We start from the raw sequence: 43239 nt of genomic DNA on the forward strand, positions 1-43239 counted from the left end.
GTAGCGGGGGTGTTCGTTGTGGTCGGGGCGGTGTCGGGGGCCATCGCGCCCGTGCTCGGCGCCATCGCAGCCGTACCGGGTGTCGACCTGCCTGTACCGGGTGCCGTCCCGGCCGTATCGGACCCCGTCGCGGCGGGCGTCGGTTTCGGCGGCGTGGTGGTGAAGGTCTGGCCCAACCCCGGGTCCTGGCGCAGCACCGCCTGGTGCAGGGCCCTGAGCGCGGGGCTCGGGTCGACGCCGAGGTGCTCGGCGAGGTGGGAACGCAGAGCCTCGTACGAGGCGAGGGCCTCGCTCTGGCGGCCGGCCAGGTAGAGCGCCCGCATCTGGAGGGCGCGCAGGCGCTCCCGCAGGGGGTGGCGGGCCACGAGGTCGGCCAGTTCGCCGGCGAGGAGTACGTGGTCGCCGGTCTCCAGGCGGGACTCGGCCTGCTCCTCCAGCACGGACAGTCGCTGCTCGGCTAGGCGCCGCGCGGTGCCTCGTACGAACTCCTCGTCCGCGAAGTCGGCGTACGCGGGCCCTCGCCACAGGTCGAGGGCCTCGGTGAGCAGCGCGGCCCTCACGCGCGGGTCCCGGACGAGGCGGGCCTCAGCCACGAGGGCGTGGAACCGGTCGGCGTCCACCTCGTCGGCCGTGGGGTCGAGCCGCAGGCGGTAGCCCGGGGCCTGCCTCACAACGCGGTCCCGGCCAAGGACCCGGCGTAACTGCGAGACCTTGGCCTGGAGGGCGCCGGTCGGTTTGCCGGGCGGTTCATCGCCCCACAGGTCGTGGACGAGGCGGTCGGCGGAGGCCGGCTTGCCGTCGTGCGCGAGCAGATCCGCGAGCAGTGCCCGGACCTTGAACTCGGGGACCCTGACCGCCTCTCCCTCGTCATCCCACACCACAAGTGGCCCGAGCACCCCAAACCGCATGCGAGCAACGGTACATGTCCGAGTGTGCCCGGCCTGGACGCAGGGCGCTCACCTGCCCTGACGGCCGACCGTCAGCGGACCATCAGGGACTCCGAAGCCCCTCCGAAGCGTCCGCGCGCACAGTCGTTTCCGCCGGGTGACGTGGCGTGCCCGGCGGCAGGGCCATCAGGAGGGAGCGGTAGGCATGACCAGGTACGCGGGCAGGAGGGCCGTGGTCGTCGGCCAGGGCACCGGGATCGGTCTGGCCATCGCCAAGCGCCTCGTGGAGGGCGGCGCGGAGGTACTGCTGACCGCTGGCACCGCGCGGGATCGGGCGGACGCGAGCGCCGAGTTGGGCTCCGCCGCGCGGGTGGTCGCGCCGGACGCCGTCGAGTCCGCGGTCGGACCGTGTGGCGGCGTCGACCTCCTGTTCGCCGACGCCGTACCCACCGTGCGTCCGCTGCTGCCGCACCTGAAGGACGGAGGCGCGGTCGTGCTCACCGCTGCCGCCCCCACCCCGGCCTCCGTGCACGTGCTCGCCGCCGAGCTGGTCTCGCGCGGCATCCGCGTCAACGCGGTGGACCCGAGCTGTATCGAGGCGCCGGCCGGCGGCGCCTCTCCCCTGCCGCCGCTGGGCCGCCTCGGCTCCGCAGAGGAGGTGGCCCGGGCCGCGCTGTTCCTCGCCACGGACGCGACGTTCACGACGGGCGCCCGGCTGCCCGTCGACGGCGGCCTCGGCCACCCGTAGCCGGACGTCCCCGCACGCCCCGTACGTGCCAAGCACCCACACAGTCCCGGACGTACCTCGTCCCCAAGATCCGGAGATCATGAAATGAGTACCTCACCAGACACCACAACCGCTCACGGCAAGGAGACCCGTGCCGCGCCCGATGCCAAGGCCGGCGGCGAGGAGCGGCAGAAGCTTCCGCTCTTCGCCCTGCTGGCCCTCGCCACGGCCGTCTTCATCACCAGCCTCACCGAGACCCTCCCGGCCGGCCTGCTCCCGGCGATGAGCGACGACCTCCACGTGAGCGAGTCCGCGACCGGCCAGACGGTGACGATCTACGCGATCGGCACCGCCCTGACCGCGATCCCGCTGACCGCGGCCACCGCGGCCTGGCGGCGCAAGGTGCTGCTGCTGACCGCCATGGCGGGCTTCGCCGTGGCCAATACCGTCACCGCCGTGTCGTCGGTCTACGGTGTGACGATGGTGGCGCGCTTCGTCGCGGGTGTCGCCGCCGGTGTCGCCTGGGCCCTGCTCGCCGGATACGCCCGGCGCATGGCACCCGTCCCACTGCAGGGCAAGGCGATCGCCATCGCCATGGCGGGCATTCCCGTGGCGCTCTCCCTCGGCGTGCCGGCCGGCACCTTCCTCGGCGAGACACTCGGCTGGCGCACGGCGTTCCTGTCCATGACGGCGCTCACGGTGGTGCTGCTGCTGTGGATCTTCGCAGCCGTGCCGGACTACCCCGGGCAGAAGGCCGGTGAGCGCCCGAAGATGCTGAGCGCGCTGCGCGTCCCGGGCGTGGCCCCGGTCCTGATCGTCACGCTGGTCTTCGTGCTGGCCCACACCATCCTGTACGCCTACGTCGCCACGTTCCTGAAAGACCTGGGCATGGGCGGCGACACCGACGTGGTGCTGCTCGTCTTCGGTGCCGCCTCGCTGGTCAGCATCTGGATCGTGGGCTCCCAGATCCACCGTCGGCTGCGCGGGCTGACCATCGCCAGCACGCTGCTGGTCGCCGTGTCTGCGGCGCTGCTGGCCGTGCTCGCCGACAACACCGCCCTGGTCTACGTCGCCGCCCTTCTGTGGGGCCTGGGCTGGGGCGGCGTACCCACCCTGCTGCAGACCGCTGCGGGTGATGCCGGAGGCGACTCCGCCGACGCGGCCCAGGCGATGCTCGTCACGCTGTGGAACGTCGCCATGGCGGGCGGCGGTGTCATCGGCGGCATCCTGCTCGACCAGATCGGCAGCGAGTCCTTCCCCTGGACCATGGTGTTGCTCCTCCTGCCGGTGCTCGCGGTCGTCGTCCTCGCCCGCAGCCACGGCTTCCCCGCGAAGCGGCCCGGCGCCGCGTAGGGCGTCGGACGGCCCTCGAATCTCCCGCCTCCACGGGGAAGTTCGGGGGCCGTCCGCGTGCCGGTCCCTTCCGCTTCCGAAGGACAGATCCGAAGAACCGGACCTCAAGGGCCGGATCCTGACGGCCAGAAAGGAATCCCCATGCGCATCGGTGAGCTGTCAGAGCGCACCAACACCTCCCGCAGACTGCTGCGGTACTACGAGGAGCAGGGCCTGCTCTTCTCCGAGCGCTCCTCGAACGGATACCGCTCCTACGACGAGCGGTACGTCGACCGCGTACTGCAGATCCGCGGTCTGCTGGACGCCGGTCTGCCGACCCGGATCATCCGGCAGATCCTGCCGTGCCTGCACCATCCCCGCGTCATCCACTTCCCCGACGCGTCACCGGAGATCATCGCCACCCTGGAACGTCAGCGCGACCGCATGACGGAACGCATCCGCTCCCTCGTCCGCGACCGCGACGCCGTGGCGGAGTACATCGACGTCGTCCGCGACCACCGGAACCGACCGACCCCGGAGTCCGCCCTCGCCGAACGCCCCTGCGCCGACCTCCGAGCGGCCCCGCCGACCGCCGCCTGACCTGCCTACTTGACCCTCACACCAGTGTCACCGTTGGAGCGTGGACCCGTGGCTGAACAGCTGCTCCACCATGTCGAGTCCGGCGTCTGCACTCTGCCCTTCTCCTGTACGGCTACACCATCGACCATCGGTTCCTGCTGCCCCTGAAACCCGGCTTCGCCGAGCGGGACGGCTGGCGCCGACCACAACGTCCGCCTCGACCAGCTGGCCGTAGTGCACGGTCTGTTGGGCGCCGGCTCGCCGCCCTGGCGGCCGACCGCTGACGCACCCCTCGCGGGTCCCTGTACGGCCGCCGAAGGTACATCCCCCGGCCTTCGGCGGCCACCGGCCTTTTGGTCACGAACTCTTGACCCTGACGGCGAGCGCCTGGCGCATCCCTCACACGCCCCCGCCGCCCAGCCTTCCAAGAGCCCGGTGACCGGCGGCCGAGCCCTCCTCAAACCTTCCAACCACACGCCGCCGCAAGCCCGTTCCCCCGCGTCCGTACCACCCGTCGCACCCACCCCCGAGCCCTCTTTCGCGCAGGTCAGAACGCGAAGTCGCAAAGTCGCCGAGCAGCCCGTGAAATTTTCCTTCGAGAAGGTATTTTTATGGCGCGAAGATGCTCGGTACATCTACCGGCGTGCGAGCGATCCAGTACTAGGGGGCGTGACGTCAGATGTCGTCAGGAGATACAGCGCACATACGCGAGCCCGACCCGGACGAGGCGGCACGCATGCAGACGTTCCTTGAGGAGATCTTCAGTCCGCTCCAGCGGGCGGAACAACGCCGTTGGGCCCGGGCGTATCTGAGGGGCCTGCTTCACGTCACCGGCCGGAAGACCCCGCGGCGCATGGCGCGAACCGAGTCGCTGCCCCCGGCCGCAGCGCAGAGCCTGCACCAGTTCATCAACGCGAGCCCCTGGGACTGGGAGCCGGTCCGCCGCAGGCTCGCCCTACGGGTCGCCGCAAGCACCACGCCGTACGCCTGGACCGTCGCCGAACTCATCATCCCCAAGCGTGGCGAGTACTCGGTGGGCGTACACCGCCGCCTGGATGTCACGACTGGACTCACCGTCAACTGCCAGCGGGCGCTGGGGCTCTTCCTGGCCGCAGGCGCCCACTGCTTCCCTGTGGACTGGAGTCTCGTCCTGGACGAGGCCTGGGGCCGGGACCGTCCGCGCAGACTCCGGGCGCGCATACCGGAGGTTGAGACCGCGCGCCCCGTCGCCGGTCACGTCCTCGGCCTCGCCGCCGACGTCGTCGCGCAGCCCCGGCTGCCCGAGGTGCCCTGGGTGCTCGACCTGACGCGGTGCGACGACGCGAGCGGCGTGCTGGCCGGGCTGGCCCGGCAGCGGCTCGACATCGTCTGCGAGGTCGAGCCGGGCCAGGTCATGTTCACCGGGGACCGCTTCCCGACGGTGATCACCATCGGTGAACTGATGGAGAGCCGGTACACCCGGCAGCCGCAGGTGATCACGCGTCAGGCAGCCGACGGCACAACCAGGGCAACGCTGATCCACACCTACGCCGGGACGGTACGCCTGCCCCGGCGCAGCGTCGGCCGGGACGAGGGTGCGGTCACCTACCGCGTCCTGAAGCTCCCCGCCCCGGACGGACGCCGGCCCGCCCGGTACGGTTCGCGACCTGCCAGCCGACGATCATCCGCGAGTACACGTCCAGGACAAACGCCACGTATGCCCATCCCGACCACGTCCTCACATAAGTCATGTCGGCGACCCAGAGCTCGTCCGGACGGGAGGCTGTGAAGTCCCGATCGACCAGGTCCGGCGGCCTCGGCGCCGACGGTTCGCAGATCGTGGTGCGGCGCCGCTGTCCGCGAATGACACCCTCCAGGTTCAGCTCGGCCATCAGGCGCTCGACGGTGCAGCGGGCGACGTCCACCCCCATGCGCTTGAGGGCACGGGTCATCCGGCGGGCTCCATAGGTGCCCGCCCGACTCGGCGTGGACCGACTCGATCACAGGCATGAGCTGTTCATCGCGGAGCCGGCGGGCCGACTTCGGCCGCTTCTTGCGGGCAAAGTACGTCGACGGCGACAGCTCCAGCACCCGGCAGACGGGATCGACCCCGAGACCCTTGTCACGCAGATGGTCGATCACCTGCTCGGCCTCGTCCGGGGACGGTCGATCTCCTGGGCAAAAAACACCGACGCGGCCTTGAGGATGTCGTTCGCCCGCCTCAACTCCGCCACCTCTTTGCGGAGTTGCCTGAGCTCGTCCTGCTCGGCGGTGGTCAGCCGGTCGTCGCGCTCGCCACAGTCGGCCTCCGCCTGGCGGACCCAGCCGCGCAGGGCCTCTTCATGGATGCCCAGGTCCTTCGCAACGTGCGCGATCGGGCGGCCGGTGGAACGGACCTCGCGGACCGCGCGCTCGCGGAGCTCGTCCGGGTATTTACGGGGTGCGGGCATGGTGCTGGTGGATTTCCTTCGCCAGGACCGTAACCCTGGCATCAGGGACTCCACAAATCTCAGTACAGCTCAGGAGCGCATGTACTTCTACGCGTGGGGCAACGGCAAGATACGCATTGTGCTCCAGGCCGAAGGCCAACCACCCACCAAGGCCGGCCGGTTCGTGGCCGGCCTCCAGCAGTGGTTGGCCTACGCCAACCTCCGCTCCTGTGGCCGCGGCCTTGAGATCGGCCTGCCCGAGAACGTCTGGCAGTGCGAATTCCTCATCCCCGATGAACGAGGCACGCTCCGCACCGCCCGCGTCCGCTGGACCCACTCAGGCACAGCCGCCACGCGCGTCGGTGCGGGCGCCCGGAGCGTTGAGTACCTGGACGGCACCGCGCGCAGGGTCGACGACCGGGACACGGAGAGCATCACGGAGCGGCCGATACTGATCCGGTACAGGTGATTGAGAAGGCGTCCACCGACCGACCAACTTGTCCGGTCGAGCCAACGCCCTGTACCTCGCCCAACCGCCTTCTGGGTTATGGATCGCGGTCGGGTGCCGGCCGAGACGAGCACAGCGACGGTGGCGGGTTGCCTTCGAGAGCTTGACGGGAGTCGAGGATCGCGTACTCGACCTGGTTCAGGAAGGCGCCCCCGGTGGTTAGAACTCGACCCGAAAGCGGGACAACGCGTCCAACGCCTCGCCCGCGGGCGCATCAGCAGACAGACTCATACACAGCGGCCGTTCTCTTGCACTTCGTGACTCGACATCTCGAAGCGTGGAGAACGGCCGCCTCCGCTGTCCCGGAAAGAACCGCAGATCAGCAGGTCGGGTGACCTGCGACGTTAAACGCCAAGCTCAGCCGCGCCAGCGTCACACGCAGGGCGTCGCGGTCCGGATCTGTCACGGCCGTGCTTCGGTTGAGGCCAGGCGGTCTGCTTCGTTGATCTTCCCGAAGGGAACGTGCACGCTGGGCGTGTAACGGGACGTGCCGGTCAGATGGCCGACCTGGTCGTCGAAGAAGATGTGGGGCTTGAGGACCCGCATGATCGTGCTCTTGTCTATGCCGCCGAGGAAGAAGGCGTCGTTGACGGTCACTCCCCAGTCCTTCAGGCTTCGCACTGCCCGTTCGTGGGCGGGTGCGTTGCGGGCGGTGACGAGAGAGACATGGACGCGGATCTGGTATCCGGGGTCGGTTGTTCGCTGTTCTTCTTCGCACTGCTGGAGTCGGTTGATGCTGGCGAGGAAGTCCCGCAGGGGCCCCGGGTCGTGCGGTGTGGCGGCGTTCATCGTCTCGTGGGATCGGAATCTCTCGATGCCGTCGGTCTGATAGATCTGTTCCGAGGCGTCGTCAGCGAGTACGCCGTCGAAGTCGAAGGCGATCCGCAGGTCCTGGTCGTCGGTTTCGTCAGCTGTGACGGCGCCCAGGACGCGACCGGCGGGCAGCCCGAGGGCGACGGCTTCGCGGACGTCGGTTTCGTTCGCGGACAGGAACAGAGACATGTTCAGAGCGGGCATGAAGCGGTAGGGCGAGCGGCCCTGCATGAAGATGGCCCGGCTTATCGGCAAGCCGTGGGACTGGATGGACCGCATGACCCGAAGCCCCGTGTCGGGGTCGTTGCGTGACAGGACGATCACCTCGACCAGAGGGTCCTCGGGTGAAAGATCGTTCAGGGAAAGCAGCCTGCGGATGAAGGGGAAGGCGACGCCTTTGCCCAGCGTGTCGTCGAGGTGCTGTTCCTGATAGGCGCGGTAGACCTCCTCCCCCTGCTCACGAAAGACGGCATCCGCCTCCGCCAGGTCGAACAGCGCGCTGGAGGCGATGCCGATGACCAGGCGTTCCTCAAGTTCGTAGGCCACGGCTCCCCCTTGCGTCAATTCGCACACCTGTCTAAATCATCGCACCGAGACGCCGTGCGCCCTTGGGCCGGCCCGGCGCCAGGAGGCGCCCCGGTCGGCGGCGGCGAGGAACCAGCGGTGCGGCACTCCCAGTCCGGCCGACGGCGTGTACTGAACGCCGTCTTCGCCTCAAACCCGGAGAAGAGGCCCCTGGCCTGCATCGACGAAGGCGTCCCGAGGCCCAGGCCGGTACGAGAAGTCACCCTACGGGGGCGGGCCCGCCCGGTTCGGACCAGGCCCGACGAAGCGATCTCACACCACAGGACCGGGCCGACTGCGAGCCTTCAAACCACGCGCCCCTCGACCGCCACTACCGAGGGTCCCTTGCCGCTGAACAGTCGACGCTCCTGCTGAGCAGACCCCGGAGACGTCATACACAACCGAAGGTCAGCCGACTCGCAGAGGCGTACGCCCGATCCGGCATCAATCCTACCTTCCAGTAACTTCTACCGGAGCCCGCTCTCCAAAACCGAGCAACTCCTTGGTCGGCACGCGGGGACTGCTCACCTCCAAGACAGCCGCAACAGAAATGGCGGCGGGTCGACGGAACTGATGGGGCCACCGTCCTCGGAGGCGGGTCGCTCGCGCGGGTCGGTGTCGGTTTCGGGCAGGAGTGGCGTCCTGTGTATGCCGTTCATTGTTGGTCGTGCCGTAGCTCACGTAGGAACTTCGCGACCTGGAAGGCGAGTTCGATGGACTGGACGGCATTGAGGCGTGGGTCGCAGGCGGTTTCGTAGCGGGTGGCGAGGTGGGTGTCGAGTACTTCGTCGAGGTCGCCGCCGAGGCATTCGGTGACGTCGTCGCCGGCGAGTTCGAGGTGGATTCCGCCCGGGTGCAGGCCCTCCTGCCGGTGCGCCGCGAAGAACTCGGCGACCTCGGCCGTGATGTCGCGGAGCCGGCGCGTCTTGTAGCCGCTGTCGGAGACGAAGGTGTTGCCGTGCATGGGGTCGCAGGCCCAGACCGGGGTGTGCCCGGCGTCGCGCACGGCCCGCAGCAGCGGCGGCAGCAGGTCGGTGCCCTTCCCGGCGCCGAGCCTGCTGATCAGGACGAGCCGCCCCGCAGCCCGGTCCGGGTCGAGGCGTTCGCACAGTTCGCGCAACTGGCGGGGTGTCGTGGTCGGACCGACCTTGATCCCGACGGGGTTGCCGATGCCGGACAGCAATTCCACGTGTGCGCCGTCGAGTTGGCGGGTGCGGTCACCGATCCACACCATGTGGGCACTGGTGTCGAACCAGGTGCGCCGCTTCTCGTCGTAGCGGGTCAGCGCCTGCTCGTAGTGGGGCAGCAGCGCCTCGTGCGAGGTGTAGAGCTGGATCTGGTGCAGCGCGGCCTGGGAGCGGGTGTCGACGCCGCAGGCGGACATGAACCGCAGGGCCCAGGTGATGTCGTCGGCGGTCTTCTCGTAGCGTTGCCCGGCGGCGCTGCTGCGGACGAACTCCTGGTTCCAGTCGTGGACCTGGCCGAGGTCGGCGTAGCCGCCCAGGGTCAGGGCCCTCAGGACGTTCAGGGCGGCCGAGGAGTGCTGGTAGGCGCGCAGCAGGCGGGTGGCGTCCGCGCGGCGCGCCTCGGCGGTGAACTCGGGGCCGTTGACGATGTCGCCGCGGTAGACGGGCAGTTCGGTGCCGTCGATCGTCTCGGTGGGACGGCTGCGGGGCTTGCCGAACTGGCCGCCGATCCGTCCGACCTTCACCACGGGCAGGCCGGATCCGTAGGTGAGGAGGATGGCCACCTGGAGGATCACGCGCAGTTTGCTGCGGACGCCTGCCTCGGTGCAGGAGCTGAACCGTTCGGCGCAGTCTCCCGCCTGCAGCAGGAAGCCCTGGCCGGCGGCGACCTGGGCGAGGGAGTGCCGCAGGTCGAGGATCTCGTGCGGGAGCACCAGCGGGGGCTGCAGGGCGAGGGTGTTCTCCACGCGCCGCAGTTCCTCGGGGTCGGGCCAGTGGGGCTGCTGCGCGGCGGGACGGCCGCGCCACGATCCGGGGCTCCAGGTGTGCTCGCCCGTACCGGCCTGGGGGTCCGGGTGGTGGGGGGCGGTTGGTGCCGTGGTGTGTGTGTCGCTCGCTGTCATCCGATCAGTTCCTTGATCGTGGCGCCGGGATCCCCGGCCCGCATGAGCAGTTCTCCGACGAGGACCGCGTCCACGCCGGCCCGTCGCAGTTCGTGTGCGTCCTGTGCGCCGCGGACGCCGCTCTCGCCGACCATGACCCGCCGGCTGCCCACCCGCCGGCGCAGCCGGGCGGAGAGGGTCCGGTCGATCGAGAAGTCCCGCAGGTCACGGTGGTTGACGCCGATGACGTCGGCGCCCGCTGCCAGGGCGGTGTCCACTTCGTTCTCGTCGTGCACCTCGACCAGTGCCTCCATGCCGTACCTGCGGGTGTATGCGAGGAGTGCGGCCAGTCGCTGGGGGGTGAGCACGGCCACGATGAGGAGCAGGGCATCGGCGCCGAGCGTCCGGGCCTGCAGGATCTGGTACTCGTCGACGATGAAGTCCTTGCACAGGACGGGAAGGTCGGAGGCGTCGCGGGCGGCCGTGAGGTGGTCGGGACTGCCGCCGAAGCCGTCCTCGTGGGTGAGGACCGACAGGGCGCAGGCGCCGCCGCTCTGGTAGGCGCGGGCCAGGTCGGCCGGCCGGTAGTCGTCGGTGAGCGGGCCCTTGGAGGGGCTGCGGGGCTTCATCTCGGCGATGACGCCGAGGCCCGGCCGGCGCAGTGCGGCGGCGAAGTCCCGGGCCGGCGGCGCGGCCGCGGCGCGCGCGACCAGTTCCGTCTCGGGGCGGACGGCGCGGCTCCGTTCGGTCTGCCGTTCGGCGTCCGCGACGAGGGTCGCGAGGATGTCGCTCACGCGGGCACCTCCAGTTCGGTGCGCTGCCAGGAGGCGCGGGTCCAGCGGTGGAGGAGGTCGGCGGCGGCGCCGCTGTCGACCGCCGAGCCGGCCAGGCGCAGTCCGTCGGCCCAGGTGCCGGCCAGGGCGGCCACGCGCAGGGCCGCGGCCGCGTTGAGCAGGACGGCGTCGCGCGCGGGGCCCGCCTCCCCGGCGAGGACGCGGCGGGCGACGGCCGCGTTGGCGGCGCGGTCGCCGCCGGTGAGGTCGCCGGGGCGGGAGCGCGGCAGCCCGTGGTCGGCGGGGTCGAAGTGGTGGGTGGTGCGCCGGCCGTCGCGCAGTTCGACCAGGTGGGCGGGTGCGCCGGTGCTCAGCTCGTCCATGCCGTCCTCGCTGTGGAACACCAGGGCGCGGGTGACACCGAGGCGTTCGAGGACCTCGGTCATCGGCTCCACCAGATCCCGGCTCGGCACGCCGAGGGTGCGCAGGCGGGCGCCCGTCGGGTTGCACAGCGGACCGAGGAGGTTGAAGACGGTGCGGGTGCCGAGTTCCCGGCGTGGGCCGGAGGTGTGTTTGAAGGCGGGGTGGAAGAGGGGCGCGTACAGGAAGGTGATGCCGGTGCTGCGCAGACAGGCGGCGGCTTCGTCGGCGTCGAGGTCGATGCGGATCCCGAGTTCCTCCAGGACGTCGGCGCTGCCGCAGGCGGACGACGCACTGCGGTTGCCGTGCTTGGCGACGCGGGCCCCGCAGGCCGCGGCGACGATCGCGGCGAGGGTGGAGATGTTGAAGGTGTTCAGGCCGTCGCCGCCGGTTCCGCAGGTGTCGAGGAGTTCTCCCTCGCAGGGCACGGGGGTGGCGAACTCCTGGGCCGCGCGGGCCATTCCCACGAGGTCGTCGACGGAGGCGCCGCGCACCGTGACGGCCAGCGCGAACCCGGCGATCTGGGCCGGTGTCGCCTCGCCGCGCATGATCACGCGCATCGCCTCGGCCGCCTCGGCCTCGGTCAGGGGCCGTCGGGCGACGGTTCTCAGTAGCTCAATCATCACCGCACTCCAGGAAGTTCGCGATCAGCTGCTTGCCCTCGGGGCTGAGCACCGATTCCGGGTGGAACTGCACGCCGTACGTGGGGTGCTCGCGGTGGCGCAGGCCCATGATCGTGCCGTCGGCCGTGCGGGCCGTGACGACGAGTTCGTCCGGCAGGCCGGCGTCGCTCACCACGAGCGAGTGGTACCGGGCTGCCGTGAAGGGGTCGGGGAGTCCGGCGAGCACACCGCTGCCGTCGTGGTGGACCAGGGAGGTCTTGCCGTGCACCTGCTTCCCGCGCACCACGGAGCCGTCGAAGGCCGCGGCGATGCTCTGGTGGCCCAGGCAGACTCCGAGGATCGGCAGCCGTCCGCCGAGTGCGCGGACCGCCTCGACGCAGATCCCGGCGTCGGCCGGTGTTCCGGGCCCCGGTGAGAGCAGCAGCAGGTCGAACGCGGCGAGTTCGGCGACGGAGACGGCGTCGTTGCGGAAGACCGTGGGCCGGCCGCCCATCTCGGTGACGTAGTGCACGAGGTTGTAGGTGAAGGAGTCGTAGTTGTCGATCACCGCGACGCGCGGTCGGCCGGCGTTGCGGGGGCGGGTATTGGTGGAGGTGTTCATCCCTGGGCCTCCGCCCGGTGGACGGCCGTGATCATCGCGCGCGACTTGTGGAGGGTCTCGCGGTATTCGGACGTGGCGTCGGAGTCGGCGACGATGCCCGCGCCCGCCTGCACATGCACCCGGCCGTCGGCCACGACCATGGTGCGCAGGGCGATCGCGAAGTCGGTCAGTCCGTCGAGGCCCGCGAAGCCGAGGGCACCGCCGTAGACACCGCGCTGCTGGGGCTCCAGCTCCGCGATGATCTCCATGGCGCGGATCTTGGGTGCCCCGGAGAGGGTTCCGGCGGGGAAGGCGGACCGCAGGGCGTCCAGTGCGCCGCGGCCCGGGGCGAGCAGGCCCGTGACGGTGGACGACAGGTGCATCACGTGGGAGAAGCGTTCGACCCGCATGAGCTGCTCCACCTGTACGGTGCCCGGTTCGGTGACCCGGCCGAGGTCGTTGCGGCCGAGGTCGACCAGCATCATGTGCTCGGCGCGTTCCTTCTCGTCGGCGAGCAGTTCGTGCTCCAGGTCCAGGTCCGTGCGGGGGTCGGGGTGCCGGGGCCGGGTGCCGGCCAGTGGCCGGGTCCGCACCCGGCGGCCCTCCGCCTTGACGAGCAGTTCGGGCGATGCCCCGATGATGTGGCGGCCCGCGCCCAGACTCAGGTGGTACATGTACGGCGACGGGTTGGTCGCCCGCAGATGCCGGTACAGGTCGAGCGGTTCGGCGCGCAGGGGCCTGCTGAGCCGGCGGGACAGCACGATCTGGAAGGCGTCGCCGGCCGCGATGTGTTCACGGGCGCGGGCGACACGGTTTTTGAACTCCGCCTCGGTGAGGTTGGCGGTCCAGCCGTCCGTCGCCTCCGCGTCCGGCGGGGCGGTGTCCGCGAGCGGCCGGCCCGTGAAGGCGTCGGGTCTGCCCGCGCCCCGCAGCCTGTGGTTGAGGTGGACGATCCGGGCGACGGCGTCGTCGTAGGACTCGTGGGCCGGGCGGTACAGGGTCATCAGCAGGACGCGCCGGGTCGCGTGGTCGAAGACCACCAGGTCGTCGGCGGCCAGGAAGGCGGATTCGGGCAGGCCGGGCGGCGCGCCCGCGGAGACGGGCAGGTCTTCGAAGTGGCGTGCCGCCTCGTAGCCGAGATAGCCGACGATCCCGCCGTGGAACGGCGGCAGGCCGTGCAGCGGGGCCTCCGAGACCGCGAGCAGGGGTTCCAGTGCGGCCAGCGGGTCGCCGTCGGGCAGGTCGAGCGGGACCGGCCGGTGTCCCACGTACGAGTAGCGTGCGACGCCGCCGGAGACGGGCACGCTCTCCAGCAGGAAGCCTGCCTCGTCGGGCCCGCACAGCTGGGAGAAGGCGGTGACGGGGCTGATCACATCGGCCAGGAATTCCTGGTGGAGCGGGATGACGTCGTACTCGCGTGCCAGCGCCGCGGCGGCGGCACGGTGGGGCACGGTGGCGCGGGCGGCCTCGGTCGCGTCCGCCGTGCGTTCTTCGATGGGATGGGTGGTCATGTCGCCTTCCCTGTCGTGAATTGCCCGCCTGCCGACGAACGGCAGAAAGACCACATGTGCGGCCGTCGATCCACCGCTCCGCACTGTATGAATGCGCCCTATGGCTTCGCTATCGGAGGCATATCCGTTGTGTGACTTCGTTTCGCGTCGGCAGCCGAGGGGCGCGGTGGGCGGGGCCGGTGCGCCGAAGTCGATGGGCGAGGCCGCCTGTGGGGACCGGTGTCCCGCGGCCGCGCGGCGAAGGGGGGTGGTAACTGCTCGCCGGGGAGTCCCTACGAGGTCGAGTTGGCTCGATCGTGTGATGGTCAGGTCGCTGGCTTGCGGTGTCCTGGGCTGATCGGGTTGACGTGCTCGGGCGATCTGGGACGGCGGGAACGGAGCCAGCGTGCGGAGCCCCCTCTCCTCCGGAGAGAAGGTTTGGGGCCTCTCCGTCGCCCTCTGTCCGTACCCACTTGGCCAGGTCGTGAGGGAACTGGCCTCCCTGGATCGGACCACGCACGCGATGCGTGTCGCCGCCCAGGGGTCGAGTACGCCGGGGACCAGTGCGCTCAAGACCGTTCGGGGTGTGCGGCTGGACATGTGCACTCATGCTCAGTCCAAAGGAACGGTGTACTTCTCGGCCGAGCCGAGCGGGCCTGCGGGGCCCGCCGTTGCCGGGCGGGTCAGCGGCGGTCGGGCCCGGCGGCGGAGGCGATGCGCCCGACGCCGACGACCGCGCGCCGCGGGATGGTGATGCGCCACTTGCCGGTGGCTTCCTCGTAGCGCAGTTCGCTCGTCCGCAGGGACCCTTCGCCCTCCGGGTAGCAGAAGATGGACTGGGCGGTGCGGGTCACCCAGCGGTAGGCCTCGTTCTCGGTCCGGCCGTCGAAGACCTTGACCAGTCCGTACATGTTGAGCAGGTACCGGCCGATCTCGAGCTCGGCCTCTTCGGGGGTGACGCCGACGGCGGTGTAGGGGTCGTCGATCTCCACGACCTCGTGGTGGTCGTAGCCGGCCTTCTCCAGGTAGCCGTCGATCTCGTCGCGGGTGAAGTGCAGGAACTTGTGGCCGGTCGCCGAGTACGCGTCGGTCACCTCCTCGAACCAGACGTCCACGGGCGAGCCGACGAGGAAGTCGTGCAGGATGAACGTGCCGCCGGGGCGGAGCATGCGGTGGGCCTCGGTGGCCACCGTCTGACGGTCCGAGGGCGGCACGTGGTGCGAGCCGTAGGCCAGCAGCACGGCGTCGACGGTCCGGTCGCGCAGCAGGGGCTGTTCCGCGCGCTGCAACAGCGCCGGCATGCCCGCCGCCCACGCCGACGCGACCATGTGCGGGGAGGCGTCGCAGGTCAGGATGTTGAAGTCGCCGATGCCCAGTTCCTCGCACACTTTGCGTACCAGTCCGTCGCCGCCCAACAGGTCGACCATGACGGGCCGTTCGCCGTCCGGGGTGCGGCGCACGGTGCCGGCGAAGCCGAGGAGTTCACGGATACCTGTCTCGCGGGCCAGCGAGTTGAGCGTCTGGGCCTGTACGTACTCCACGCCGCGGCTGCCTTCCGTGCCGGCGCCGAAGTCGTCGTGCTGCTCCAGGGTGGTGCACAGGGCGGCCTCCCAGGCGGCGAGGCGCTGCGGGTCGGCGAGGGCGTGCAGTTCGGGATGGCTGCGCCGGAGTTCCGTGAGCTGACCTTGCACGTCGTCCCCTGTCACGGTGTATCCGCTCGTCTGTGCGTGCATGAGTGAGGATCTCCTCTGCCTGGGGGGAGGGTGGCCGGCCGGGCGCCGGTCGGTCACCGCTTGGGCCGGGTGCGGACACCGTGCTGACCGCGGAACGTGCGAGCACGAGGCTAGGAGCGCTCACTTTCTCCTCGATATCCATCCGTTTTCGCTTCGCCGGAGGGCGGGGTGGACCCTGCCGAAAGTAAGGCCGAAGAGATGTCGTTCGTGCGTGGTGACGGCCGAGGGCGGGCTTCTACTGTCGGTGGGCGGAGAGAACATCCGACGAAAGTGTCAGAGCGCGGAGCCGAGTCCGGAGGACGTCAGGGATGAAGAAGCAGTTGGACGAGCCCGGCGGCGCCGCCGGCGCCGGGGCCCGGTTCGCCGGCGGGGCCCGGGTCGCCGGCGACGCCCCGCCGTCCGGAACGCTCGTCGACGGGCACGCCGGGCTGACGTCGGCTCAGGTCGCCGAACGCGTCGCCGCCGGCCACGTCAACGATGTGCCGGTCCGGTCGAGCCGCGGTATCGGCGAGATCGTCCGGAGCAACCTGTTCACCCGCATCAACGCGATCATCGGCGTGCTGTTCGTCATCATCATGATCGTCGGCCCGGTGCAGGACGGGCTGTTCGGCGGTGTCATCCTCGCCAACACGCTGATCGGCATCATCCAGGAGGTGCGGGCCAAGCGGACCCTCGACCAGCTCGCGATCGTCGGCGAGAGCCGTCCGCGGGTCTGGCGCGACGGGCGGCGCGTCACGCTCAGCGCCTCCGAGATCGTCATCGACGACGTCATCGACCTGGGCCAGGGCGACAAGATCGTGGTGGACGGGACGGTCACCGCGGCGGAGAACCTGGAAGTCGACGAGTCGCTGCTCACGGGCGAGGCGGATCCGGTCGTCAAGCGTCCCGGTGACGCGGTGATGTCCGGCAGCTTCGTGGTGGCAGGGTCCGGCGCCTTCACCGCCACCCGGGTGGGGCGGGAGGCCTACGCCTCGCAACTCGCCGAAGAGGCCCGGCGCTTCAGCCTGGTCAACTCCGAGCTGCGCAACGGCATCGACCGGATCCTGAAGTTCGTCACCTGGGCGATCATCCCGGCGGGCATCTCGCTGATCATCACGCAGTTCATGGTGAACGACGACGATCTGCCCGAGGCGATCCGCCGCATGGTGGGCGGTCTCGTACCCATGGTCCCCGAGGGTCTCGTCCTGCTGACCTCTCTGGCCTTCGCCGTCGGCGTGGTCCGGCTGGGCAAGCAGCAGTGCCTGGTCCAGGAGCTGCCCGCCATCGAGGGCCTGGCCCGGGTGGACACCGTGTGCCTGGACAAGACGGGAACACTCACCGAGGCGTCGATGGACGTCGACGAGGTCCTTCCGCTGCTGGGGGACGTGCCCGTGGCGCAGGTGCTCGGTGCCCTCGGCGCCGCCGACGAGCGCCCCAACTCCAGCCTTCAGGCGATCATCGAGGCCCACCCCGCCCCCGAGGGCTGGCAGCGGACCGCGACCGCGCCGTTCTCCTCGGCCCGGCGGTGGAGCGGCGCCACGTTCACCCAGCCCTCCGGTGCGGAGTCGACCTGGCTGCTCGGCGCGCCCGACACCATGCTGCCGGCCGGGCACTCCGTGCTCACGGCCGCGGACTCCTACGGCGCGCGCGGCCTGCGCGTCCTGCTCCTGGCACGCTGCTCACGGCCGCTGGGCGAGCTCCTGGACGACACGGCGGGGGTGGCTGACGCGGTCACACCCGCGGCGCTCGTCGTCATCAGGCAGCGCATCCGCCAGGAGGCCCCCGCCACCCTGCGGTACTTCGCCGACCAGGGCGTCTCGGCCAAGGTGATCTCGGGCGACAACGCGGTGTCCGTCGGCGCCGTCGCGTCGGGCCTGTCCCTGCCCGGCGCGGACAACCCCGTGGACGCCCGGTTCCTCCCGGAGCACCCGGAGGCCCTGGCCGACGCCGTCGAGCAGAACGCCGTCTTCGGCCGGGTCGGCCCCCAGCAGAAGCGGGACATGGTGGGTGCCCTGCAGTCCCGGGGCCACACCGTGGCGATGACCGGCGACGGCGTCAACGACGTCCTCGCGCTCAAGGACGCCGACATCGGCGTGGGAATGGGCTCGGGCAGCCCGGCCACCCGGGCGGTGGCCCAGATCGTGCTGCTCAACAACAACTTCGCCTCGCTGCCCTCGGTGGTCGCGGAGGGCCGCCGGGTCATCGGCAACATCGAGCGCGTGGCCAACCTGTTCCTCACCAAGACCGTGTACTCGGTGCTGATGGCCGTCGTCATCGTGCTCGCCCAGGTGCCGTACCCCTTCCTGCCGCGCCACATCACGCTGATCGGCTCCCTCACCATCGGCATCCCCGCGTTCTTCCTCGCGCTGGCCCCCAACTCGGAGCGCGCCAGGTCGAACTTCGTGGGCCGCGTCCTGCGGTTCGCCATTCCCGCCGGCGCGCTCGCGGCGACGGCCACCTCGGTCGCCTACCTGTTCGCCCGGTCCGTGTACGACGACAACCTGGACGCCGAGACGTCGGCGGCGACCCTCGCGCTGTTCCTCACGGCCCTGTGGGCGCTGGCCATCATCGCCCGCCCCTACACCTGGTGGCGGATCCTGCTGGTCCTGACGATGGCGGTGTCGTTCGCCGTCGTGCTGGTGGTGCCGTATCTCCAGGAGTTCTTCCAGCTGAAGCTGGTCGGCGTGGCGGCGCCGTGGACGGCGGTGGCCTGTGCCGCGGTCGCCGGACTGGTGCTGGAGTTCGTATGGGCCCGTATGCGTCGGCGGCTGGCCGACGACTGAACCGGCGGGGGCGGTGACATCCCCCGGACCGCCCTCGCGAGGGGAGGGACGCCCGGCCTGTGCCGGGCGTCCCTTTCGTCCGTCCGCCTGCCGGGCGCGGTGCGGTCCAGCCGTTCCACCGACGGGACCGCTGCAGGCTCCGCCCGCGCGGTGCCGGGGTGTCACGTCGGTGTCGAAGGTGTCGGTGAACGCCGTGGAGGGCATCCGGCCCTCGGTGCCGATCGCGGGCACCGCGTTCGCCGAGAAGCGGTTCTCCCCCACGGATGACACAGGTGCGCCCGAGTGCGATCGGGCCCGGACGTCGACGCGGCCCGGCACGCGTCCCCCGGCTGCCGTGCGTCCCCCGCCGGTTCGCTCACGCGGGGATCGACGACCGGAACACCTACCGTTTCGGATCGACGAATCCGAGTTCCGGATCAGAATGGCGGCAGATTTTGCATGCCTGTGTAACTTCCCTGACCGGCGGATTGCCGTCGTGCGGCTGCATGACGGAACATCACACAGACCTGAACACCCGGGCCTTGTAATACTTTTCCGCGGCGAAGAATCTTAGTGCCAGCTTCCGCTGTTCTGTCTTGGGCCGCGAGTGCTCCCGTATTCGCACGTCGTCCCGGAGCGCCTCGAAAAGTGCACTTCAGGGTCTTCACCACACAGACAATACTGAAACTTGACACGGGGGTTCAAGAAATCATGAGTGTTCAGCTGATAGCTCCGGCATCGCAGGGAGTCGGCAGGCAGAAGACGAAGGAAGACACCGGACCCGGCCTCGAATTCCGAATACTGGGGCCGCTCGAAGTGCAGATGAACGGCAAAGGACTCACGGTGGGGGGGCCTCGGCAGCGGGCGGTTCTCTCCGCACTGCTGCTCTCCGTGAATCAGGTCGTGTCTTTCGATTCGCTGATAGAAAAGGTCTGGAACGGCCGCCCGCCGAGCACGGCCCGTACCCAGGTGGCGATCTGCATCGCCACACTGCGCAAGATATTCCGCAGCGCGGGCTGGGGCCAGGACACGATCATCACGGCCACTCCCGGATACATGCTCAGCCTCGCCGGCCACTCGCTCGACTCCCTGCGCTTCGAGCAACTCATCGCCCGGGCCGCCGAGTGGACGGCCAAGGACCGTCCGGCGGAGGCGGAGGGAGCCCTGCGGGAGGCGCTGGCACTGTGGCGCGGCCCGGCTCTCGGCGGTGTGTACGCGCCGTTCGCCGAGACCGAGGCGGCCCGCCTCGACGAGCAGAGGATGCTGGCCGTCGAGCAGCAGATGGAGCTGCGCCTCCAGCTCGGCGAGCACCAGGCCGTGCTCGGCGAACTCCAGGCGCTGGTCGGCGCCTGCCCGCTGCGCGACCGGCTGCGCTACTACCTGATGCTCGCCCAGTACCGTTCGGGCCGGCGTGCGGAGGCCCTCACGACATTCCGCGACGGGATGCGGCACTCCATCGAGGAGATCGGTCTCGAACTCGGCGCCGAGCTGCAGTCTCTCCACGACTCGATCCTGCGGGACGAATTCCCCCAGATCGCCGTTCCCGGCATTTCAGCGCCACGAAGAGAAAGACCCCAGCCGGTCCCGTGCCAGCTCCCGGAGAGCGACGCGTACTTCAGCGGACGCAGTCGTGAGCAGTGGCTCATGGATGACGCGCTGCTCAACGGTTCTGCGCAGAACGCATCCCCCGTCGCGTACATCACGGGAAGCCCGGGGATCGGAAAGACGAGCCTCGCCGTCAACTGGGCGCACCGGTCGGCGCACCGCTTCCCCGACGGACAGCTGTTCGCCGACCTCCGGCAGGGCCGGACCCTGGACCTGCTCCACCAGTTCCTTCGCCAGCTGGGAGCCGGGGAACCGCTGCCCACGGAGGTCCCGGAGGCCGCCGAACGCTACCGGGCGATGCTGGAGGGCAAGCGCGTCCTGGTCGTCCTCGACCACGCGTCGTCGTATTCCGGGCTGCGTCATCTGCTGCCCGGCAGCGGTGAGTACTGCGTGCTCATCACCGGACAGACCAACCTGGACGAACTCCTGCAGAGGTACTGCGCCCTGCGGCTGCGCGTCGGCCCGCTGTCCGACGAGGAGTCCCGGGATGTGCTGGCCGGCGTGCTGGGGGACGCCAGGGCCGAGGAGTCCCCCCGGGCCACCCGGCGGCTCAGCGCGCTGTGCGGGCACACTCCCCTGGCGCTGCGTGCCGCGGCGGCCAGGCTGCTCACCAAACCGCACTGGCAGGTGTCCGACCTGGTGCGCCGCCTGGAGCGCTCGGCCGACCGGCTGTCGGAACTCAGCATCGGCGAGGATTCACTGCGCGCCCGACTCGACTGCAGCATGGCCGAGTTGGACGCCGGCACCGCCCACGCCTACCGCCGGTTGAGCCGACTCGACGACGCCGACTTCGAGACCGCGGAGGCGGCGAAGGTGCTGGGCACGGATCTGCTGGACGCCGAGGACCTCATCGAGACCCTGGTGGACGCGCAGCTGCTGGAAGTGGTGGGCCGCGGCTCCTGGGGCGAGATGCGCTACCGGTGGCAGGAGCTGGTGCGACTGCACGCCTCGCACTCCCTGCGTGCCGCCCCGGGCTTCGCCGTGACCGCGTCGGCCGAGCCGGTCCAGCCGGCACCGGGCAGCGGCCCGGACAGCACGCCCGACCACGGCCCGTACGGACCACAGAGGGTGCGAACGGGCCGTAGCGTCGCGTGAGTGACGGTCAGGGGCATGCCGCCGAAAGCCGCCCCGGGCAGCACTGCGCCCCGTCGGATCACATCCGGCGGGGCGGCAGTGGCGCGGCGCGATCCGGCGGCGCGGGCGCGCCTGGTGCCGGGGCCGGCGCCGGGTCAGCTGTCGACGCTCATCGCCTCGACCAGGCTCCTGGGCCGCATGTCGGTCCAGTTCTTCTCCACGTACTCCAGGCAGGCCTCCCTGTCGGACTCGCCGAAGGCGACCGTCCACCCGGCCGGCACGTCCACGAAGGACGGCCACAGCGAATGCTGGCCCTCATCATTGACCAGCACGAGATAGCGGCCGTCTGCGTCTTCGAACGGATTGGTCACTTCGGATTCCTTCCGTGAACGTCGGCGGAGATTCTGCGCGGGCTGCGGCCCTTGCTTCCGACCTTGGCCAAGGTACTCAGCCCGCGTTTCCTTCCGATATCGATTCGTTTTGCAACCGGTGGCGTCCGGCCCTGTGCCGGTGCGGGACCATCGGCCCGTCAGGGCCGCGGGGTGTCCAGTTCCCGGATGCGGGCGCGCCCTGCCACGCCGAAGCGCAGGGTCTCCCGCAGCCGGACCGGGCGGGCCCCGTCCCCGGATCGGGCGACGTCGCGCAACTCCCGTGCCATGGCCTGTGCTTCGGCCGCCCAGTCGTCCAGTTGGTCGGCGACCGGGCCGGCGTTGGCGGTGAGGATCTCCGCCCACCGCTCGGGGTTGCCGTCCGCGGTCCTGGTGACGTCGCGCAGGTCCTGGCCGGCCAGCCGTACGGCCGACTCGTCGCCGCCGAGCAGGCGTGCCGCGACGAGGCTGGAGACGAGGTGCGGCGCGTGCGAGACGAGGGCGACCGCGCGGTCGTGGGTCTCGGGGTCCAGCAGCACCGAGACCGCCCCGCACAGCGCGACCAGTTCCAGTGCGCTGTTCAGGGCGAGATTGCCGGTGGACTCGGTCGGGGTGAGAGCCCAGGGCCTGCCGTCGAAGAGGTCGGCCCGTGCCTCCGCCCGGCCCGCTCCGCCGCCGACCACGGGTGCCCCGCTGACCAGGGAGGTCAGATCGCAGCCGTGTGCCCGGGCGTCCTGGTGCAGCCTCACCTTGACACCGGAGACATCCGTGTAGCAGCGGGCGGTGCCGCGTTCCTGGTGCTCGGCGAGCACCGGAGCGACGACGGCGGGCGGCACCGCGATCACCGCGATGTCGGCCTGCTGCGGGGGGTGCGCGGCGAACCCCGCGCCGCACTCCTCGCCGGCCAGCGCCGCCTCGGGGTCCGCGTCGATCAGGTAGGTGGTCACGCCGTGTCGCCGCAGTGCGAGCCCCACGGAGCGACCGATCAGTCCGGCGCCCACTATGACGGCGCTGCGCATGCGTCTCCCTCCCTCACCGTCGGCCCGACACGGCAGGCGCCGACCGGCTCCGCCAGGCGCCGGTCGGCGCGGAGCCGCGTCAGCCGAACAGCTTGACGGCCTGGTAGTAGGTCCAGGCCGTGCTGTTGCAGGCCGTGTGCTTCTCACCGGTGTAGGTGGCGCAGACGCGCTTCATGTCCTCGTGGAAGGCGCTGTCGATGCGGCTCTTGTTGGCGTCGAACTGGCCTGCCGCCCTGTAGTTGCGGTAGCCGAAGTCGTGCCGCGCGCAGGCCGTCTGGAAGGGGAAGCCGAAGGGGTTGTCGGGCGAGGCGGTGCAGTGGTCGGTCGACCAGTCGAACTCGTAGGCGGACCAGGCCCTCTGGTTCTGCCGGGCCGCGATCCACGCGTTCTGGCTCGACGCGCTGGTCTGGGTGAAGGAGGAGAGCACCTGCGGCTTGTCGGCGGGAGCCGCGTACGCGGGAGCGGCCGCCGCACCGAGCGCGAGCGCGCATCCGGCGGCGACCGTGAGGGTCGTGGTCGTACGACGACGCATGGAACAGCCTCCAGGGTGGGGTGAGGATCCGGCGCTCCCACCTTGGCGACGGCCGCTATGGGGCCCTTATCGCGCTGTTATCCGGAACCTGCTTCGGTACCGGGACCTGCCCCCGGGTACGGCGAAGGGGCCGCATGCCCCACAGGGCATGCGGCCCCTTCGCTTGTTCTGCCGGGGGATTGGTCCGGCCGGGGGCTGCCCCGGCGCAGCGGTGCTAGGCGTCGCGTCGGCGCAGGACGGCGGATCCGGCCAGGTACGCGGCGAGCGCCCACATCAGCAGCACCAGCAGCGCGGTTCCGCCGCCGTAGGGGTCGCTGTCCTGGGTGAGCAGTACGGTGCCGGCGACGCTCGGCATGTAGTCGGAGGCGGTCTCCAGCCACTTGGCGCCGACGACGCCCATCAGCTGGGGCAGTGCGAGCAGCACCATGATGAGGGTCGTGATGGTGCCGGCGGCGCTGCGCAGGACGGTACCGAGACCGATGGCCATGACCGCGAGGAGGGCGAGGTACACGCCGGCACCGAGCGCGGTACCCAGCAACTGGCCGCTGGTGTAGTCGCCGTGGTCGCCCATCAGGGGCGCGGCGACCAGAGTCCCCAGCACGCTGAAGACGAAGCCCGCGGCGACCACGACGGCCATGACGACCAGCGTCTTGGACCGGAGCATCCGGCCGCGGGCGGGGACGCTCTGCAGCGTGGTGCGGATGGAACCGCTGGAGTATTCGCTGGTGAGCGCGAGGGTGGCGAGCACCACCACGGTCAACTGGGAGATCAGGAAGGCCTGGGAGGCGTGGTAGGGGGCCGGCATGGTGACGTCGACGCCCTTCTGCGCGCTGGCGTCGGCCGACGCGCCGACCATCGCGGCGAAGCCCACGGTGAGCAGCAGGCCGACGGCGAGGTTCCACCAGGTGGCCCGGACGCTCCAGAACTTCGTCCACTCGAACGCCACGGCGCCCTTGAATCCACCACCCTTGACAGGGCCTGCGAGCTTGGGGGCGGTTGTCGTTGTCGTCATGTCGGGTTACGCCTTCTGGTGAGAAGCGGAGGTGATCTGGGAGAGCGTGGGTGAGCCGTACTCCACGCTGGCGGCGGTGAGCTCCATGTACGCCTGTTCGAGGCTGGCCTTGCGCATGCTCAGCTCGTGGACGGGGACACGGTGGTGGAAGGCCAGGTCGCCGATCTCCTCCAGGGTGCCGCCGACGACGAGGAGTTCCTCGGGCTCGGAGGTCGCGTCCTGTTCCACCCTCATCCCGAGCTGCAGCAGTTCACGTCGGAGCACGTCGGGCTGCGGAGTCCGGACCCGGACCGCGGTGAGCGAGCTGCCCGCGATGACCTCCTCGATGGGGGCGTCGGCGATGATCTTTCCTCGGCCGATGACCAGCAGATGGTCGGCGGTCTCCTGCATTTCGCTCATCAGGTGGCTGGAGACGAAGACCGTCCTTCCCTCCGCGGCCAGGGACCGCATCAGCTCCCGTACCCAGCGCACTCCGTCCGGGTCGAGGCCGTTGACCGGCTCGTCGAAGAGCAGCACCTCGGGATCGCCGAGGAGCGCCCCGGCGATGCCGAGCCGCTGGCCCATGCCGAGGGAGAAGGAGCCGATGCGCTTCTTCGCCACCTCCGTGAGGCCGACGGTCTGAAGGACCTCGCCCACCCTGGAGGCCGGGATCCCGTTGCTGCGGGCCAGGCCGAGCAGGTGGTGGTAGGCCGACCGGCCGGGGTGGCCGGCGCGGGCGTCGAGCAGTGCGCCCACCTCGCGCAGGGGGTGCCGGAGTTCCTCGTACCGCTTGCCTCCCACCAGTGCCCGTCCCGACGTCGGCGCGTCGAGACCGACGATCATCCGCATGGTGGTCGACTTGCCCGCACCGTTCGGGCCGAGGAAACCCGTGACCTTCCCCGGTTTGATCTCGAACGAGAGGTCAGAGACGGCCGTCTTGTCGCCGTACTTCTTGGTCAGCCGGTCCAAAGTGATCATCGCCTGGTGGCTCCTTCCAAAGTCACGTCCACAACGCTAGGGAGACGGCGGGCGCGGGACATCTGGCGAACGGCAACGACCGCATGCGACTTTCGGCAGGTTCGGAGGCACCGGTGCCTCTTGTAGCGTGCTGGGATGCAGCGATGGCAGGCCGTGCGCCGACGAACCGGACCGTTACTGAGGGCCCTTGGCTCCGAGCGGCCCTTGACCGGGCGTGGCGATCTGGTGCTGCTCCTCGTGCTCCTCGCGCCCTCCGCGTTCCCCACGCAGGAACTCGCGGCCACGTCGGCCGGCTGGGCGGCGGCCTGTCTGATCATCACGGCCGCGGTCGTGGTGCGGCGCACGGTCCCGCTGCTGTCCCTGCTGCTGGCGGCGCTCCTCGCCCTGTTCTACCCCTGGTTCGGTGCGAGCCTGTGGCCGGCGGCCGCGGCCGCGGTGCTGAGCTTCCTGGCGGGGCGCAGGCTGACCCGGCTGTGGCCCGCGCACCTGGTGTTCCTCTGTGTCGCGACGGCCGGGCTCCTCCTGGTCGGTGCCCTGGCCGACACCAAGGACTGGCTGAGCCTGCTGATGACCGAGTTCGCCTCCAGTGTCCTGCCCTGGTGGGCGGGCAACTGGTGGAGTCAGCGCACCGCGCTGGCGCACGCCGGCTGGGAACACGCCGAGCAACTGGAGTGGAAGCAGCGCTACATCGCCGACCAGGCCAGGCTCAAGGAGCGCGCCAGGATCGCGCAGGACATGCACGACTCCCTGGGGCACGAGCTGAGTGTGATGGCGCTGCTCGCCGGCGGTCTCGAGCTGGCCCCCGGCCTCCTCGAGCAACACCGTGCATCGGTGGGCCAGTTGCGGGAGCGGTGCACCATGGCCACCGAGCGCCTGCACGAGGTGATCGGGCTGCTGCGGGAGGACCCCACGCCGTCGCTGACCCCCGCCCACGAGTCGATCGCCCAACTCGTGCGCCGCTTCGAGCAGTCCGCCACACCGGTCGACTTCCACGAGGAGGGCACGCCCCCGAGGGCGGACGGGCCGCCGCAGCTGTCCGACCTCGCGGCGTACCGGGTGGTGCAGGAGTCGCTGACGAACGCGGCCAAGCACGCGCCGGGGGCCGCGATCACCGTGCGGGTGACCCACGGGAGGCGCGAGAGCGTGGTGTCGGTCGTCAACGAGCGGCCGGGGCACGGTGGGAGCGCGCCCGCGACGGGCAGCGGATCCGGACTGATCGGACTGGACGAGCGCGTCCGTCTCGCGGGCGGCACCCTGCGCACGGGCCCGCGCGCGGGCGGCTTCGAGGTGTACGCACGGCTGCCGCACACCGCGTCGGCGCCGTCACGGACGGCCGCGGGGCCGGGCCCCGACGCCGCCCGCCCACCGTCCGGCACCGCCGACAGCGACAGCCACGGCGACGGCCACGGCCACGGCGACGGGGGCGGCTCCGGCACGGGCGGTGGCGAAGCGGCGCCCGGGCGTGCCGTGCCCGCGCCTCCCGCGCCGAGGTGGAGCGCGTCGAGGGCCGCGCTGCTGCGGACCAGGGCCCGGCTGCGGCGCGACGCCCGGCGGGCCGCGCTGATCCCTGCGGTGCTCGGTGCGGCCATCCTGGCGCTTCTCCTGGGCCTGTACGTCTTCACCTCGGCGACCACCTCCATCTCCCCCGCGGGCTACGCCGGTATACAGATCGGTGAGACGCGCGCGGAGCTGGAGTCGGTGCTCCCGTCGCGGCGGATCAGGAAACCGCCGCCGGTCGTCACGGAACCGCTTGTTCCCGAGGGTGCCAGGTGCGAGTACTACCGGGCCGGCGCGAGCCCTCTGCACTTCACCGACACGATGTACCGCCTGTGTTTCCAGGATGATGTCCTGGTGGCCAAGGACACGCTCTGAGCACAGCACGCCCGGCGGCGGTCGCCCGCGGGGCCGATGAGCCAAACCACCAGGGAAGGATCGGATGATTCGCGTATTGCTCGCCGACGACGAGACCATCATCAGGGCCGGGGTGCGCGCCATCCTCACCACCGAGCCGGGCATCGAGGTGGTCGCGGAGGCGTCCGACGGGCGTGAGGCGGTCGAACTGGCCCGCAGGCACCGCCCCGACGTGGCGTTGCTCGACATCCGGATGCCGGAGATGGACGGCCTGACAGCCGCGGGTGAACTGCGCAAGACGAACCCGGACACCGGGGTGGTCGTCCTCACCACGTTCGGCGAGGACAAGTACATCGAGCGGGCGCTGGACCAGGGAGTGGCCGGGTTCCTGCTCAAGGCGTCCGATCCGCGGGACCTGATCTCCGGGGTGCGTGCCGTGGCGGCCGGGGGCTCCTGCCTCTCCCCGCTGGTGGCGCGCCGGCTGATGACCGAACTGCGCAGGGCCCCGTCGCCCCGCGCGGAGGTCTCGGGCGAGCGCACGGCCCTGCTGACCAGGCGTGAGCAGGAGGTCCTGGGGATGCTGGGCGCCGGACTGTCGAACGCGGAGATCGCCCAGCGGCTGCACCTGGTCGAGGGCACCATCAAGACGTATGTCAGCGCGATCTTCACGCAGTTGGAGGTACGCAACCGGGTGCAGGCGGCGATCATCGCCTACGAGGCCGGCCTGGTGAAGGACATCGAGCGCGGCGACTAGGGAATGCCCGAGGGGGCGGATCAGCTGCGCGCCTGGTCCTTGACGAAGCGGGCCAGCCGGGCCGCCCCCTCGGTGGCCTGGTCGGTGGTGAGGTAGCTGCAGGACAGCCGGATCTGCCGGTCCCCCGCGTCGTCAAGGTGGAAGTGGCGCATCGGCGTCCAGATGACACCGTATTTCTCCGCCGAGATGTCCAACGCGGCCGCGTCCGCGGCGAACGGGACGTCGAGCGTCAGGAAGAACCCGCCGTCGGGGTCGTTCCACCGCACCCCCGCCGACTCCGGTGCCCCGGGCCGCAGTTCGGCGGCGAGGGACTCCCGCAGACACCTCATGGTGGACTGGTAGTGGCGTGCCGAGGCCTTGTTCGCCGCCCGCAGCCCGCCGCCGTTCTGCAGCAGCAGCCCGGCGACCGCCGCCTGGCTCAGGCTGGAGGTGTTGACGGTGACCATGCTCTTGACCTTGGCCAGTTCGGCGGCGAGCAGCCCCGGTGCCCTGCCGTCCGCGCTCTCGACCAGCTGGTCGGCGACCACGAACCCGACGCGCGCGCCCGGAAAGGCGGTCTTCGCGAAGGAGCCGAGGTAGATGACGCGCCGCCGGGTGTCGAGGGACTTGAGCGTAGGCCGCCGCACCGTGCTGAACACGCCGTAGGGGTTGTCCTCCAGGAGCAGCAGCCCGAGCCGGTCCGCGGCGTCGAGCAGGGCGGTACGGGCCTCGCGGCCCATGCTGACCCCGGTGGGGTTGGAGCAGTCGGGCACCACGTACAGACATCGGGCGCGCCGGCCGCTCGCCTCGATCTCCCGTACGGCGCGTTCGATCCCCTGCGGATCCGGCCCGTGCGGGGTGCCGGGCACGGCGACGACGGGGATCCCGAGCAGGGCGGCCGCGCCGGTGACGCCGACGTACGAGGGGCTGTCGACGAGGAGCACGTCGTGGGGGTCCGTGAACAGGGCGCGGAGCGTGAGCAGGACGGCTTCCTGGCAGCCGACGGTCACCACCACGGACGCGGGGTCCACCGTCATGTCCTCGTCGATGTGGAGCATGCGGGCGACGATGTCCCTGATCTGTCCCGCGGTCTCGCCGTACTGGTAGAGCGCCGTGCGGACGCGTTCCTCGGAGTGGCCCTGCTCGCGCAGGTGGTCGAGGTAGGTCTCGATGAGTGCGGGTACGCGCGCGACGTCGAAGTCGCCTTCGTAGGGCCGTCCCGGGGCGAAGGAGATCGCCTGCGGATGGCGCAGGGTGACCTCGTTGAGGAAGGTCATCGTGTCGAGCAGCGGCGCGGACAGACTGGGGTGCAGAGCGGTCCGCGGCAGGATGCCGGTCCGGTCGGTGCTTCCCGGCGGGGTCGTCATGCGGGACTCCTGTCTGTGAACGGCGCGGTGTGCGGCGCGGTGTGCGGCGCGGTGTCCTCGGTGTGGGGGCGGCTGTGTCCCGGCAGGATGACGGTGTCCGCGCCGATGGTGCCGGGCGAGGCGTGGCCGGTGAGCACCATGGTGTCGGCGAACTCCGCGATCAGCAGGCCGAGCATCCGGTGCACGCCCTCGCTGCCGCCGGCGGCCAGGGCGTACAGCGCGGGCCGGCCGACGAACACGGCGCGGGCGCCGAGGGCCAGGGCGACCAGGATGTCGGCGCCGGAGCGGACGCCGCCGTCGAGGAGGACGGGGCAGCGGCCGCGCACGGCGGCCACCACCTCGGGCAGTGCCTCCAAAGTGGCCTGGACGCCGTCGAGTTGGCGGCCGCCGTGGTTGGAGACGATGATGCCCGCGATGCCCGCGGCCACCGCCGCCTGGGCGTCCCGCGCGGTGAGGACGCCTTTGGCGAGGACGGGCAGCCCGCTCAGGTCCCGCAGCCGTGCCACGGCGGACCAGTCCAGGCAGCGGTCGAAGGTGAGCCTGCTGTGCGCTGCGGGCGTCGCGCTCCCGGCGGCGGCCGACCCGGCCAGGTTGGCCGGGGTCACATGGGCGGGGACCGCGAAGCCGTTGCGCAGGTCGCGCAGGCGACGGCCGGTGAAGGGGGTGTCGACGGTGAGCACCAGGGCCTGGTAGCCGCTGTCGCGCGCACGACGGGCGAGGTCGAGCGTGGTCTCGGCGTCACGGAAGCAGTACAGCTGGAGCCACAGCGGGGCGCACGCCGCGCCGGCCACCTCTTCGAGTGTCCGGCTTGCGAAGGTGCTGACGACCAGCGGGAGTCCGAGCCGGCCCGCGGCGGCGGCCGTTGCCGTCTCGCCGTCCGGGTGGGCGAGTGCGTGGTAGGCCACGGGTGCGATGCCGACGGGCGCCGCCCAGCGGGAGCCGAGCACCTCGACGCAGGTGTCCGGTTCCTCGATGCCGGGCAGCGCCCTGGGGCGCAGCCGCACGGCGTCGAAGACGGCTTCGTTGGCGGCCAGCGTGCGTTCCCGGCCCGCGCCCCCGGCGATGAAGTCCCATACGTCGGGCGGCAGTTCGCGCCGAGCGCGCGCGGCGAAGTCGTCGAGTGTGAGCGGCTCCCGCTCGATGGCGGACGTCATCGACCGGCCACTTCCCGCTCCCTCTCGACGGCCTCGTACAGCGCCTTGATGTTCGAACTGCCGAAACCGCGCGCGCCGTTGCGCTGGATGTACTCGTAGAAGAGGGTGCCGCGCGGGTAGGGCGAGCGGGTGAAGATCTGCAGCAGGTAGCCCCACTCGTCGCGGTCCGCGAGGACGTTGGTCTCGCGCAGGTCGGCGATGGCGTCGGCCATGTCGCTGACGCGGTCGGTGAGCAGGTCGTAGTAGGCGCCGGGGGTGTGCAGGAAGGCCACGCCGCGGTCGCCGAGCGCGCGGACCGAACCGACGATGTCGTCCACGAGGAAGGCCATGTGCTGGACGCCGGGGCCGTTGTGGGCGTTCAGGAACTGGTTGATCTGGCCCGGCACCCGCGTGTCGTCGGGCTCGATGAGGGTGAAGGTGATGCCGCCGTCGGCGTTGCGCACCACGATGGAGTCCATCGCCTGGTCGCCCACCTCGATGTACTCCGAGGAGTAGAAGGGCATGTCGAAGGCGGCCTCGTAGAACTCGGCGGTGCGGCGCAGGGTGCCGGCTTCGAGGCAGACCGCGACGTGGTCGAGGGCGGGCCGGGGCGCCGCGGGGTCCGTGGCGGTCGGCAGGAGCGCCCAGTCCCGGTCGGGCGGCAGCTGTCCCGTCCGGTCGCCGGTCGCGGCGATCAGGGTGTGCCGGACGTCCCCGAATCCGGAGACGGCGGCGAACCAGGTGTCCTGGCCGCGCCGCAGCGAAGGGGCCGGCTGCTGCAGCGCGGTGGCGCCGGCGAGGACCGCCCGGTCGAAGCAGGAGCGGACGTCGTCACAGGCGAAGGCGATGTCGGCGATGGAGTCGCCGTGCTCCTCGACGTGCCGGGCGACGGCGGTTCCCGGCTGGAGCGCCTCGGTGACCACGAGGGTGACCTCTCCGCTGCGCAGCACGGTGGACCTGCGGTCGTGGGTGCCGGTGGCGGGGCCCGCAACGGCCAGGGGCACGAAGCCGAGGCTGTCGATGAGGAAGCCGGCGGCGTCCCGGGCGTCCGTGACATACAGCTCGGCGTACGCAATGGCACTGGGCGGCATGGCGGCTCTCCAATGAAAAGAAAGGGAGAAACGCGGGAGCGCCCGTCGGGAAAGACGGCTCCCGGAATTCTCGATCAGGGAAAGAAATGCGCGTGTCTACACTCTACAAATCGCTCGTATACCCTCGCTATCGGCTGGATATCAAGCTCCCTACCTGCGGTTATCTACTTGGATAAGTATGTTGACCAGCTCCTTGGAACCTTGCTAGCGTCCCGGTTCACCCTTAATTCAATGCCACTCGAGCGGCGCCTCGATTATTTTTCTGCGCGGCATGAAAAGGCCGGGGGTTCCGGCGGAAGATTGTGAGGAGACAGGTGTCTGAGCTCTCGTCCATTCGGCACGTCCTGACCAGTGCGCAGCACGAGGTGTGGCTCGCGCAGCAGCTGGACCCGCGAGGCGCGCACTACCGGACCGGCTCCTGCCTGGAGGTCGACGGCCCGCTGGACCACGCCGTACTGAGCGCGGCCCTGCGGCACACGGTGGCCGAGACGGAGACCCTCTGCTCCCGCTTCCTCACCGACGAGCAGGGACGCCCGTACCGCGCGTACTGCCCCCTCGCGCCGGAGGGTTCGGACGGGACCGAGGGCCCGGACGGGGTGCCGTACACCCCTGTGCTGCTGCGGCACTTCGACCTCACCGGGCACGAGGACCCGTACGCCGAGGCGATCCGCTGGATGGAGCGGGAGCGCGCGACGCCGGTGGCGCTCGACCGGCCGGGTCTCAGCAGCCACGCGCTGTTCACGCTCGGCGCCGGCCGGCACCTGTACTACCTGGGCGTCCATCACATCGTGATCGACGGCACCAGCATGTCCCTGTTCTACGAGCGGCTGGCCGAGGTGTACCGGGCGCTCACGGCCGGGAGCGAGGTGGCGCCCTGCTCCTTCGGCGACATGGACCGGCTGGCCGCCACCGAGGAGACCTACCGCGCCTCCGCCCGGCACGCCGAGGACCGCGCCTACTGGACCGGGCTGTTCGCCGACCGCCCCGAGCCGGTCTCCCTGACCGGCCGCGGCAGCGGGCTCGTGCTGGCGCCCACCGTGGCGAGCCTCGCCCTCGGCCCGGAGCGCACGGGTGTGCTGGAGCGGGCCGCCGAGGCGACGGGCTCCGCCTGGGCGCGCGTGGTGATCGCCGGCGTGGGCGCCTTCCTGCACCGGATGACGGGCGCCCAGGACATCGTGCTGTCCGTGCCGGTCACCGGCCGGTACGGCGCCAACGCCCGCACCACGCCCGGCATGGTCTCCAACCGGCTGCCGCTGCGGCTGACCGTACGCCCGGGCCAGACCTTCGCCCAGCTGATCGAGACGGTGTCCGGCGCCTTGCGCGGCCTCATGGCGCACAGCCGGTACCGCGGCGAGGACCTGAACCGCGAACTCGGCGGCTCGGGCGTGCTCGCCCCGACGGTCAACGTCATGCCCTACAGGCCCGTCGACTTCGGCGGACCGGTGGGTGTGATGCGCAGCATCAGTTCCGGCCCGACGACCGACCTGAACCTCGTTCTGACCGGCACCCCCGACTCCGGGATCCGCGTCGACTTCGAGGGCAACCCCCAGGTGTACGACGCCCGGGACCTGACCTCCCTCCAGGAGCGCTTCGTCCGGTTCCTCGAAGACCTGGCGGCCGACCCCACCGCCCCCCTGGACCGGGCCGTCCTGCTCACGCCGGACGAGCGGCACCGCATCCTCACGGAGTGGAACGACACCGCGCACGAGGTCGCCGACGCGACGCTGCCCGGGCTGCTCGCCGCGCAGGCCGCCCGCACACCGGACCACGAGGCCGTCGCGTACGGGGGAAGCTCGCTGACGTACGCCGAACTGGACGCCCGCGCCCAGGAGTTGGCCGGGAACCTGATCGCCCGCGGAGCCGGCCCGGAGCGCTTCGTCGCGGTCGCCGTCCCCCGGTCGACACACCTCGTCGTCGCCCTGCTCGCCGTGCTGAAGTCGGGGGCGGCGTACGTCCCCGTCGACCCCGGCTATCCGGCGGACCGCATCGCGCACATCCTGCACGACGCGGGCGCCATGCTCGTCCTGACCACGTCGGACACCGAGGAGCGGCTGCCGGACGACGGCACCCCCCGGCTGGTCCTGGACGCACCCGCCCCGGCCGCGGCCCCGGAGCCCACCGGGACACCGGCGCCGGCGCTCGATCCGCGCCACCCCGCCTACGTCATCTACACCTCCGGGTCCACCGGCCGGCCCAAGGGTGTGGTGATCTCCCACCGGTCGATCGTCAACCGTCTGGCCTGGATGCAGCACACCTACGGCCTCGACGCCTCCGACCGGGTGCTGCAGAAGACCCCGTCCGGCTTCGACGTGTCCGTGTGGGAGTTCTTCTGGCCCCTCGTCCAGGGCGCCACGCTGGTCGTCGCGCGGCCCGAGGGCCATCTGGACCCGGCCTATCTGGCCGACGTCGTCCGGCGCGAGGGCATCACCACCCTCCACTTCGTGCCGTCGATGCTCGACGTGTTCCTGCGCGAGCCCGCCGCGGCCTCACTGACGGGCCTGCGCCGGGTCTTCTGCAGCGGCGAGGCCCTCTCGGCCGAGCTGCGCACGCGGTTCCAGGCCGTCTCGGACGTCCCGCTGCACAACCTGTACGGGCCCACGGAGGCCGCCGTCGACGTGACGTACTGGCCGTGCGCCGAGGACTCGGGCACCGGCCCGGTGCCGATCGGCCGCCCGGTGTGGAACACCCGGATGCGGGTGCTCGACGCCGCGCTGCGCCCGGTGCCCGCGGGTGTGCCGGGCGAGCTCTACATCGCCGGTGTCCAGCTCGCCCGCGGCTACCTGGGCCGCCCCGGCCTCAGCGCCGAGCGCTTCACCGCCGACCCGCACGGCGCGCCGGGCAGCCGGATGTACCGCACGGGCGACCTCGCGCGCTGGAACCACGACGGCAGCCTCGACTATCTCGGCCGCGCCGACCAGCAGGTCAAGCTGCGCGGCTTCCGCATCGAACTCGGCGAGATCGAGGCCGCCCTCGTCCGGCAGCCGGAGGTCGGCCAGGCCGCGGTGGTGCTGCGCGAGGACCGGCCCGGCGACCAGCGCCTCGTCGCCTACACCGTCCCCTCGGGCGCCACCGGGGCCGGTTCCGCGACGCTCACCGCCCGGCTGCGCGAGCTGCTGCCCGACTACATGGTCCCGTCGGCGTACGTCACGCTGCCTGAGCTGCCGGTCACGCCGAACGGCAAGCTCGACCGCAGGGCCCTGCCCCTGCCCGCCCGCACGGAGCGCTCCGGCGGCCGGGCACCGCGCACCCCGCGTGAGGAACTGCTGTGCACGCTGTTCGCCGAGGTCCTCGGGGTGGACACGGTCGGCGTCGACGACGGCTTCTTCGAGCTGGGCGGACACTCGCTGCTCGCCACACAGCTGATCAGCCGTATCCGCACCGCCCTCGGGGCGGAGCTGTCGATCCAGCGGGTCTTCGAGTCGCCGAGCGTGGCGGAGCTCGCCGTGGCGCTCGACGAGACCGACCGGGCCCGCACGGCGGTCGCCGCACGGCAGCGGCCCGACCGTCTCCCGCTCTCCTTCGCCCAGCGACGCCTGTGGTTCATCCACCAGTTCGAGGGCCCGTCACCGCTGTACAACATCCCGGCCGCGCTGCGGCTCACCGGCCGGGTGGACGGCGCCGCCCTCGCGGCGGCGATCGGTGACGTGGTCGCCCGGCACGAGAGCCTGCGCACCGTCTTCGCGGAGGACGAGCACGGACCGCACCAGGTGATCCTCTCCCTGCAGCAGGCGGCGCCCCGTCTGGAGATCGTCGACAGCGACGCGGAGCGGCTGACCGGGGACATCGCCCGGACGGCCCGCCACCCCTTCGACCTCACCGGTGAAGTGCCGTTGCGGACCGCGCTGTTGCGGGTGGCACCGGACGAGCACGTGCTGCTGCTGGTGCTGCACCACATCGCCGGGGACGGCTGGTCGCTGGCCCCGCTCGCCCGTGACCTGGGTGCCGCCTACGCCGCCCGGCTCGGCGGCGCGGCCCCCGACTGGGCGCCGCTGCCGGTGCAGTACGCCGACTACACGCTCTGGCAGCACGAACTCCTCGGCGCCGACGGGGACATCCACGGCGAGGGCGCCCGGCAGCTCTCCCACTGGCGCGAGGCACTGGCCGGCCTGCCGGAGCGGCTCGAACTGCCCACCGACCGGCCGCGTCCCGCCCGGCGCGACAACGCCGGGGACCGGCTCGACCTGACCGTGCCCGCCGCACTGCACCGCTCGCTGGCCGGGCTGGCCAGCGAGACCCGGACCAGCGTGTTCATGGTGCTCCAGGCCGCGCTCGCGGGGCTCCTGACGCGGCTCGGCGCGGGCGAGGACGTACCGATCGGCTCCACCATCGCGGGGCGCACCGACGCGGCCGTGGAAGACCTGATCGGCTTCTTCGTCAACACGCTCGTGCTGCGCACGGACACCAGCGGCGACCCGACCTTCCGCGAGCTCCTCGGCCGGGTCCGCGCCACCGACCTGGCCGCCTACGCCCACCAGGACGTGCCCTTCGAGCGGCTGGTCGAGGCGCTCAACCCGGACCGCGGCACATCCCACCACCCGCTGTTCCAGGTGGCGCTGACCTTCGACACCACCCAGCAGGACGCCCTGGGCGAGCTGGGCCGGCTGCCCGGCGTCAGCGCGACGCGGATGCCCGTGCACACCGGCCTGTCCAGGTTCGACCTCGTGTTCGCCTTCGACGAGAACCGCGACGCCGAGGGCGGACCGGCCGGGCTGGACCTCGCGGTGGAGTTCAGCACGGAGCTGTTCGACGCCGGGACCGTCCGCGCCCTCACCGAGCGGCTGGTGCGGCTCCTCACGGAGGTCGTCGCGGAGCCCGACGTGCGCCTGGGCGACATCGACGTCCTCGTCCCCGGCGAACACCACGCGCTGCTCGTGGCCGCCAACCGGCCGGACTCCTCCAGCGCCCTCGGTGAGCCCGTCACGCCCGTCACGCCTGTGGCGGCCGGGGCGGCCGTCGAGCCCGTCGTGGCCACGCTGCCGGAACTCTTCGAGCAGCAGGCGGCCCGTCACGCCGGCCGCACGGCGCTGACCTTCGAGGGCACCTCCCTGTCGTACGGCGAGCTCAACGCGCGGGCCAACCGCCTCGCCCGGCTCCTGGTCGCCCGCGGGATCGGCCCCGACGCGCTGGTCGCGCTCGCGCTGCCCCGGTCGGCCGAACTGGTCGTGGCCCTGCTCGCCGTGGTCAAGTCGGGCGCCGCCTATGTACCGCTCGACCCCGGCTACCCGGCCGACCGGCTCGCCCACGCGCTGTCCGACGCGGCGCCCGCGGTGCTGCTCACCGACCGCGACACCGCCGGGCGGCTGCCCGCCCACCAGGTGCCCCGCATCGTCCTCGACGGCCTCGACGGCCTCGCGGAAACGGACGGCGGCGGCGACGGGACGGACGCGTACCGCTCGGACGACCTCGCCCAGGGCGAACGGGTCAGGCCGCTCGACCCGCGGGACACCGCGTACGTCATCTACACCTCGGGCTCGACGGGACGGCCCAAGGGCGTGGCGGTGCCGCACCGGAACGTCGTGCGGCTCTTCTCCGCCACCGAGCACTGGTTCGGCTTCGACGAGCGGGACGTGTGGACCCTCTTCCACTCCTACGCGTTCGACTTCTCCGTCTGGGAGCTGTGGGGGCCGCTCCTGCACGGCGGCCGGCTCGTCGTCGTACCGCACGCCGTCAGCCGGGACCCCGCCGCGTTCCTGGCCCTTCTCGAACAGCAGCGGGTCACCGTCCTGAACCAGACACCCTCGGCGTTCTACCAGCTGGCGGCGGCCGACCGCGAGCAGCGGCCCGAACTCGCCCTGCGCTGCGTGGTGTTCGGCGGCGAGGCGCTCGACCTGTCGCGCCTCGCGGACTGGTACGAGCGGCACGCCGAGGACGCCCCGCTCCTGGTCAACATGTACGGCATCACCGAAACCACCGTCCACGTCTCCCACCTGGCGCTGGACCGGGTCACCGCTGCCGCCGCCTCGGCGAGCACCATCGGCGTCAACATCCCCGACCTGCGGGTGTACGTCCTCGACGACCGACTGCGCCCCACCGCGCCCGGCGTCACCGGGGAGATGTACGTCGCCGGGGCGGGCCTCGCCCGCGGCTACCTGGGACGCCCGGGCCTCACCGCGGACCGCTTCCCCGCCGACCCCTACGCCGCGCTCTTCGGCGAGACGGGCACCCGGATGTACCGCACGGGCGACCTGGCCCGGCGCCGGAGCGACGGCGGCCTCGACTACCTGGGGCGCGCCGACCAGCAGGTGAAGATCCGCGGCTTCCGCATCGAGCTCGGCGAGATCGAGGCCGTGCTCGCGGCGCACCCCTCGGTCGACGACGTGACCGTGGTGCCGCGCGAGGACGTCCCGGGCGACCTGCGGCTCGTCGCGTACGTGGTGACCGGTGCCGACGTCAGTGCCCGCGCGCTCCACGACCATGCCGCCGCCCAGCTGCCGGACCACATGCTGCCCTCGGCGTTCGTCACCCTGGACGCCCTGCCGTTGACGCCCAACGGCAAACTCGACAGCAGGGCGCTGCCCGCCCCCGCCCACTGCGGGCAGGTCACGGGACGCGCTCCGCGCGGCCCGCGCGAGGAGATCCTGTGCTCCCTCTTCGCCGAGGTGCTCGCGGTTGCCCGGCTGACCATCGACGACAACTTCTTCGACCTCGGCGGCCACTCGCTGCTCGCCACCAGGCTGGCCGGCCGCATCCGCACCACCCTGGGCGTGGAGCTGTCGGTGCGCCAGCTCTTCGAGACACCCACCGTCGCCGGCCTGTCGGCGGCCCTGGAGCGGGCGGAGCACGCCAGGACACCGCTGACGGCCGGCGCGCGCCCCGAACGGCTGCCGCTGTCGTACGCACAGCAGCGGCTGTGGTTCCTGCACCAGCTCGAAGGCCCCTCCCCCACCTACAACATCACCGGTGCGCTGCGGCTGACCGGCGGGCTCGCCCCGCAGGCGCTGCGCGCGGCCTTCCAGGACGTCATCACCCGCCACGAAAGCCTGCGGACCGTGTTCGCCGAGGACGAGCGGGGCGCCCGGCAGACCGTGCTCGACGCCGCCGGCGTGCGCTTCGAGCTGCCGCTGACCGACACCGTCGAGGAACGACTCGGCGGGCTCCTCGAAGAGGCCGCCCGGCACTGCTTCGACCTGCGCACCGACATCCCGGTGAAGGCGGAGCTGTTCCGGCTCTCCGGCGCGGAGCACGTACTGCTGCTGATGGTCCATCACATCGCCGGTGACGGCTGGTCCCTCGGCCCGCTGATCCAGGACCTCGCCACGGCGTACACGGCCCGCGCGGCCGGTCGCGCCCCCGACTTCACGCCCCTGCCGGTGCAGTACGCGGACTTCGCGCTGTGGCAGCGCACGTCGCTCGGGGACGCGTCCGACGCCGCCGGCCCGGCCGGCCGTCAGCTCGCCCACTGGAAGCAGGCCCTGGCCGGTCTGCCCGACCGGCTCGACCTGCCCGCGGACCGGCCCCTCCCGGCCGTCGCCTCGCACCGCGGCGCCCGTGTTCCGCTGACCGTCCCCGCCCGGCTGCACGCGGGCGTGACGGAGCTGGCCAGGGAATCCCGCACCAGCGTGTTCATGGTGCTCCAGGCGGCGCTGGCCGCCCTGCTGTCCCGGATGGGGGCCGGTGACGACATCCCTGTCGGCACGCCGGTGGCGGGACGGACCGACGACGCCCTGGACCAGGTCGTCGGCTTCTTCGTCAACACCCTGGTACTGCGCACCGACACCAGCGGCAACCCCACCTTCCGCGAGCTGCTCGACCGGGTGCGGGCCGCCGACCTGACCGCCTACGACCACCAGGAGCTGCCCTTCGAGCACCTGGTGGACGTCCTCAGCCCGACCAGGTCGCTCTCCCACAACCCGCTGTTCCAGGTGCTGTTGAGCCTGGACACCACCCAGCAGGACGCGCTCGCCGCGCTGGCCGCGACCGGCCTGGACGTGACGCTGCTGCCCGTCGCCACCGGGATCTCCAAGCTCGACCTGGCCTTCGAGATCGCCGAGCACCGCGACGCCCAGGGCGCCCCCGCCGGACTGTTCGGCGCGGCCGAGTACAGCACCGACCTCTTCGACGAGGACACGGTCGGCGCCCTGGTGGACCGTTTCCTGCGGCTCCTCGACGCCCTGGTGGGCGACCCCGGGCGGCGTATCGGTGACGTCGACGTCCTCAGCCGCCAGGAGCTGGACCGCGTCCTGGTCGAGTGGAACGACACGGCGCGCGAGCCGGTCGGCCGGACCTTCGCCGAGTACGTCGAGGGCCATGCCGCCGAAGCACCGGAGCGCGTCGCGGTCGAGTTCGACGGACAGGTCCTGTCGTACGGCGAGCTGAACGCGCGGGCGAACCGGCTGGCCCGCCGCTTCCTCGAACTGGGCGCGGGCCCCGAGGAGTTCGTGGCGATGGCCCTGCCGCGCTCGGCCGACCTGGTCGTCTCGGCGCTCGCCGCCTTCAAGGCGGGCGCGGCCTATCTGCCCGTCGACCCCGCGTACCCCGCCGAGCGGATCGCCCATCTCGTGAAGGACGCCGCGCCCGCGCTGCTCCTCACCACGTCCGCCGGCGCCGCCGGGCTCCCGGACACGGCCGCACCCCTTCTCCTGATCGACAGCGACGAGACCGCGGCGGCCGTCGCCCATCTGCCCTCGCACGACGTGACCGACGCGGAACGCCCGACGCCGCTGCTCCCCGAGCACCCGGCGTACATGATCTACACCTCCGGCACCACGGGCCGGCCCAAGGGTGTCGTCGTCACCCACACCGGTCTGCCGGGCCTGGCCGACATCTTCACCCGCGACTGCGGGGCCGGGCCGGGCAGCAGGATCCTGCAGCACCTCTCCCCGAGCTTCGACGCGTCGTTGTGGGAGCTGGCGATGGCTCTCCTCACCGGCGCCACCCTCGTCGTCGCGCCCCGGGCAACCACGCCGGGGCCCGAACTGGCCGAGCTGGCGACCCGGTACGAGGCCACCCATCTCAGCCTGACCACCTCCGTCCTCGGGCTCCTGCCCGAGGGCTCGCTGCCCGACGGGCTCACCCTCGTCGTGGGCGCGGAGACGATCCCGCCCGAGCTGGTGGAGCGCTGGTCCGGCGGCCGTACGATGCTCAACTCCTACGGCCCCACGGAGACCACGGTCTGCTCGACCATGAGCGGTCCGCTGTCCGGGCCGCTCACCCCGCCCATCGGCTCCCCCGTCGCCAACACCGCGGTGTACGTGCTGGACGCCGCGCTGCGCCCGGTCGCCCCCGGTGTCCCCGGCGAGCTCTACGCGGCCGGCCCGCACCTGGCCCGCGGCTACCACGACCGCCCCGCGCTCTCCGCGGAGCGGTTCGTGGCCAACCCGTTCGGGGCGCCCGGCACCCGGCTCTACCGGACCGGTGACCTGGTGCGCTGGCTGCCGAGCGGTGAGCTGGAGTACCTGGGACGGATCGACACCCAGGTCAAGATCCGCGGCCTGCGGATCGAGCCGACCGAGATCGAGACGGTCATCACCGAGCGTCCGCACCTGGCGAGGGCTGCCGTGATCGTGCGGGAGGACCGGCCGGGCGACCGCCGGCTCGTGGCGTACGTCGTACCCGAGCACGGTCACACCCTGGACGCCGCCGCGCTCCGCGACGAACTGCGCGAGACCCTGCCCGACCACATGATCCCGACCGCGTTCGTCGGCCTGGACGCCCTGCCGCTGACGATCAACGGCAAGCTGGACCGCAAGGCGCTGCCCGCCCCCGACTACTCCGCGCGGACGTCGGGGCGCACCGCACGCAACCCGCGGGAGCGGCTGCTGTCCGAGCTGTTCGCCGACGTCCTCGGGGTGGAGTCCGTCGGGATCGACGACGGCTTCTTCGACCTCGGCGGGGACAGCATCCGATCCATCCAGCTCGTCGGCCGGGCCCGCGCGGCGGGTCTCGTCCTGTCGGTGCGCGACGTCTTCGAACACCAGACGCCCGCGCTGCTCGCCGAGTCGGCCACGGCCGGACCCGACACGGACCACGCCCGGCAGCAGGGCGCCGACATCCCGGCCCACGGGCCGGCCCCCCGCACTCCGATGATGGCCTGGTTCGCCGAACTCGGCTCCGACGTGGCCGAGTTCAACCAGTCCCTGGTGCTGCGGGTGCCGGCCGCCCTCGACTTCGAGGCGCTCGGCGCCGCTGTGCTGACGGTGCTCGACCACCACGACGCCCTGCGCATGCGGGTGGCCGGCGACTGGACGATCCAGGTTCCCCCACCGGGTTCCGTGGCCGTGGCCGACTGCCTGACCCGGTACGACGCCGTGGGCCTCGACGACTTCGACGTCCGGTCCGCGGTCACCGAGCAGGCGCGTGCGGCCCGTTCGCGGCTGGCCCCGGCAAACGGCCGTATGCTCCAGGCCGTCTGGCTCGACCGGGGTGCCGACCGGGACGGTCTGCTCGTGCTCGTCGCCAACCACCTGGTCATGGACGGCGTCACCTGGCGCATCCTCATACCCGACCTGGCCGCCGCCTGCGCGGGCGACCCGCTCGCCCCGGTGGACACGCCGTGGCGGCGGTGGGCGCTGTCCCTCGCGGACCTCGCCGAGGAACCGCGCGTCGAGGCGGAGCTCGACCACTGGCGTTCGGTGCTCGCCGACACCCCGCGCACCCTGCGCCTCGACCCCGCGCGGGACACCCACGCGAGCGCGGGCGAGATCACCGCCGAACTCGACGCGGACCTCACCGAGGCCCTGCTCACCTGGGTTCCCGGCGTCTGCCACGCGACGATCAACGACGTCCTGCTGAGCGCCTTCGCGCTCGCCGTCGCCGAGTGGCGGCGCGGCCGCGGCGAGGACCCCGACGCGCCCCTCGTGGTGGACCTGGAGAGCCACGGACGCCACGAGGACACCGTGCCGGGCGCCGAACTCAGCCGAACCGCGGGCTGGTTCACCGCCATGTACCCGGTCCTGCTCGCACCGCCGGCCGCCCCCGCCACCGACGGCGACGCGCCGGCGATCCGGGCGCTGAAGACCGTCAAGGAGCAGCTGCGCACCGTACCCGGCGACGGCATGGGCTACGGCCTGCTGCGCTACCTCAACCCCCGTACCCGGACCACGCTCGCCGGGTTCCCGGTGCCCGAGTTCGGCTTCAACTACCTCGGGCAGCTCGGCCAGGGCGGCGCCCACGAGACCCCCTGGAGCATCGAGGGCGGCGATGTCGCGGGCATCGACGGCGCCATGCCGCTGGCCCACCCCGTGGACCTCAACGCCGTCGCCCACGAGACGCCTTCGGGTACCCGGCTGCGGGCGCGATGGACCTACTCCCGGACCCAGCTGGAGCCCGAGGACGCCCGGCGTCTGGCCGACGCCTGGTTCCGGGCGCTGAAGCAGCTCGTCGAGGAAGCACGCCTCCCCGGCGCCGGCGGGCTCACCCCGTCGGACCTCACCCACGCGGCCCTCGACCAGGGCGAGATCGACCGCCTGGAGCGCCTCGTCCCCGCCGCCCAGGACATCCTGCCGCTCGCCCCCCTCCAAGAGGGCTTCCTCTTCCTCAACCTGTACGACGAGAACGCCCGTGACGTCTACGTGGGCCAGCTCGCCTTCGACCTGGAGGGCACGTTCGACGGTGCCCGGATGCACGCCGCGGCGCGGGCCCTGCTGCACCGGCACGCCAACCTGCGCGCCGGGTTCCGGCAGACCGCCTCGGGCGCATGGGTGCAGGTGGTGCCCGCCGACGTCGAACCCCCCTGGCGGGAGGCCGACTTGACCGGCCTGCCCGCCGACGAGCGGGAGGCCGAGGCCGACCGGCTCGCCGCCCAGGACCGGGAGCGCCGCTTCGACCTGACGAGCCCGCCGCTGATGCGGTTCACGGCGATACGCCTGTCCGACGACCGGGTCCGGCTGGTGATGACGAACCATCACATCGTGCTCGACGGCTGGTCGATGCCCTTGCTCTGGCAGGAGCTGACCGAGCTGTACGCGTCCGGCGGCGACCCCTCCGCCCTGCCCCGCGTTCGTCCGTACCGCGACTACCTCACCTGGCTCGACGCCCGCGACCGGGACGCCGCCCGGGAGGCCTGGCGGACGTCCCTCGCCGGCCTCGACCAGGCCACCCTGCTCGCCCCGGACGCCGGTCCGGTCGACTCGGCCCCGCTGGGCGTCGCCTTCGGCCTGGACGCGAAGGCGACGGCGGAGCTGTCGGCGTGGGCGCGGGGCCAGGGCGTCACGATGAACACGGTGGTGCAGGGTGCCTGGGCGCTGGCCCTGGCCCAGGCCACCGGCCGTGACGACGTCGTCTTCGGCGCCACCGTCTCCGGCCGCCCCCCG

27 protein-coding genes and 1 pseudogene are annotated in these 43239 nt (G+C 71.7%); 10 read left to right on the forward strand and 18 right to left on the reverse strand.

Annotated elements, in window-relative coordinates:
• Positions 1 to 908 (reverse strand): AfsR/SARP family transcriptional regulator (locus P1P70_RS05655; protein ID WP_319235080.1); only part of this gene is annotated, 908 nt, incomplete at its 3' end.
• A 184-nt stretch (positions 909 to 1092) separates the two neighbouring features.
• On the opposite strand from P1P70_RS05655, the gene P1P70_RS05660 reads away from it, so the two are divergent.
• The 4 genes from P1P70_RS05660 (at position 1093) to P1P70_RS05675 (ending at position 5293) form a co-directional block, all read left to right on the forward strand.
• Positions 1093 to 1635: an SDR family oxidoreductase gene (locus P1P70_RS05660; RefSeq protein ID WP_319235082.1), complete on the forward strand. Its 543-nt coding sequence runs from the start codon at positions 1093 to 1095 to the stop codon at positions 1633 to 1635.
• Positions 1636 to 1719: 84 nt separating this feature from the next.
• Entirely contained in the window at positions 1720 to 2967 is a 1248-nt protein-coding gene (locus P1P70_RS05665) for an MFS transporter (RefSeq protein ID WP_319235084.1), read from the forward strand.
• 141 nt (positions 2968 to 3108) lie between these two features.
• Entirely contained in the window at positions 3109 to 3546 is a 438-nt protein-coding gene (locus P1P70_RS05670; protein ID WP_319235086.1) for a MerR family transcriptional regulator, read from the forward strand.
• A gap of 715 nt (positions 3547 to 4261) precedes the next feature.
• Entirely contained in the window at positions 4262 to 5293 is a 1032-nt protein-coding gene (locus P1P70_RS05675; protein WP_319235087.1) for a transposase, read from the forward strand.
• On the opposite strand, the pseudogene P1P70_RS45670 reads toward P1P70_RS05675, so the two are convergent.
• Positions 5217 to 5465, reverse strand: a pseudogene (locus P1P70_RS45670) (IS3 family transposase); the annotation flags it as partial. The gene P1P70_RS05675 and the pseudogene P1P70_RS45670 sit on opposite strands and share 77 nt — an antisense overlap.
• A 177-nt stretch (positions 5466 to 5642) precedes the next feature.
• Positions 5643 to 5954 carry a transposase gene (locus P1P70_RS05680; protein WP_319235089.1) on the reverse strand — a complete coding sequence of 104 codons (312 nt, stop codon included), beginning with the start codon at positions 5952 to 5954 and terminating at the stop codon, positions 5643 to 5645.
• On the opposite strand from P1P70_RS05680, the gene P1P70_RS05685 reads away from it, so the two are divergent.
• Positions 5953 to 6402 (forward strand): hypothetical protein, encoded by a 450-nt coding sequence (locus P1P70_RS05685; protein WP_319235091.1) that lies wholly within the window; start codon positions 5953 to 5955, stop codon positions 6400 to 6402. The two genes, P1P70_RS05680 and P1P70_RS05685, sit on opposite strands and share 2 nt — an antisense overlap.
• A 441-nt stretch (positions 6403 to 6843) precedes the next feature.
• Here P1P70_RS05685 and P1P70_RS05690 read toward each other — a convergent pair whose 3' ends face one another.
• The 7 genes from P1P70_RS05690 to P1P70_RS05720 all read right to left on the reverse strand — a co-directional run bounded on the left by P1P70_RS05690 (position 6844) and on the right by P1P70_RS05720 (position 15505).
• Complete coding sequence (locus P1P70_RS05690; RefSeq protein WP_319235093.1) at positions 6844 to 7800, reverse strand: 5'-nucleotidase; 957 nt, start codon at positions 7798 to 7800, stop codon at positions 6844 to 6846.
• 673 nt (positions 7801 to 8473) lie between these two features.
• Positions 8474 to 9907 carry a class II 3-deoxy-7-phosphoheptulonate synthase gene (locus P1P70_RS05695; protein ID WP_319235095.1) on the reverse strand — a complete coding sequence of 478 codons (1434 nt, stop codon included), beginning with the start codon at positions 9905 to 9907 and terminating at the stop codon, positions 8474 to 8476.
• Entirely contained in the window at positions 9904 to 10680 is a 777-nt protein-coding gene (trpC, locus tag P1P70_RS05700) for an indole-3-glycerol phosphate synthase TrpC (RefSeq protein WP_319235096.1), read from the reverse strand. Before trpC ends, P1P70_RS05695 begins: the two co-directional genes overlap by 4 nt.
• A complete protein-coding gene (gene trpD / locus P1P70_RS05705) occupies positions 10677 to 11702 on the reverse strand; it encodes an anthranilate phosphoribosyltransferase (protein WP_319235098.1) in 1026 nt (341 codons plus the stop codon). Before trpD ends, trpC begins: the two co-directional genes overlap by 4 nt.
• Positions 11695 to 12303: an aminodeoxychorismate/anthranilate synthase component II gene (locus P1P70_RS05710; protein ID WP_319235100.1), complete on the reverse strand. Its 609-nt coding sequence runs from the start codon at positions 12301 to 12303 to the stop codon at positions 11695 to 11697. The genes trpD and P1P70_RS05710 overlap by 8 nt, the downstream gene beginning before the upstream one ends.
• The gene (locus P1P70_RS05715) at positions 12300 to 13793 is read right to left on the reverse strand and encodes an anthranilate synthase component I family protein (RefSeq protein ID WP_319235102.1); all 1494 of its coding nucleotides are present in this window, start codon (positions 13791 to 13793) and stop codon (positions 12300 to 12302) included. The genes P1P70_RS05710 and P1P70_RS05715 overlap by 4 nt, the downstream gene beginning before the upstream one ends.
• A 662-nt stretch (positions 13794 to 14455) precedes the next feature.
• On the reverse strand, positions 14456 to 15505 hold the full coding sequence (locus tag P1P70_RS05720; RefSeq protein WP_319235104.1) for a class I SAM-dependent methyltransferase: 1050 nt from the start codon (positions 15503 to 15505) through the stop codon (positions 14456 to 14458).
• A gap of 308 nt (positions 15506 to 15813) precedes the next feature.
• On the opposite strand from P1P70_RS05720, the gene P1P70_RS05725 reads away from it, so the two are divergent.
• Positions 15814 to 18267, forward strand: a complete 2454-nt coding sequence (locus tag P1P70_RS05725) for an HAD-IC family P-type ATPase (protein WP_319235106.1) — start codon at positions 15814 to 15816, stop codon at positions 18265 to 18267.
• A gap of 690 nt (positions 18268 to 18957) precedes the next feature.
• Positions 18958 to 20946, forward strand: coding sequence for an AfsR/SARP family transcriptional regulator (locus P1P70_RS05730; RefSeq protein ID WP_319235108.1), 1989 nt, complete (start codon positions 18958 to 18960; stop codon positions 20944 to 20946).
• A gap of 134 nt (positions 20947 to 21080) precedes the next feature.
• On the opposite strand, the gene P1P70_RS05735 is transcribed toward P1P70_RS05730, so the two are convergent.
• From P1P70_RS05735 to P1P70_RS05755, 5 genes are all read right to left on the reverse strand, one after another.
• Positions 21081 to 21296, reverse strand: coding sequence for an MbtH family protein (locus P1P70_RS05735; protein ID WP_030250624.1), 216 nt, complete (start codon positions 21294 to 21296; stop codon positions 21081 to 21083).
• Positions 21297 to 21454: 158 nt separating this feature from the next.
• Positions 21455 to 22312, reverse strand: a complete 858-nt coding sequence (locus tag P1P70_RS05740) for a prephenate dehydrogenase (RefSeq protein WP_319235112.1) — start codon at positions 22310 to 22312, stop codon at positions 21455 to 21457.
• 79 nt (positions 22313 to 22391) lie between these two features.
• A complete protein-coding gene (locus P1P70_RS05745) occupies positions 22392 to 22844 on the reverse strand; it encodes a phospholipase (RefSeq protein WP_319235114.1) in 453 nt (150 codons plus the stop codon).
• Between the two features lie 214 nt (positions 22845 to 23058).
• On the reverse strand, positions 23059 to 23856 hold the full coding sequence (locus P1P70_RS05750; protein ID WP_319235116.1) for an ABC transporter: 798 nt from the start codon (positions 23854 to 23856) through the stop codon (positions 23059 to 23061).
• Positions 23857 to 23862: 6 nt separating this feature from the next.
• Positions 23863 to 24813, reverse strand: a complete 951-nt coding sequence (locus P1P70_RS05755; RefSeq protein ID WP_319235118.1) for an ATP-binding cassette domain-containing protein — start codon at positions 24811 to 24813, stop codon at positions 23863 to 23865.
• 204 nt (positions 24814 to 25017) lie between these two features.
• On the opposite strand from P1P70_RS05755, the gene P1P70_RS05760 reads away from it, so the two are divergent.
• Together P1P70_RS05760 and absA2 are read left to right on the forward strand one after the other, a co-directional pair.
• Entirely contained in the window at positions 25018 to 26685 is a 1668-nt protein-coding gene (locus P1P70_RS05760) for a sensor histidine kinase (RefSeq protein WP_319235119.1), read from the forward strand.
• 64 nt (positions 26686 to 26749) lie between these two features.
• Positions 26750 to 27418, forward strand: a complete 669-nt coding sequence (absA2, locus tag P1P70_RS05765) for a two component system response regulator (protein ID WP_319235121.1) — start codon at positions 26750 to 26752, stop codon at positions 27416 to 27418.
• A 20-nt stretch (positions 27419 to 27438) separates the two neighbouring features.
• Here absA2 and P1P70_RS05770 read toward each other — a convergent pair whose 3' ends face one another.
• From P1P70_RS05770 to hppD, 3 genes are read right to left on the reverse strand one after another with little or no spacing between them, the layout of a single operon-like run.
• Positions 27439 to 28764: a PLP-dependent aminotransferase family protein gene (locus tag P1P70_RS05770; RefSeq protein WP_319235123.1), complete on the reverse strand. Its 1326-nt coding sequence runs from the start codon at positions 28762 to 28764 to the stop codon at positions 27439 to 27441.
• Positions 28761 to 29918 (reverse strand): alpha-hydroxy acid oxidase, encoded by a 1158-nt coding sequence (locus tag P1P70_RS05775; protein WP_319235125.1) that lies wholly within the window; start codon positions 29916 to 29918, stop codon positions 28761 to 28763. Before P1P70_RS05775 ends, P1P70_RS05770 begins: the two co-directional genes overlap by 4 nt.
• Complete coding sequence (gene hppD, locus P1P70_RS05780) at positions 29915 to 30988, reverse strand: 4-hydroxyphenylpyruvate dioxygenase (RefSeq protein WP_319235127.1); 1074 nt, start codon at positions 30986 to 30988, stop codon at positions 29915 to 29917. The genes P1P70_RS05775 and hppD overlap by 4 nt, the downstream gene beginning before the upstream one ends.
• A gap of 314 nt (positions 30989 to 31302) precedes the next feature.
• Here hppD and P1P70_RS05785 point away from each other — a divergent pair.
• Positions 31303 to 43239, forward strand: an 11937-nt coding sequence (locus tag P1P70_RS05785; protein ID WP_319235128.1) for a non-ribosomal peptide synthetase, incomplete at its 3' end; no start/stop codon positions are given.

The sequence above is a fragment of the Streptomyces sp. MB09-02B genome (assembly GCF_033794485.1).
In the GTDB taxonomy this organism is placed as follows: domain Bacteria; phylum Actinomycetota; class Actinomycetes; order Streptomycetales; family Streptomycetaceae; genus Streptomyces.

Excerpts from the sequence above, each read along its gene's own strand:
- P1P70_RS05660 (WP_319235082.1), top strand. The coding sequence starts at position 1,093 with ATGACCAGGTACGCGGGCAGGAGGGCCGTGGTCGTCGGCCAGGGCACC.
- P1P70_RS05665 (WP_319235084.1), top strand. The coding sequence starts at position 1,720 with ATGAGTACCTCACCAGACACCACAACCGCTCACGGCAAGGAGACCCGT.
- P1P70_RS05670 (WP_319235086.1), top strand. The coding sequence starts at position 3,109 with ATGCGCATCGGTGAGCTGTCAGAGCGCACCAACACCTCCCGCAGACTG.
- P1P70_RS05675 (WP_319235087.1), top strand. The coding sequence starts at position 4,262 with ATGCAGACGTTCCTTGAGGAGATCTTCAGTCCGCTCCAGCGGGCGGAA.
- P1P70_RS05685 (WP_319235091.1), top strand. The coding sequence starts at position 5,953 with ATGGTGCTGGTGGATTTCCTTCGCCAGGACCGTAACCCTGGCATCAGG.
- P1P70_RS05680 (WP_319235089.1), bottom strand. The coding sequence starts at position 5,954 with ATGCCCGCACCCCGTAAATACCCGGACGAGCTCCGCGAGCGCGCGGTC.
- P1P70_RS05695 (WP_319235095.1), bottom strand. The coding sequence starts at position 9,907 with ATGACAGCGAGCGACACACACACCACGGCACCAACCGCCCCCCACCAC.
- trpD (WP_319235098.1), bottom strand. The coding sequence starts at position 11,702 with ATGATTGAGCTACTGAGAACCGTCGCCCGACGGCCCCTGACCGAGGCC.
- P1P70_RS05710 (WP_319235100.1), bottom strand. The coding sequence starts at position 12,303 with ATGAACACCTCCACCAATACCCGCCCCCGCAACGCCGGCCGACCGCGC.
- P1P70_RS05715 (WP_319235102.1), bottom strand. The coding sequence starts at position 13,793 with ATGACCACCCATCCCATCGAAGAACGCACGGCGGACGCGACCGAGGCC.
- P1P70_RS05720 (WP_319235104.1), bottom strand. The coding sequence starts at position 15,505 with ATGCACGCACAGACGAGCGGATACACCGTGACAGGGGACGACGTGCAA.
- P1P70_RS05725 (WP_319235106.1), top strand. The coding sequence starts at position 15,814 with ATGAAGAAGCAGTTGGACGAGCCCGGCGGCGCCGCCGGCGCCGGGGCC.
- P1P70_RS05730 (WP_319235108.1), top strand. The coding sequence starts at position 18,958 with ATGAGTGTTCAGCTGATAGCTCCGGCATCGCAGGGAGTCGGCAGGCAG.
- P1P70_RS05740 (WP_319235112.1), bottom strand. The coding sequence starts at position 22,312 with ATGCGCAGCGCCGTCATAGTGGGCGCCGGACTGATCGGTCGCTCCGTG.
- P1P70_RS05745 (WP_319235114.1), bottom strand. The coding sequence starts at position 22,844 with ATGCGTCGTCGTACGACCACGACCCTCACGGTCGCCGCCGGATGCGCG.
- P1P70_RS05750 (WP_319235116.1), bottom strand. The coding sequence starts at position 23,856 with ATGACGACAACGACAACCGCCCCCAAGCTCGCAGGCCCTGTCAAGGGT.
- P1P70_RS05755 (WP_319235118.1), bottom strand. The coding sequence starts at position 24,813 with ATGATCACTTTGGACCGGCTGACCAAGAAGTACGGCGACAAGACGGCC.
- absA2 (WP_319235121.1), top strand. The coding sequence starts at position 26,750 with ATGATTCGCGTATTGCTCGCCGACGACGAGACCATCATCAGGGCCGGG.
- P1P70_RS05770 (WP_319235123.1), bottom strand. The coding sequence starts at position 28,764 with ATGACGACCCCGCCGGGAAGCACCGACCGGACCGGCATCCTGCCGCGG.
- P1P70_RS05775 (WP_319235125.1), bottom strand. The coding sequence starts at position 29,918 with ATGACGTCCGCCATCGAGCGGGAGCCGCTCACACTCGACGACTTCGCC.
- hppD (WP_319235127.1), bottom strand. The coding sequence starts at position 30,988 with ATGCCGCCCAGTGCCATTGCGTACGCCGAGCTGTATGTCACGGACGCC.